The following is a 54,091-nucleotide window of genomic DNA, read 5'->3' as shown; positions in this document are numbered from 1 at the left end:
GTCGTGCGGCCACTAGCGACAAAGCGTAAGTCGCAACTGAACACCGTCGCACGGTGTTTACAGCCGTCATTTCGATGGCAATCGCTTTATGGTGACGAGCAGGTTCGTCCTGCTGAGGTCAGCGCTTACACGAAGGTGCTGCATCGGTTCGGAGCTCGTGATTTGGGTGATGCTACATCCGTGGCTTAGCTCGAGTTTCTGTTTTGAACGTTACGTAGCATGCTTCGAGTGGGAGGCAAGGAGGCCTCCTTTCAAATCTCATAAATCAAACGATGAACACGCATCCCAACATTCAACGCCGCGATCTTGAGATCCTCCGACGCTTAGCTCGCTGTTATCGCATTACAACGGCCGAGATTGAGGCGGAGCACTATGGCATTTCGCAGTCCACGATGCGAAAGCGACTCAATGTCTTAACCGCAGCGAAGCTCGTTTGCCGGCTCACCGCTTGGTGTGCCATGGGCATGGAGGTTTCCGACCCGCTGTTCAGCTGGCGTCCTGGCGAGCCGGAACCGGACTATGAAGTCATCTCACATCAAGCTCGCACTCGTTGGAGGTCGATCCCTGTTCGCGAGAAGAGCGTGTTTTGTATTAGCAATCGGGCGCTCAACTATTTCGGTCTACCGCCGCGCAAACACTTAAAACTCACTCAGGCGACGCACGATCTGGGGGTCAACCTGTGTTACTGGTACGCAAGAGTTCGCTGGCCAGATCTCGAGTTTATCGGTGAAGACCTTTTCTCTCCGCTCAGGGGGCATGGAGAAGGTGTTGAGGATGCTCAGTTGGTTGACAGCAAGCAGAGAATCGTTTGCTGCATTGAACATGTCGGGGCATATCGTGCTGACCGAGTTGCACACTTTCATCAGCACGTCGGTGCTGAGCGAAACCTTCCCTACTTTTTGTTTTGATCATGAACCACGTCACCATTCAAACTGCGACATTGGCATCACCGCGCAGCAATCGCCTGATCATGCACGTCTGCCGCAACTCGATTAGCCTGCTGGATGTGATGCATCGGCTGTTCTTTGACGGCCTGAGCCACGATGCCTGTCGCAAAGCGGTCAATGAACTGATCGAGCAGCGCTTCATCAACAAATACGACTTGTGGGGAAACAGGAAGCTTTACCGGATCGGCCCAAGGGCAGTCTCAGCATTCGGCTGGCCTAGAAAGCGTGCAGACCGTCCCGGACCGCAGCGGCTCCCCTACCTGCTTGGTGCTCTGAACTACACGTGCATGCGGGAGACGGTTCAGAAACAGCTGCTTGCGTCCGAACTCAAGCGGAAGTGCCCATGGTTTCCCGATGAGTTGATACACCCCTGGGCGTACACTTGGCGGGATGAAGTCTTGAGGACGATTCGCGTTGAACCGCGCTGTGGGCGTCCATTGCGAGTCGTTCGCAAGCTGACAAGTCAGCTTTATCAGTACTGCGGGTGCCCCGAAGTACAGCGACTACAGGATGAGGGAAGACTGATTTTTGCCGTTGTCGTCGCAAGCGATGAGCAGGCACGGGTGCTAAGGCAAGCCAATGACGATGAAGGTAGTCCCCTTCATCTAGAAACCTCCGTCTACTCCGACCTTATTCGTTTTATTTAGGAGACCGGCGATGAAACTCGTTGATACGCACGTCCCGTCGGCGACGGACAACCCACTTGATCCCAGGCAACTTCCTCTCTGTCGCGAGCCGTTGGAATTAATCATGCCGGTGCGTACAAGGGCAAAGGATGATGACCAAATCCATGCCCGCAAAATCCTAATTGGAATCCTTGTCAGCACGGCAGTGGCGGTCGTTGAACTAAGTGTCGTTCTAATTTGGGAAGCCTTCACACTGGTACATGCGGTCGTCTTTTGGGTGGTTAGCAGCGCATTGCTGCAAAATGCGATCACGCAGCGGACGGCTCCCTTCCGCCCTGCGGTTAATTTCACGCGGTTCACATTGCTGGTAAGCCTTGCCAACGTGGCCTTGGTGACATCCATTCATCTAATGGATGGGTATCGATACCTCTTGCCCGTCTCGCTGATCGGGCTGGTCCATCAGATGATTTCGTTTCGTCGACACACGATCGCCGAAGCCGTCGCCGGCATGCATGACCGGGAGACCGTCCGTCGATTTCGTTGGTGGAAACAGATACCCGCGACCCTGCATCCATGCTCGCGATGGCAAGGCTTTGTGGCCGCGGTTCAAAGCTACCTGAGCTATGGCCGTGATCAAATCAAGTCGCCTGCTTCACTTCGCAGTCCCGCTGGAGCATATGTCTGGCGATTGGCCTCAAGCATCTTCAGCGTGACGCTGATCACGATGTCGATCTACATCGGCTTTTCGTCGAGGGTAATCGCTTGGATCAATGACTTGCTCGAGCCCTTGTTGTTTGAACCGGGCAAGATTGCCGCAATCTCGTGGGTGCTAATTTGCCCGATCGCCGGGATGCTCGGCTGGCTTGTCGCGTTGGCGCTGAGCATTTGGCGATTCTCAGGCCGGGCGTTGGCACTCAAAGAGGCACAGATTTCGACTCCAAAGTGGCGTCCCATGCTGGACCGACTGGAAGGCTCAGCCAATGAGATTGAGCGTGAAAGTTTGTGGCTGGGCTGGGTGAGCTATGACTACTCGCCAATTCTATGGCCGATCTCAAAGCTCTTTCAGCATTCTTGGATCTGTGGTTCAACGGGTAGTGGCAAAACATCCTGGCTTCTTGCGGTGATCCTCGATCAGTTGATCTACCGTAAACCTGACGTGCAAGTCATTGTCATCGACCTAAAGAGCCATACCTACGAAATGCTGTCAGCCATGCAGAGGGCTGCAGCAGATCAATCGGTGAAGTGTGGCCGGTCGATTCCGGTAAAGTACTTCACGCTTCGAGAAGGCGACGCGACTTATTTACTGGATGTGTTTTCCCAGGGGTGGTGGAAGCAACTGGCCACACCGCAGCGTACGGGAGTGATTCTTTCCGCCTTGTCGCTACAGTACAGCGCCGCCTACGGTGAATCGTATTACCGAGATTCTGCATACAAATTCTTGTCGCATGTCTTGGACCGTCACCCGATGGTTGGCAGTTGGGCTGAGTTGGTCCAGCGATTGCGGGATGCGCAGCGGGGAGCAAAACCACACGAGCTTTCCGAACGGGTTAAGCAAGACGGCGAGCATGTATTGCTGATAATCGAGCGTCTCGCCTCCCTTGCAGCTCTCAACTGTGACGCCGCCATGGACCAGCAAATACGGGATGAGGCGATCGATTTCTTAGCCGGCCATTGCTATTTCGCTCTCAATGCTTTGGAAAACGGGCTCATTGCTGGCGAAGTCGGCCGGCTGGTGACGGGTGCAATTCTCGGTGCGGCGCGTGCCATGCCCAATCGAGAGACGATTCTCGTGATCGACGAATGGCAGGAGATGGTATCTCGTGATCTGGAACGGCTTCTGAGTCAGGCGCGCAGCCTCGGTGTCGGCGTAGTGCTATCGAACCAATACACGGCCCAGCTGATTACCAAGGACATGGACATGCGTTCGACAATCGAAGCGAATACGAATCTCCAAGCGTGGATGAAAGTTACCGATGATATCGGTCGTGAGCAGCTGCGTAGGCTTGGCGGTCAAGAGATTATCCCGCTGTTCGGCTATCAAATACGACAAGGGCAAACGGCAAGCATCAGCGTGACAGAAACCGTTCAAGATCGCATTCCGGGAACACTGGCGTCTCGCGTGTCAAGCGACCCAATGCAGTTGTTCATGCGACTTACCGAAAACGCCGGATATGCCCAATTCCACGACCTGATTTTCGCGGCGCGTAGCATGTTTCACCAGGACAAGACGGATTACGAGGATGCCCAAGCGATGCCCTGGCCTGCCGGCGCTAGCGGCACACTCATCAATCGGCACCGGATACCCAAGCAACGGCGAACGACCTCCAGAAGCGTAACGATTGGACCATGAAATTGGCGCAGCATACTGCCGATAGAAGCGGATCGAGCAGCGCCACAATGGGAATACCCAATTACGAATCGAGACTTTTGATTGCAACTTCATACCTCAATCCCCAGGAGGCTTAGACGAACACGCCTTTCGTCCCCTTGGTATCGAGCAACGCGCTCGTTCACACGCATGTCACCAAGCATGCATCGAAAGGTTTGGTGATCCTAGCGACGAAGACCGCTGCAACGGGAACATCGTCGGCTGCCGACGGGCAGTGATCCAAGAACGTTTGCCTGCAAGCAACGTGCCTTTCGCTGAGTCACTGATGGTGGCTCAGCGAGAGGAGGAAGTGATTGTCCAGCCCGGTGATTTCCTCTCAGAGAAGTCCTCACCGAGCCAAACAACAGGAATGAATCGGATGAAAACACAAAGCAAGCAGGAAAGCAATGGGAATGTGGCTCCGCCATCGAGCCAGGTGTTTTATGCGTGGGACAAGTCGCGATTGCGGCGTACCGGTCGCTCGTGCAGGTTTCCTGACGAGTACATCCCGGTTGCCGCCGTCGCGTGCGACGATTTGGAGGAGGTTTTCTGGATGATGAACTATTCCAGCGACTTTTTCGATCCACTCATGAACGGCCCGATTGTTCTCAATACCCGTTGCCTCAGTGTGGGTGACGTGGTGATGCGACCGGACGGGAGCACCTGGATATGCGGCCCACGCGGTTGGGAACCGATATCGCATGGCGAAGAGTACCAGTTCGACGTGATTGTTGACCCGGACGAATCGGTGAATCGGTTCATGACCGATTTTAGCGACATCTAGCCGAACTGCATTCCAACATGCTCCTCGCTGTCGGGAGAAAAACAAGACAGCGCAGCCACGGCCCTCAGAATCGAGGGCCAGGCTGCTTTTCCTCAATCAACTAAACCCAAGGGAGAACAATCATGTCGACAAACAATTCACCGATCCATGACATTCGCGTAGGACATGGAATCAAGGCCACGATCTGGGCTAACGAAGGTGACCGCGGAACGTGGCACAACGTCACTATTAGCCGAACATTTCAAGACAGTGAAGGACGATTGCGAGACACCAACAGCTTCACCAAAGAACAGTTGCCCTTCGTCGAGAAGGCCGCAGATGCAGCGTTTCGCTATCTGCAGGAAAATATTGCAAGCAAGCAGAGTGACAATTAGAGCGCAGCGCAATTCTCGCAGCTACCAACCGCGTTACGAAAGCTGCGTTGCGCAACGGTAATCCAGGAATGTTTTATCGCTGGCAACGGCCGAGGTTGCCAGCGATTAGGGCAAGTATGTGATCCAGAAATTCAATTAAGGCAAGATTCCGTGAGCGCATCACGGGAGGAGGCGCCCACGGACATGAAAGAAGAAGAGCTATTTCAACGACTGGAGCGGATCGAGCTGTTGCTCGAGAACCTCACTGACAACATGTCCGCAAAGGAGTTCTACAGCACTTCCGAAGTCGCCGAGATGCTGGGACGAGCCGAATTCACTGTCAGGGAATGGTGCCGACACGGTCGGATTCTCGCAGAGAAGCGCCCCTGCGGAAGAGGTCGCAATAAGGAATGGATGATCTCGCACGATGAAGTGCAGCGAATCCGCAACGAAGGGTTGTTGCCGCTGTGAGTGGGCTGGAGAACACCGACCGATTCACGCCGGTGGACGAGCTGAAGCGGTGGTATTTCGTGTGCGAATGCTGCGATGCCAAGTTTTTTTCGATTCAGCAGGAGGCGAATTGCCCTCGCTGCCTTCAGGTATGCAGGTCCGCCGAGCGAGTCATCCCACCATGGCTGCGTGGACGCGATTCGGTCGGCGACCAGAGCGGTGTTTCAACTGGGAAACCGCCAGAATCCAACAACGGCCGATATGACAGTGGTAGTACTGGTACACTCGGCCGGGTCCAACCAGTTGAGGAAATATGATGTCGAAACGGGAAAAGAAATCGAACGCGGAGACCACCGATTACGAGGCGGCGTTCCACGAGTTGATGAAGCGAAAAATGCGCGACGGATTGTCGATTGAAGATCGCATCCGGCACCTCGTGTTCGCGATTGTCGATTCAAGCTGCCCTCTCCATGAATACGCCAGCCGGACGCCGAGCGTCCAGAAGGTTTCGTACCTGATTGGCGAAATCGAAGAAGGAGACCGTCAAAGTAGCCCTGTCCGAGACGCGATGTTCAAACTGAGTGGTCGGCTGGGAATCCTGAATCAGACTTCAGATCAGGTGAAGCTGCGAATCGCGATGCCGCAGCCGCATGAAGTTGCGGCCATCAATGAGCTGAGATTCGATATGGAGCGACTGGCATTGATTCGTCTTCACAGGATGGAAGACAAGGGAAGGAAAAACGCGATTATTGAAAGCCTGACATTGGCCAACTACGAAATGGACGCGGTCAGCAAGCTCAGCGAGTCATACCGGGCCAAGGGTGAGGAACTCTCGCAGAAGTTTACGAGCGACCCTGGAGTGGGGGACTGGGCGGATCGGTTTTGGAAACGCGACATTCGGTTTCATTGTTTTCCGTCCCTCGAGACTGCTTCGAGCGTCGGCGCCGATTTGCTTCAAATACTTCTGGAGCGAATGCGAATCAGCGCTTCGGATCGACAAAAGATCGTCGAGCGAATCCCGACGTCCGTAGCCGAGCACGCCAGGATCATCGAGACGGTCGCCAAGACACCGGCCGCCAACTCAGAGCAGGATATCGACTTGGCGCTACGTGACCATCTACGAAGTTCCAACGAATACTTCGGGCTGGACATCGGTGGCGGCGGGAAAGGTCCAGCTCCGTCGGTCCCTCGTTGACCGGCCAGATTTTCGAAGTTTCGAATCATGAATTTTCCGAGTCTTCGATTATGAGTTCGTTTTCGTACGGCGCATCTACACTCAGTCAAACCGAATCATTTCGTCGTGCTGAGCAAGTCCTAAAATGCTACCCAAAACCTCCAACGAACCAACCATCCGCTGCATAGTCGTGTGTGGTCCGGCGACCTGCGGCAAGACCACGCTCGCTAAAGCCGTCGAAAAGCAAACGGGCTGCAACAGGATCGAGGGCGATGACTATCATTCCGAAAAGTGGAAGCGCAAGCCCTACCCCTTGTCTGACGAAGAGCGAGATCGATGGATTGCAAAGCTGACTCGAGCGATTTGCCAGTCACTTGCCGAGCACCGAATGACTGTTGCGACGTGCTCTGCACTGACGCGTCGAGTTCAGAGCCAGTTGATGGCGATACGTGGCGTCGTACTGGTTTATCTCGACATCTCGCTAGCGACGGCATTGATGCGTGCTTCTGCACGGGCCGCCAACCAGGATCACTGGTTTCACGAGGAGTACTTGATTCGAGACCAATTCAAAAGGTTACAACTCCCAGTGGCAGGGCATCAGGTGGTGATTCATTCCGGCGACAAGGAACCGGAAAAGTTGGTCACCACCGTGCTGAGTTTTGCGAAATGGAAACTTCTCTGTCCGAAATGTGAATCGGCGCGTTGAGAGGACATGCCGAGTGATTGGATTCACACTCTTCACGAAATCCAAACGAGAATCGCCGATTCTTTCGGAGCCCTTATGGATCACTCGCTCCTACGAGTAAAGTAGCGGTCAAGCGTGCGACGCAACTGTGTGTCGGCTGCGGAGCATAGACGCCACGCGAGCAGGTAACCCTGCTTCTGACGATTGCTAAGTTTCCAGTTCAGTGGAATAACTTGGTTCGCATCAACAAAGGCGATCGTCTGAACGATCACTGGAGCCTCGCCTTCCTTGTCGCGCGTCTGGTTATCAAATGTCGCCTCAAAGCTCGGGGGAGCAAGCATTTGCTGACTACCCCTTGCCTCGAAATCGGTGAGCATCTTTTCCCAGTTCTTGCGAATCTCTATCGGCTGTTGTTTTCTTGGGTCAAACTCGGGAATGTATGGCATGCTGTCTGATTTGGTATCTGAGAGGCTATCGCCGAAACTTCTCTCTGGCGCGGCCATCGTCGCCGTCGAAGGTTCCGGCAAAGCTTCCGAAGCATCGAGATACAATGCTGCAAGGTCGGATTCCAAGTTGCCGCGTTCCAGTTGAGAGGCCGAACGCACTTTCGCCATCGCTTCAATCGGCCCAGTCAACCAGCGAAATCCACCGGCAATTCCTCCGGCGCCAGGAATTTGGTTTTGATCAACACTTGCCGACGGCTGTATTCGCAGTAGTAGAATTCGATCAAATGTCTTCGTCTCTTGCGCCTCAGCAACCCAGCGTTTCAGGAAAAACTCGATCCAGTTGACAGCCGTGACGATTCCCTCGTTGTCAACATAGCCGCCGTCGCAAATCGCTACACTCTTTCCGACAGAACTGGATTGCTCTGGTTTCGTGAATGGTGACACGTAGGGGAAGGTGGCTGAAGTCCTGGCTGCTGTGGCGGGCCGCACGTCAAACGGCTGCGTTTCGGTTGCCAACAATTCGCGATAGTTGAGCGGCCTTGCCGTGAGCCCAACGCTTGACGACCGTCGAGGAGTTGGGACTGTGTCGAACAGGATTCTGCGACCAGTCACAGCATCGGTTGAGTTGAAAACGACGATTGGAACGGTTCCAATTAGTGCGCGGTCTCCCCAGTCCCCCATAGTCAATTCCCGCTGCTCATCTGGAAGTCGCGAGGTGAAGCTGTCCTCTAAACGCTGCCCACGACCCGTTCCGGGAATCCCCACAAGGCCGTATAGGTCGTCGACGCTAATCCCAAAGGCGATCGCCTCGAGTGATGATCTGGCTGCCAACTCGAGGGCAGGACTCTTCTCTTTCAGATCACGATGAGTCTCGTCCGTGGTTGGTGGCGGTGCGCCCATCAATCGTTGGTCAAGCAATTCATTGTGATACCGATTGCTGACAAACATCAATGTTCCAACGCTTCCGCCGGATACGCCACTGATCACACAGACAGAGTCTTTGAACTCTTCGTACTCCTGAGAAAGCTGGTCCAAGACACATGCCGCCCAGGCCGCTGCGTGAATACCGCCACCCGGACAAGTAACCACCACCAACGTCTTGCCTTTGCCATTCTCGATGGTTTCGAGTCGTTCCATTCGACTGGCAACGGCCTGCCAAGCATCTTTTTCAAGTGAAGCGGTCTCCGCGGCAATGAGGTCAATGCGATCTTGCATCGATCCGCCTCGATCGAGCAACTCATTCTCCTGCTGCCGCACCTTAGCGATACGTGACACGAAATGATTCTCTGCACGATCCTCAAATGTTCGAAGCACGCGAGTGGACCCGTGGAACCAAAGCACCACCGCTAGAATCAAAAGAATCACGATTAGCGAGGGAATGCGCCACCGATCCAATACGTTGGCGATCCCGGCCAAAGCCATGAATGGCAACCAGATCAACATCACCAGCATTGAAGGAGCAGAAGTTAGCCAGTAGAAGTCGCTCTCAAGCCAACGAATGATTCCTCCGTGACCCACGCCCAATAGGATCAAGTAGATGAGGAATTGCAGGTCGATGGACTCAATGCCTAGAACTCGAAGAACGTCAAGCTTTGAAGAGAACTTGTCCCAAGGAATAATCCCAACGGATGTCCTTGCCTCGAAAGGAAAGTAGTTGGCGGTGTCTTTCTGACTGCCGACGAGTTTCGACTTTAGCCATCCAATCACGATTAACCCCGCGATGGCAGCCGCTGCGCCCAATGCAATCGCAACGATTGATCTCCACCAATGCCCGTCCGGTGGAAGCTCAGTTCCAAATTGAAACGCCAGAATTGCGGGAGCGACCAAAGCAAAAAGTAACACAGCCTGCATGCGTGAACGACTCCAGGGAGCATTTCCGTCGCCGGCAATCCATTGAAGCCATCGTCCTCCCACGATCCTTGAATTCAGCAATCGAAGGATGGAAAAAGAAAAGTAGAATGCGACGACGTTTGTAAGCGTCAGAAATGCTATCTGTGAGTAGCGATCCAGCAGAAGCCCATTTGCAACCAGCGATTCCAACGCAGGGACGAAACCCAGCAGCGGCCAGCAGACAAGTGCGAGCAGAAGAAGAATCCCAAAGCGTTTGCGAACTATGCGTTCGATCCAGAGGAACGCCTTCGCCTCGGAATCCTGGTTTCCGGAGTCGCTCTGATTTACCGCCGTTTCAGAAGCGTCATTGCCCATTTGGGTGCCCATTGAGGAGTTTCGCCCAAATAGTGCGTTGAGCGCCGGACGCCCTGGTCCGCATAGTGCTCAGTTTAGCGAATTGGAACCTCTACGGAGGAATTTGGCAGCTTGGACTCAATCAAACTCTGACTCGAAAGCTGGAGGCGTGACACCTTTCTCCTTGAGAGCCGCCAGGTACTTGTCAGGTTCTGCCGCGAGCTTCTTGGCACATCCGGCGCAACAGATGAAGACGGCTTTGCCCTTGACGTTCACCTTGCCGGGAACTCCCATTCCACCGAGCGGCTCATCCATCACCGGACACACTTTCTGCGCGGCGATTGCATCAGCATCTGCCAGCGTTGATTCGAAGACACCGGGACGTACCTCTTTTCCTTTCGCGGTGTAGTACTTGGTGAGGTACTCGTCCGACGACTTCTTCAGTTTGTCGACACATCCGGCACAGCAGACGAACAGTGCCTTGTCACCCAGTTGAACCTTGGGCGGCTTCCCCATCGATCCCAGTGACTGCCCGCTCACAGGACAAGTTCCCTGGAGACTGATCAGCAGTGCATCCGACAATCCGTCCTCGCCAACGCGCCCCATTGCGTGGAATTCGATTGCTGACGACGTAATTCCCTGGAGTTGGACGTTCAGATGCAAATCGTGCGAGACGACTTTGGATAGATTGACTCCCACTCCAATGGCGCCATTCTTGAGTGGCTTCAAATCATAGGCGTACTCCTTCGCGTTATCGCCGACTCGCAAAGATAGCTTGCCAGACGCCTTGGAAACATCGAGCTGTTTTGCATCCGTACTCAAGACGGTGAACATGATTCCTTTCTCGCGAATCACTGTTTCAACGTTGTAATCACCCACCTTATGAATCGTCCCACCATTCGGCCCAGCCGCTGCGGCATGTCCGTGCTCGTGATGATGACCTTCCGCGGAATGCGAATGGGTAGAACCGGATTGTTGTGAAAACGCAAAAGAGGTGAAGCCAAAAACAAAAATGGCGGACAGGAAACTTCGAAGAAAGCGCATGATGAATTGAATCCTCTGGTAGCGAGCTTAGAGATGGATTTATGATCGATTGAGTTTCGCGAGGTACTCGTCGGGATTGGCCAACAGCTTGTCTCGACAGCCGTCGCAGCAAATCCAGACACTCTTGCCGTCAACGTCAACCTTGATGGGGGCACCCATCGATCCGAGCATTTCTCCGCTGACGGGGCACATGTGCTGTTTCATCGCCGATTCGTAATCCTCCGGCGAAAGCTCTTTCAGGCCCTTCATCATTTCAGCCATGTTCGATTCACCCCCCTCGGTCATCGCGTGGTCGTGATCCGCGTGATCTCCATGGTCATGATCGTGGGCGGTTTCAGCAGGCGTGTCGGCTTGGTCTGATTCCGCCGGCGAGGGGCTCGAGGATTGTTCCGTCGTGGCGGAATTGCAGCCGAGTGTGACTGCGAACAAAAGGAATGCGAGCCCAAACAGGGCGACGAACGTTCGTTGCATAATGTTCTCTTTCACGGAAAATCGTGTGTTGTGGGGCCAGCCTAGCGGGGCCGGACTCGCATTTTGGATGCCCGAGAATCCAGATTCTTCACTCTGGACGCCCAAAAAAGTGGAATTTGGGCATTCGCATGAAGAAATGGCTGATTCGTGCATCCAAAGGCATGCACTGAGATCCCCTAGGGAACGGCATTATGAGTGATTCCTGCGACTCCATTCGACCACTGCTTTCAGCCTATTTTGACGGCGAACTACCCGTAGAGGCCGCCAATCGGGTGTCCAGCCATGTTGCGTCATGTGCCGAGTGCCAGGCCGAAGTGCAGTCGTTCGGGCAAATTTCCGATTGGATGCGGGCAACCGCCGACACCGAGCCGCCTCCGGTGATTTGGGACCGAATTGAGCGGGAGATGATCCCGTCGGAGCCAAAGGTAGTTCCGTCAGAAGCAGCCAAGTCATGGATGAACGATTCTCGATTTGCCGTCGGCACGATCGCTTTGGCCGCATCGGTGCTGCTGATGGTGGGTGCCGGTATCTGGTTCGCTGGAGGCAAGCATGTTGGTGGCAACCAGATTGCGATGGAACATCACGACGACATTTCAGCCGAGCACATGGCTGAGTTCGTTCGTGTCATGGACGAGTATCTTCAAAAGTTGCCTGAGAATCCAACCGAGGCCGAGCAACTGTTATTTAGCAAGTACAAAGGCGAGCGAGTAGACGAGCGGCGGGCAGTTGAGCTGGTTGGTTATCGTCCGATTGTTTCGCAAGGAGTTCCGGAGGGATACTCGCTGGCCTCGACAAGTGTGCTTCGAATGCCTTGTTGCACTTGCGTAAAAGCGGTTTGCAGGCGAGCCGATGGATCGACCCTGGTACTTTTCGAACATGATGACGAGGAGGTCACTTGGTTTGGTGATCGTCCTTCGAAATTCGCTACATGTGGTGACAAAGAATGCTGCCTGGTCGAGCTGGACGAGAGCATTGCTGCCACATGGAAGCAGGGAACTCGAAGCATCACAGCCGTCGGTGTTCGCGACGAAGACGAGATTGCGAAGTTTGTTTCCTGGATGGAAGACACAAAAACAAATGGGTGAGAAGATGGGCAAAGCTCGGATCCTCCAGTTCTTGCAAACGCACGCACTAAAACTATTCGCGATTCAAGCGATTTGCTTCCTACTGCTCGGGGTAGCGGTTGCCTCGTGGTGGCATCGTGGCGACGCAAGCCAGAGTGCTGGACAACCAGCAGCAAATGAAGCGGGCGCGGCAAATGCCAAAGCGGAGATTTGGACGTGCAGCATGCATCCCCAAATACGCCGTGATGGCCCAGGGAAATGCCCGATATGTGGAATGGACCTCGTGCCGGTTAAGAAATCTGTTGGCGGCGTACGGACCATTTCGATTAGCAGTGACGTCAAGGATCTGATGAAAGTTGAAACAGTCCCGGTCGCGCGTCGATACGTAACGGCGAACGTGCGAATGGTCGGAAAAATTGAGTACGACCAGACTCGGTTGGCGCACATCACGGCCTGGGTCTCCGGACGACTGGACCGACTCTTTGTTGACTTTGAGGGTGTCGAAGTCAAAAAGGGCGACCACATGGCCTACATCTACAGCGAGGAACTCTACACGGCGCAGGAAGAACTGATTTCTGCAATCGAGTCGAAGGCCGAGCGACCGACGAGCCGCTTTGTCGAGCCCATCGATCTTGCCGAATCGGCGCGTGAGAAACTGCGTTTACTGGGGATCACCGAAGATCAGATCAAAGAGATTGAGCAGCGGGGAACACCGAGCACCCACCTAACGATCTATTCTCCGGCCGGTGGTATCGTTGTCAAAAAACTGAAGCAGGAAGGAGATCGAGTGGCCACCGGTGACCGCATCTATACGGTCGCCGACTTAAGCCACTTGTGGGTCCAGCTGGACGCGTATGAATCAGATCTTCAGTGGCTTCGTTATGGCCAGGATGTTGAATTCACGACGGAAGCCTATCCCGGTGAGGTTTTTCACGGCCGTATTGCTTTTATCGATCCCGTGCTGAACGAAGCGACTCGAACCGTCAAAGTTCGAGTCAATGTTTCCAATGAAGATGGACGACTGAAACCCGAAATGTTCGTTCGGGCGGTCGTGCGTTCACAAATTGCTTCGGGCGGGCGAGTTCTCGATGCATCGCTGGCTGGGAAATGGATCAGTCCGATGCACCCGGAGATTGTGAAGGACGAACCAGGAACTTGTGACATTTGCGGGATGCCGTTGGTTCGAGCCGAATCGCTGGGCTTCGTCACGGCTGAGCCAACAGACGTAGCCAAACCGCTCGTCATTCCGGTGTCCGCTGCTTTGCTAACGGGAACGCGGGCCATTGTCTATGTACAGATTCCCGACGCACCGGAGCCGACCTACGAAGGTCGTGAAGTGGTGCTCGGGCCGCGGGCCGGAGACTATTACCTGGTCAGGTCGGGCGTCAAAGAAGGTGAACTCGTCGTGGTCAACGGGAACTTCAAACTGGATAGCGCACTGCAGATCGCAGCGAAGCCGTCCATGATGACTCCTGAAGGTGGAGGAGGCGGTGGAGGGCATCATCATGGTGGAGAGTCAACGCCAAAGGCCGACGGCCAGCCGATGCCTAGTTCCCAGCATGCCGGCATGTCGATTCCAGAGCCACTGCAATCCCAGCTTCACGAGACCGCAAGAATCGTCGACGGGATTGGCGAGGCGATTCAGTCGGCGGAACTTGACGCAATCCGCAACGCTTTTGACGCTCTGGGCCAACAAGTCGCTTCGCTCGGCGCGAGCCAACTGACCGGCGACATGCGGTCTCAACTGGATGAACTGACGATGTTGCTCCGAAACGATGCCGTCGAGGGGCGCGACGTTAAATCGATGCAGGCTGCAGATCGAGTCTATCTGCTCACCAAACAGCACGTTGAGCGATTGCAGAAAACATTTGGTCTTACACACGGCGACCACAAGATGGCCCACGAGAGCCTGGAGGTGCCAGTCGCCTTCCGTGAACAACTCGGCCGGATCATCCCGTTCTACCTTGCGATTGGAAGCGGATTGGCGGCTGACAACCCCCAAGCCGTTGCCCAATCCATTGGCGGGTTGCAGCAGGCTGCGAGTTCGGTGGACGGGGGATTGCTTACAGATGCGGCAGCGAACCGATGGGGAATGGAAATCGACAGTTTGGCAAAGATCATCACGCAACTTGCTGCCGCGAAGGATCTGGCAGAGCAGCGATCAGCGTTCGCGTTGTTGTCCGATGAAATCCTCTCGCTCCATCACACCTTCGGTTTCACCAGCAGCGAACCGTTGTATCAGCTGCATTGCCCAATGGCCTTTGAAGGAAGAGGAGCCACGTGGCTGCAAGCAGACAAACAAGTGAGAAATCCATACTACGGCGCGACGATGCTGAAATGTGCCGATCAGGTGCAGCCGTTGAGTGATGCTCAGGCCGCGGCCGCTCCCCAACATGCCGGCCACAACCATTGATTGTTCGCTGCAAGCTCGAGTTGCAACACCGCTAGACTTTCGAAACAACACGATTTAGCAAGCATTGATGACTGCCAACGCTTCCGACCCGCAATCCGAGGAATTTGAATCTGCTCGCCGGGGCATTCTGGGCGGGATCATTTGGTTCTGCATTTCCAACAAACTTGTCGTCTCGTTGTTGGTGCTCGCGATTGCAGGCTGGGGTGTGATGGTTGCACCGTTCGACTGGGAAATCGGCGCGCTGCCGCGGGACCCTGTACCAGTCGATGCGATTCCTGACATCGGTGAAAATCAGCAGATCGTTTTCACTGAATGGATGGGACGCAGCCCCCAAGACGTCGAAGACCAGATCGGGTATCCGATGACGGTCGCTCTACTTGGCATCCCAGAAGTCAAAACGATTCGAAGCTATTCGATGTTTGGCTTCTCGACCATCTACATCATCTTTAATGAGAAAGCCGAGTTCTATTGGTCTCGCTCGCGTGTGCTGGAGAAGCTGAACAGTCTCCCCGCCGGTACGCTACCTGAAGGTGTTCAACCAACACTTGGGCCTGACGCTACGGCGCTCGGGCAAATCCTCTGGTACACGCTCGAAGGCCAGGATCCCGAAGGCAATCCAACCGGGGGCTGGGACCTGAATGAATTGCGAACGATTCAGGACTGGTATGTTCGCTACGCACTTGCCTCTGCAGAAGGAGTGAGTGAAGTCGCCTCCATTGGCGGCTTTGTCCAGGAATACCAGATCGACGTTGATCCGGATGCCATGCGAGCGGCCAAAGTGTCGCTGGCCGACGTCTTCCAGGCGGTTCGAATGTCGAACGTTGACGTGGGCGCGCGAACGATCGAGTTAAACAAAGCCGAGTACGTGATTCGTGGACTGGGCTTCATCAAACAAATTGAAGACATCGAAAAAACCGTCGTTAAGGTCGCGGACAATGTTCCGATCACCATCAAAGACGTCGGGACGGTCAGGCTTGGGCCGGCGCTCCGTCGAGGCGCGCTTGACAATGCCGGTGCAGAGGCCGTGGGTGGAGTGACCGTGGTCCGGTACGGTTTTAATCCGCTCGAAGCGATCAAGAACGTCAAAGAAAAGATCGTCGAAGTTTCCCCCGGATTGCCGACGAAAGTCATCGTCGACTACACCAAGACGACGCCTGCACAGGTTGATTCATACGCCGACGCGAATGGTTTGCCGCACCTCACCGCCACTACAACCAACTATGACACGTGGGTTCAGCATCTTCGCGGAATTCCGCAAGAGAGCTGGCCACGCTGGGTCACGACGAGCCAGGTTCGCATCGTGCCGTTCTACGACCGAACCGGTGTGATCTACGAGACCCTCGGGACGCTAAATACGGCGTTATCGGAGGAAATCCTGGTCACGATCATCGTCATTCTGGTGATGGTGCTGCACCTTCGGAGTTCGATTCTCATCAGCGCTCTACTTCCGCTGGCCGTGTTGATGTGCTTCATCGCGATGAAGGTGTTCGGCGTGGATGCGAACATTGTCGCGCTGTCCGGGATCGCCATTGCGATTGGCACGATGGTCGATATGGGGATCATCCTTTGCGAAAACATCCTCAAGCACCTGGACGAGGCCAATCCGAGTGAAGATCGCGCCCACGTTATCTTCCGGGCCTCCAACGAGGTCGCAAGTGCGGTTTTGACAGCCGTTTCGACCACCGTGGTCAGCTTTTTGCCGGTGTTCACGATGATTGCGGCGGAAGGCAAGTTGTTCCGGCCGCTGGCGTTTACCAAAACATTCGCTTTGATGGCTTCGGTTATCGTCGCCCTGACAATCATTCCTCCTGCGGCACACGTCTTAATGGGAGGGCGAATCAGGTCGGATGCGATCCGCCGCTACGCACTGTTCGCATTGATCATCGCAGGCGTGTTGGCCATGTTTCTGGTTGCATGGTGGGTTGGCGTCATCGTCGTCGGTCTCGGACTCTACAAATTATTGGAATCGAAGATTCCACCTTCGTATCAAAAGTTCGGGCCGTACCTCGCCAGCGCGGTCGCGGTTCTCGTCGTTGGTGTTTTGTTGACGGAACACTGGCTGCCGCTTGGTCCGCAAAAAGGTCTTGTACGAAACCTGCTGTTTGTTGGATGCCTGATTGGTTGCCTTCTCGGCTTTTTCACGGTCTTTCAGCGTTATCTCTATGAACCGATTCTGCGCTGGTGCCTCAGGCACAAGCTGCTCTTCCTCTCCGTTCCCGCACTGATCGTGTTTACCGGGGGATGTGTATGGCTTGGCTTTGATAAGGTCTTTTCCTTTGTGCCCAAGGTTGCTTCATCGGTTGGCGTCGAGGAATCGACGATTCGAGAAGCCGGTCCTTGGAAGGCGGCAAGCAATACATTTCCCGGATTGGGGAAGGAGTTCATGCCGCCGCTCGACGAAGGCTCATTCTTGTACATGCCCACGACGATGCCACATGCATCGATTGGCGAAGCGATGGATGTGCTGCAGTTGCAAAACCGTCTGCTGATCTCGATTCCAGAGGTCGACTCGGTGGTGGGAAAGATCGGTCGAGCGGACAGCCCTCTCGACCCAGCTCCCATCTCGATGATCGAGACCTTTATCACTTACAAATCGGAGTATAAGACAGACAGAAACGGGAACCGGTTGAAGTTTCGCTACGACGACGCGGCGGGCGAATATGCCCGCGATGAAAACGGGGAATTGATTGAGGACCCGCATGGCCAACCCTTTCGTCAATGGAGAGATGAAATCCACTCGCCAGACGACATCTGGCAAGAAATCACAAAAGCAGCGGACATACCGGGAACCACTTCTGCTCCGAAGCTGCAGCCGATTGCGGCGCGGATTGTGATGCTGCAAAGCGGCATGCGGGCCCCGATGGGAATGAAGATCAAGGGTCCCGATCTCGAAACCATCGAACGCGTCGCACTTCAAATCGAAGGCCTGTTGAAGGAAGTTCCCAGCGTTCAGGCGTCCGCTGTTATCGCCGATCGGATTGTCGGCAAACCCTATTTGGAAATCGACATCGATCGGGATGCGATCAAGCGTTACGGCTTGCACATCCGCAGCATCCAGGATGTGATTGAAGTCGCCATCGGAGGCAGGCGGATCACGACAACGGTGGAAGGTCGGGAACGGTATCCAGTCCGAGTTCGCTACGCCCGTGAGTTGCGAGACGACCCCGATTCGCTGCGGCGAATCTTGGTTCCAACTCCGGCTGGCCAGCAAATTCCACTCGAACAACTGGCGAGCATTGAATATGTACGTGGTCCTCAGGTCATCAAGAGCGAGGACACGTTCTTGTTGGGCTACGTGCTGTTTGACATGAAGCCTGGAAACGCGGAAGTCGACGTCGTCGAGGACGCTCAGGCGTACCTGCAAGAAAAGATTGCCAGCGGTGAATTAGTTTTGCCAGCCGGCGTGAGCTATTCCTTCGCGGGCAACTACGAGAATCAGCTGCGATCGCAAAAAACGTTGATGGTCGTGCTTCCGCTGGCGCTGGGGATCATTTTCCTGATCTTGTATTTCCAATTCAAATCGGTTTTCACGACTTCGCTGGTCTTCAGCGGAATCATCATCGCGTGGTCGGGTGGCTTCATCATGTTGTGGCTCTACGGAACCGATTGGTTCCTGGACTTCAGTGTCTTTGGCACCAACATGCGAGATCTTTTCCAAGTGCATACGATCAACTTGAGTGTGGCCGTATGGGTGGGATTCCTAGCGCTGTTTGGAATTGCAAGCGACGATGGCGTTGTGATCGCGTCTTACCTGGAGCAGAGTTTTCGCAAGGAACGCATCACGAATGTCCAGCACGCACGTGAAGCAACCGTGGCCGCGGGCCTGCGGCGAGTGCGTCCCTGTTTGATGACGACGGCAACGACGCTCCTGGCATTGATCCCAGTGCTCACCTCCACGGGTCGGGGCAGCGACATTATGGTGCCCATGGCGATCCCGAGCTTCGGTGGAATGACGATCGAGATCATTACGATGCTGGTCGTCCCCGTTCTCTACTGCATGTTTATGGAAGCAAAGATCAAGCTCGGCATCGAAGACGAACGGTTCCAAGAGAATGCTTGATGATCTGCGGCGCCGATCATTTGGGTCAAGAGAGTATTAGAGCACGCAGCGTCATTCATCCGCCGATTGGTTGAGCGAAAACATCTGCGGGTTGGCATCGAACTTTTCCGCGCACGCAAGCGAACAGAATACGAGTCGCTGACCAGATCGAGTGCGTCTCGCTGCGGCCATTCCCGGCTTCACCCACATCCCACAGACGATATCGCGATGGCTTCCATCAGCTTGCTCGTTCTCGGTCGGATCCGGGCCCCGGCAAAAAACGGATGGATGACGGAAATGTTCTGTCCGATAGATCTTCAGCAGCTGCTCTACCAAAACTTCCGGGTCTGACTCATAAACGACGTGTGCTCCCGTGTCCTTGTTGCAGACGGAAAGAATCTCGTGGACCAAATCACTGATTCCACCGGTTTGTGTGAGAACGCCTATCAGCTTGCCTTCGTCGTAGGCGATCGCCAATTCACCGAGCGTTCCACTGCTCCCGCCGACAATGACCACAATGTCGCTACTGCGGATGTTGACGACCTCCCGCCCCATTAAACCACTGCCTGTAAAGATCAGGACATCGTGCGCCAGTGTTGGCGATTGATATTTGTAGGCATGTTCGTCAAGGCTCAGGGCAGGCGAAATCCCGATCACTGTCCCACCAGCCTGCTTGGCACCACGTGCGGCTGCTAGCGGCAGCCCGGGACAGGCACCAGTGATGGTGATACATCCCGCATTCGCAATCGATGTTCCTAATCGCACCGCCTTGCTCAGGTGTTCGTCATGGATGCTGCTTCCGGCACCGCCCATCACTCCGAATTTCAGCGGAAGGTTGGGATGAAATGCGGCAAGAGTGGAATCTATGGGCGAATTCTCTCGTTGTTGATCAAGATTGGACATCGGCGACTCTATTCATCAACTGCGGACTCGGCTTGAGCGAATTCGGACGGCCTCTGGGAGAAAGACTGCCGGCAATCGCTCGAGCAGAAGAAGTAGGAATGACCTCGATACACTTCGGTTGCGACTGCCGAGCTTCGATTGATCCTCATGCCGCATACTGGATCGGTGACTACCTCGTCCTCAAAATCCTCCAGCCCGCGATCGATCCGCAAATAGCTATTGAGAAACCCGAGCAATCGCTGCTGAACCCAATCAGTCGCGGTATCTTCAAATGCTTCGTTCGGTGGAATCGAAAAGACGTCCTGTTCGTCCACTTTGACGATCGGAGGCGCGACCGATACCTCAAAACGAATCGACAGATCTGTGAACGCAACATCGTGTTCAACTGTGAATGCGACGCGGGCATTTACAGGAAACCTTTCGCAATAGCCAAATCGACAGGCAGAATGGCCGATCAATGCGTCACGAACGAGATTGGCGTTTGAGAAGTGATCTGCAAGGATCTCTAGCGACGGCCGGATGACGTTGTCGTTTAGGCTGGCCGCGATTTCAAGAAAGCGCTGGCGGCGTGCCTCAACTTCCGCCATCACTTGACGCGATTCTTCTTCGCTCCAGTACGGTTGCCTACTCGCGTTGTGGAGCTTCTCTTCAATCGACTTGGCGAAATCAGTAAGGCTGGCCATTGGTTCACCCATCCGTATAGACCACCAATATAGCCGGGAGGAGGCTTTTTCTCTGGCGTACAATCGAGCATTTAGATGCCGTCCGATCCGCAATCCTTCACGAAAAAGTTTTGATAATTCAGTTTTTCCTCGCGGCGTCGAGGTGGGAACACTGAGCGGTTGCGGCAAAAACTTGCAGCGTTCTGGTTTCAGACAAGAGGCTCATTTTTCGTACAGAAAACCCAAACAGCTCGTTTTCGCGAACGCTCAGAAGCAATGGTGATGCCGCCCGCTGTCCCCAGATCTCTTCGGATTCGCGAGCCTGTCACCGAAGCATACGGCAAATACTATGCCGAGACGTTCTGCCCCTCTTGTATCGCAGCCTTGGTACATCGAGAGCGACTACATCAATCGCCAATTCTGCTGTGAAGAAATCGCTGAGCGGGGCATCAAAACAGCGAACGGAGCGCTTTCATGACCTCTTCGATTTGAAGGGCCCTGCGATTAGGGGCGGTGTTTCATCGCAATACCGAGCGGAGTTGATTCGGTGAGTTCTAACATCAACGTGCAGCCGCCGGATGGGAAAGATTCGCATGGCCTTGGAATGCCCTCGAGGTCAATCGACAAGAATGGCCGTACGCCCGAAGAGCCTCAGAGTCGAATGGAAGAAGTTGAAGTTATTGAACAGGAATTGTCGGGGGGTGCGGCACCGAAGCAATGCGAATGTTCCTGCAAGATTCGGAATATCGCGATCCAATGCTGGGAATCGAGCGGATACACGGAGCTAAAAAAACTTGATTGTGACTTTGAGAGCGGAGTCGTGTATCTGCGCGGGATTGTTTCAAGCTTCTACTACAAGCAACTTGCTCAGGAAACGATTCGCCACATCGAGGGTATAAATCGGATCATAAACGAGATCGTAGTCAGGAAACCAAAGTAGTCTGGTGACTAGGTGGCGTACTCGAGACGAGCACGCACCGATTGCGGAGAGCTAGATGAGGCCTTCGGTACTTTCAGTAGATTTTCGTAGGCGCACGATCTCGACGAAACGAATCGGGTTGTGGTTAAGAAAACGCGGCGACGAGTCTGGCTAGCTCGTCCGTGTCTCTTATCCCAATCACAGTGACCACTCGGGAGCCAACTCGCCAAGAGGCCGCCAGTTGGCCGTCAAGTTGGGTGACGCGGCAGACCGTTCCTGCACACTCGATGCGAATGCTCGGCTCGTCGGCAAACCAATCATCCATTCTTGATTCATGCTCGAAGACAGCGAGATGCGATCGGTCGTCGCGCTGCCAAATGGCTTGGACGCATTTGCAGCAAGGCATATTTAGGACCACCAATTTCTTGCAGATGTAATCGCCCGGTGGGGCGTCGACGTTGCGAGGACGATAGCCGACTAGCTGAGCAACCTCATTCGGCGAAACGGTGCGTCCGGAATACGCGTCGGACAACTGCTGCTGAGCGGCTTGAGGATTCGCGTCAAGCAGATATGCATACGCCCGGAGTGGTTCTTGATGCCGATGGTTGGTGAGTGCTGCCCAGGACAACCCAAGAGCGATTACCGCAATGGCTGCAGTGGATAGGATGGCCCACCGCCATGGAGGCTCCTTTCGCGGCTTGATAACCTGCAATGTGCCCGGTTCGGTGGGGTGACGGGTCTCGTCCAAGGCCGCAGTGATACGCCTCCAAAGCATCTCGCGGGGAATATCGGGCAGAGTCAGCTTTCGCATTGCCATAGAAAGGGCAGAAAAAAACTCCAGTTGCTGCGAGCATTTCTCGCAATCTCTCACATGACTCTCGACGTCGACTCGCTGTGCGCCCGACAGCTCTCCGTCATAAAAGTCCGACAAGAGTTCTCTTGCATGCTGGCAATCCATGTGATGGCTCCCGAGACGCGCAGTCGAAGGCCAATTTGCTTGGCTTTCTATTGGATGGCAGCCGCTACGGAAAACTTCAATTCAACGGTGGTCTTTTCGAGCGAATTTTTCGGCAAGAGATTTCTGTGGAAATTCGTGAAGAAGTTGAGGCGTGGAGGCATCCAACTCTGGGATTCACAGGCGTTGTGATTACTGCGCAGGGATGCCTCGAGCCCCTTGCGGTGCATCGGAGAACCGCGCTGCAGCGGGGCCCTTCATGCTGCCTGCCAATTCTGTCTGTCCCCACAAACATTCTTCTCAAGAATGGAGCGATGACATGAGTCGAGAACTCTTATTAGATGCGAAGTTTCGTGCTTGGGTGAAAATCCGGATGATGTCAACGGTTCTCGCAGTTCTTGCTTCCGTCGTTGCTGCTCCGGCAGTGATGGGCCAAGAGCCGGTTCAGGGGCACCAGGCCGCGTCGGATATCGACGTCCGGTATTTTCACAAGAAACTGGAGCTTGCCCAACATGATCTGCAGACCGCACTCGATGCGAATCGTCGAATCCCGAACTTGAACTCGAAGTTGTCGCTGCTGCGACTGGAGAATCAAGTCACGTACGCTAAGAAACTGGTCGAGCAGGCTGGAAAACACGATGATATCGACCTGCACGAGAGCCATTTAGAATCACTTAAGAACGATCTCTCCCTCGCCGAGAAACAACTCGCGTGGGCAAAGAAGGCAAGTGAGTATGTTCGCGACGACGAGGTGAAGCGACAGGAACTCGTGGCTCAGTTGGCGCGTTTGGCGCTTGAGCGAGCAGAACAGCCTGAGGTCACGGCCGACCCAACACAGCATCTGCAGTGGCAGATCGACCGGTTGCGGTCAGAGCTGTTAGCTTTGCGGGTGGAATTCGAGCGTACACGATCGGCCCGTTAAGAACCGAGTGATTCAATGGTTCAGAAGTCGATTCAGTCGCACTGTCGGCACTGTGGTACCGACGTGGCATCGGTGGTGGGGCAACATCCCACGTTGGGTCCAGCCTGGGAAAGGACCAACGGATCGCCGCGACCACTCGGCGTCACCTGGCTGGAACACGAGCAAGCCTACAATTTCGCATTTCACGCCGGCAATGCTCGAAGCGTTTCATTGCTGATGTACCTCCAAGACGAATTGCGAGTTCCATGGCACTCGGTGACGCTTGATCCGCTCAAAAATAAGTCGGGGCCAATCTGGCATTGTCGTGTCCTTATTTCCGACGCGGGCGACGCCGAGTACTACGCCTATCAGGTTGATGGACCGATCGATGGCGCAGCTTCGCCGTGGCATTCATTCGATCCAGAAAAAGTGCTGCTCGACCCATACTCGCGAAGCATCTTCTTCCCAGCATGCTTCGATCGCGAAGCGGCCCGCTCGCCCGGATCGAATGCAGGTCGAGCGCCTCTGGGGCGGTTGGATGTGTGCCGATGTCCATTCAACTGGGGTGACGAGCAGCGCATCCGACACGGATCGGATTTAGTTATTTATGAGATGCACGTCCGTGGATTCACACAGCATCCGTCATCCAATGTTGACGCCGACAAACGTGGGACTTTTGCTGGCGTCGTCGAAAAGATTCCCTACTTGCAGGAACTGGGTGTAACGGCTGTTGAATTGATGCCAGTCTTTCAGTTCGACCCGGACGACAAAAACTATTGGGGCTACATGCCGCTCAATTTTTTCTCTCCACATCACGCCTACTCGTCTCACCAATCGTCGTGCGAGCAACACAGCCAGTTTCGCGAGATGGTACGTGAATTCCATGCGGCTGGCATCGAAGTCATCTTGGACGTCGTCTACAACCACACTTGCGAAGGGGATCACCGCGGGCCGACCTACTGTTACCGTGGTATTGACAACGATGTTTATTACGTCGCGTCAGGCGATCCCGGCTCGCCTTACGCCAACTACAGCGGAACTGGAAACACGCTCGACACTTCCCATCCGACGGTTCGTTCGCTGATCGTCGATAGTCTGCGTTACTGGGCGAAGGAAATGCACGTCGATGGATTCCGCTTCGACTTGGCTTCGGTCTTCTCAAGAGACTCTGCAGGAAACGTGAACCTGCAACAGCCACCGTTGTTTGACCAGATCGCAAGCGATCCCGACCTCGCCGACGTCCGCATGATCGCCGAACCGTGGGATGCTGCTGGTTTATATCAATTGGGCACTGCGTTTCCCGGCCAGACTTGGATGCAATGGAATGGTCGCTATCGCGATACATTGCAACGCTTCGTCCGGGGTGACTCTGGTATGGTGCCAGACCTGATGACTCGGTTGTACGGCAGTAGCGATGTGTTTCCAGACCATCCTTCGAAGTCATTCCATCCATTCCAAAGCGTCAATTACATCACGTCGCATGACGGCTCGACGCTGTACGATCTTTTGTCGTACAGCAATAGGCACAACCAAGCCAACGGCCACGACAATCAGGATGGGTCCACGGAGTATACCAACAATTGTGGCTGGGAGGGTGACACAAACGCCCCTCAGTCCGTCCTCGATTTTCGCAAACGCCAAGTCAAGAACTTCTGTTGCCTGCTCATGCTTTCGGCTGGAACGCCCATGTTTCGCATGGGTGATGAGTTCATGCACACGCAGGGCGGCAACAACAATCCCTACAACCAAGACAACGAAACAAGCTGGCTTGATTGGCGGCGGCTGGACGCAAATCAGGAAGTATTTCGCTTCTTCAAACGAATGATCGACTTTCGTAAGGCACATCCAACGCTCGGCGGCCCAATGTTCTGGCGAGAGGACATTCGTTGGCTTGGCGCCGAAAAGCCCGACGTTGACATGTCGAATGATTCCCGAGTCTTAGCTTTTCAACTGCGCTCTACACAAAATGTAGACGGGAGCGATCTTTACGTGCTGATCAACGGTTCCGCGGATTCACGTCGCTTCGCAATTCATTCGCGCGACGTTACATGGCAGAGAGTCATCGACACTTCACTGCCCAGCCCGCTGGATATTCAGTGTGACGATTCTGCGCTGAAAGTTGAGCAACACGCCTACCGGGTCAATCCAAATAGCGTCGTCGTCTTGCAGCAAATCACCCCGTCCATGGGAGGTAATCAAAAATGAAGACATATGCTTATTGGCTATTCTTGGTCGTCATGATCTCCAACGTCGCCACTGCGAGGGAATGGAATGACGCGTCAGGGAATTACAGCATATCCGCAGACATGATAGCGTTCAGCGAATCGACCGTCGTGCTCGAAAAGGCTAACCGCGACTTGGTTGCGGTACCGTTGGATCAGCTCTCGAAGTCCGACCGGGAATTCGTTGAAAGGGAAGCACAAAAAACTGAAAACGCGTCGGGAACCACTCAGATTTGGGAACTTAAGTCCGGCGTGAAGCTTCCGGGGCGACTCGTTGGATTTGACAAGCATCCTGTCGTCATCCAGCGTCGGCTGGGGAAGATTTACGTCAACGATCGTCGCTTCGAGAAAATTCCGGGCGTGTACCGTGCGATTATCCCCAAGATCGTGGAACACTTCACGGGAGAACAGTTCACCGGCAACCATGATTTTGAGGCATGGGCCAAAAAGCAAAAAGGTGAACCACGGACGTTCGAATGCGCCGGAATCATGCTTGAGCTCGAAGACGGCGACTTGTATTGCGCACCATTCTTCTTGTTTACCGACGAGGTTGTGGAAATGCTGAAGCCGGGTTGGGAACGTTGGCTGGCGGCCAAAGAGGACTACGAGGCAAAAGAAAAGGAATCATTCTTGGCGCATGCCCAGGCTGAGGCCTACCGGCAACAACAAATGCGAGTGCGGCAAATTCAGCAGTTACAACTCAATCTGCAAGCCTATGACGCTGGCGTGTTTGACCTCTGGGAAGTCACCATGGAACCGCCTCCCGGCGTCTACGGGATGCCGCTCAGTGTCGTCGTTCCTGCACGCAACAACGTCCAAGCCGCCCAGCTTGCCAAGCATCAAAACCCGAATTACGTCGTCGGCCCGATGCGAGTTGTGCCGCGCCGAAACTGAATCGGTACAGGCGTCTGGCCAGCTTTCGTTACGACGACTCCGATCTCCCACAGCAGTTGTAGCAGCCAGCGATGATTGCTCCGAACAGCCAGCCGAGGACGAAAATCTCGATGACACCGAGAATCGTTTCCCACCATGGCATGTCCCATCGCATGATCGTCGTTACATCGACACCATGCATCAGGCTGTTGAAAAAGCGAATCGCTACATTCTGCGGGACGGTCATCATCACGAAGACGCACCCCAGGTAAGAAAGGGCACTTGCGACGGCGATTGCAAAACCGAAGCGAGGAATGCTGAGTTTATTCATGACAGTTCTCTTTGCTGTTGGTCGGGTGATTCGGATGGCCGGGCATGTGCCGCATCATCAGTAAGTGGCAGCCGAGCATCAGCACCATGAACACGGTGAGTGTCACTCCCCCGCTTACGCCAAAGTAGGGAAGTACGAATACCAAAAGCATTGGCAAACCGCACCCGATCAACATGTGAAGGAAGTGTTTCATCGGTCTGGGACCCTATCTTTGAGGTGGAGGCGCTTGTTCTTTAGATGCGTGACTTCGATCGTTCTTCACCACCAATCGAAAGAATTTAACACTCTGACTGCCAAGTCGAGAAACAAGAATGCCGCAACGCTTCGTCGCCTTTCGTGACGGAAGCATTGCGGCGTTGACTGGCAGCCGGCCCGATGAAATGGCCTACTGATCTGAATGCTGGTGACCCGCATGCTCGTGATCGTGGCCCTGATGCGTTCCGGCCTTAATCAGCTTTTGGGCATTGGCAAGTGTTCCCGCCGGATCGGATTGGGCTTTCTTCGTACAGCCGTTACAGCAAAGATAGACGGGCTTTCCGTCGATCTCCAGCTTGATTGGATTTCCCATCGAACCGAGAAAGCTAGTGTTTGCAATGGCACAGTATTTTTGAGCTTCGATAGCCATTCGCTCGTCCATGGGGAGTTTGGCCAACGTTTCCGTGGAATCGCGGAGCTTCATCACCGCTTTTGCGGTCTTCTCACCATTTTTGACCGCGTCTTCCTTGCATGCTTTGCAGCACAAGAAGATCGGTTTACCTTCGATCATCACTTTCAAAGGTGTACCCATGGCTCCGAGACGGTCATAGGTCATGATGGGGCAGAAACGTTGGGCTTTGGCCAGTTTTTGGTCTTCGGCGGATAAGGCCGAAAGTGCCTCAGAGATCTTTTTCTCGTTCTTCATCATCGTTTCATGGTCGTGATTGGCCTCTCCGTGTTCATGTCCTTCATGTGCGAGACTAACGCCTGCCATCATCGCGACCATTAGCGTTGCCGTTAACTGCCGTGCAATCTTCATTCTTTTCTTCCGTTCATTTCGAGCAAGAGCGATCTATGTACCAGCAAGCTGCAACGGCCACTCACCGTCGCTGGGACTGAAGTTGGCATCGCTGGAAAATCGGTCGACGGTTTAGATGCATCTGCCGCCCGATCCTTCACGAAAATCGAGCATTTTTTTGTCGACGCTGGAACCGAAAATTCACGTTGAAAGCATGGCTGCTATCAAAACAGTAGATGCCGTTCGGACGGGTGCCGACATCGTTTTACCATCCCGAAATTGCCCGCATACCCGCTGCAGTCGCTGACGCCCAGTAACGCTGAACGCCAAGGTCAACCAGCACAATTGGAGCTTTGGGGGCAGGGACCTTCGCTGGCCGAGTCTTCGTAATTGCCACTCTGGGGTTGTCTCTGTACGCGACAACTTCAACCCCTTTTCTGAAACTTCGTAGATACCTTTATCGCCACGAAAACAGTTTATACCGCGAAGAATTCGAATCGCCTCTGCATCAAATAGCCATCGCGGTGTCACGAAAACCGATTTGTGATCGAAGCGGCGCGTTGCCGACGCGGTGCGTGACCTGCAAAGTAAATGCCAGAAGCGGGAGAGAAAAATGTCGCGTAGAAAATTGAATCAGTGTGTTCTTTGTATTGCCGTTGCGATGATCGCCGGTTTGACGATGGTGCAGAGTGCGGACGCACAACAGCGACCTCGCAGCATCGTTGAACGAAAGCAGCATCCCGGAAAGGGTTTTTGGGAAAATCAGCGCGCGTCGCGGAGTATCCAGCACGCGCGTGACTACTCTCGCGACCTGTATCGCTATTCTCGCGATGCTCAAGTCGTCAGCCCGGAGGTCGCGAAGGCTGAGTCTGTGGAGTTGGGTCGTAACATCGAAATGGCTCAAAAGGAATTGGCCGCGGTCGGCAAGCAGCATGAGGGTGACAAGCAGGTGCTAGCTTCGCTCGATTCGATCAATCAGCACATAGCCAAGGCGGCTGCGGTGCACAAAACACTGCACGAGGAGTGCTGCAAAGACTCACCCGACGGTGGCATCACGATGCACTGCTGCAGCGAGATTACCAAGGAGCTTGAAAAGGCTGCCGCGGAACACGCGGCCTTACTGCGAACGCTCGATCAGCGATCGAAAGCTGCGCCGGCTGAGAATAAGTAGCATGACGCCCTCAAGTCGCGATGCGCGGTTGGCACAGCCAATCCGCGCATCCGTCATCTGGCCTGAGCATCATCAATCTGATGCTATTGACCAAACTCAAACCATTTCCGACCGCAAAAGCGAATCAACGCGACGGCTCGTAAACGCTTTTCACCGGCGGCGATCATATTCATCATGTGATTGCAGCCCGGTTTTCGCGAATTCGCGAAGAAACGGATGTCCAAATGCATCCAATTGATCAACCGTCGGCAGAAACACTTATAGAGGATATTTCCATGCGAACCATAGATTTCTCGAAGCCTTCGTTGGCGTTAGCGCTCGCCGCGATACTTTTTCTCAGCGGTGGGGCGCATGCGACGGGACAAAACGTTCCAAACCAGAGTGATCCGGATGCCTCCAAGAGTCATGCCGGGCACAACACGCCGGCTGAGATCTCGCTAGCGGATCAACTTAGCGCGCTGCAAACCAAAGTTGCCGCGTTGGAAGCAGCGCTAAAGCAGAACCATCAGGCAACTGCTTCACCATCGGACGCCGGTGGGACAGGCATGCAGATGGGGTCGATGAGCAACAAGCCGATGGGCATGGGAATGATGTCTGGGAAGGGCGGCCAAAGCATGGCGGGAATGAATTCCGGTGGCCAAGGCATGGGTGGAATGAATTCCGGCGGACAGGGCATGCGTGGAATGGGCATGGGAATGATGTCTGGCATGGGCGACATGAATATGGGCGGCGCGTCGGGGCAAGGCATGGGCGGCATGGGTATGGATGGCATGAAAATGATGGGCGGTGGCATGGAAATGATGGGCCGGATGCAGGGCATGTCTTCCATGCAAATGACGACGACGCTGCCTGGCTTCCCCGGCGCCTCACATATCTACCACGTAGGTTCGACGAACTTTTTTCTCGACCACCCGCAGCACATCTCGCTCTCGCAGGAGCAACAGACCAAACTGAATCAGATCAAGAAGCAATCCTTATTGGACCAGGCCACTATCGACCGCTGGATCGACGCTGGCGAACAGGAATTGTGGGTACTCACCAGTGCCGATGCTCCTAACGCGACGGAGATCAAAGCCAAAGTGCGCGAAATCGAGAAGTTGCGCGGCGACAAACGAATCTCCTTCATTCAGGCGGTCGGAGAGGCCGCTCGAGTGTTAACAGACGAGCAACGTCAGGTTTTGGTAGGGCAACTTCCTGTGCAACATACGGTCGACCAACCTTAATCATCAAAACTCGAGTTGAGATGGCAATGGAGTGGCGAAGGACTGCGTCACTCAGCGAGCCACTAACTTCGCCAAACGACGATGATGCCCTTGTGTTGATTTGAAGCGGTGACGCACTGTGTATGTTGCCTACCGTGACTTAATGGTGGTCCATTCAGTACGGGGGATGGACGCCCGATGGAATAACTCCCATGGACACCGTGTCGGTCACCATCGTCGCATTCGGGATCATGCTTTTCAGTCTTGTGTCGGCACGACTTCGAGATAGTATCTTTACGCCGCCGATGGTGTTCGTTCTGTTTGGCTTGATGGTTGGCGATGTCGGCCTGCGACTCTTCTCGTTTCACTTCGAGAATGAGGCGATTCACTTGCTTGCTGAATTGACTTTGATCCTCGTGCTGTTTACCGATGCATCGCGGATTGACCTGCGGTTGTTGTGTCGGGAACACGATCTTCCCATACGGTTATTAACGATTGGACTACCGATTTCAATTGCGGTGGGAACTGTGTTTGCGTGGTGGTTGTTCGAGGATTTTGGGATTTGGCAGGCCGCAGTCTTGGCAACCATCGTAGCGCCAACGGATGCTGCGCTGGCCCACGCCTTTGTTGCCAACAAACTTGTTCCGGCTCGGATACGCCAATCAATCAGTGTGGAGAGTGGCCTGAATGACGGCCTCTGCTTACCTCTCTTTCTCGTGTTCATTTGCGGCGCGCGGTTGGCGGAGCATCCTGAAACGACGGGGTACTGGGCTCGCTTTGCAGCATTGCAGATCAGCCTGGGTCCGCTGGTGGGAATTGGGGTCGGCTATCTGGGTGGCAACCTGATCGAGCGTGCGGCGCAGCGTCATTGGATTAGCCATTCATTCCTGGAGCTCACCACGCTTGCCTTGGCGCTGGTTGCCTATGGTGCGGCGGAACTAGTCGGAGGCAACGGGTTTATCGCAGCCTTCTGCGCTGGACTGACCGTCGGAACGGTCTCGAAAGCAATTTGTAGAGCCATTCACGAGTTTGCCGAGGCGGAGGGGCAGTTGCTAACGCTGCTTATCTTCTTTGTACTCGGCGCAGTACTCGTACCAGGAGCGATCCACGACGTTTCGCTGATGAGTGTTATTTATGCGATCTTCGCGTTGTCGGTCATGCGTATTTTGCCAGTGGCGATCGCGCTGGCTGGCACGCGACTGCGTCATAACACGCGTTGGCTGATCGGTTGGTTTGGACCACGTGGGGTGGCATCCATTGTGTTTGCGATGATCTTGCTGGAAGAATATGCCGTGCCAGCACAACAGGAGATCTTTGCCGTGGCTCTGCTCACGGTCATGCTCAGTGTCTTTTGTCATGGGCTTACATCCAATCCTTTGGCGAAGCTGTATGCTCGTCGGATGGAGTCTTCCCGGCATGCGGCTGACGCTGCGGAACATAGGCCGGTCACTGAGATGCCGTTTCGTGGCCTGTGACTCATGTTCGCGTACGAGCGAGTCGTCGATGAACAAGCCATATCAGCGCAGGTGGAATTACCAGCCATTGCAGAATGGGTGAGAGCCCGATGCCAAAGACTATCGGCATCAGCGGCCCATACTCCCACGTCTTGGCGACTGCCGTATTATGCCACTCGCTGTAGATGGTGTAACTCAGTCCGATCAATGTAAACACCGTAGCAGCGAGTAAACGAGGTTCGCGAAGCCAGTGACGCGTCCGGAAAGCCAGGCAAGTTAGCCAAAACGCAGCCAGCAGGATCATCATGTCTCCCACCGTGCAGTGCAGACGAGTCCAAATAACGTACCACGCTCCTTGAGAGTGGTCCGCATAAAGCGGCGAGTGCAGAAACTCCCAAGTGCCGTTCAACAGACCACCCCAACACACCAGCGTCACCTCTGGCGCTCTCGCCCATTTCAAGATATTGCTCCTCGCTTGCTTGCTGTTCCTGCACCTGATGGTCAGCTGACCTTCAGTATAGAACTCAAAATGCGAGAAAAATCACATGTGTACGCGAAGAATCGCTGCTGAACCTGCATCCAACACGGCAACGGGAGTCTTTTTGATTGGATGGCCCGGTCCGCAACTGAGACCGTTTCGCTACAGGAGTCATCAAAATGGAAAGCCGAACTGTCGATGACATTTTTCAAGATGCAATCGGTCGTCTCGATCGAGCGGCCGAATATGCTGACCTGGATGGCGAAGCACTGGAGCGACTACGGTATCCCAAAGCCATGCTACAGGTTTCGATCCCCGTTCGCATGGACGATGGCTCGCTAAAAATCTTCCAGGGCTATCGAGTTCGTCACGACGATACACGCGGGCCCACCAAAGGCGGGATTCGCTTCCACCCCAATGTACATCCAGGCGAAGTGAAGGCCCTTGCCTTCTGGATGACTTGTAAGTGCGCGGTTGCCGGCATTCCATTCGGGGGCGGAAAAGGTGGCGTGATCGTTGATCCTAAGCAACTCTCGCGAATGGAGTTGGAACGACTCAGTCGTGGATTCATCGAACAAGTCGCCGACTTCATCGGGCCCGAAACGGATGTTCCCGCCCCGGACGTCTACACCAACCCGATGATCATGGGCTGGATGATGGACGAGTATTCCAAGATTCGTCGGCGACGGACACCTGACGTCATTACGGGTAAGCCCATTCCACTGGGCGGAAGCCTCGGACGCGACGATGCGACTGGGCGCGGCGCTTATTACTGCATCAAAGAACTTGAACGGCGTAGGGCTTGGAAGCCGGCGGATATTCGTGTGGCTATCCAGGGATTTGGCAATGCGGGCCAACATGTGGCCCGTCTCTTGCATAACGACGCCTACCGAATCGTGGCGATCAGTGATTCACGAGGTGGCATTTTCCGGGAACAAGGTCTTGATATTCCCCGTGCGATTGAACTTAAGAACCAGCGAGCTTCCGTTTCAGACGTGTATCCCGCTCGCAGTGTTTGCGATTGTCCTATCTGCGGTTGCACTGAATGTCATTGCAATCCACAGGATTCCGCCATCGGCGATGTGATCAGCAACGCAGAGCTGCTGGAGCTCGATGTCGACGTACTGATTCCCGCCGCATTGGAGAACCAGATAACGACCGACAATGTGGAGCGTATCCCAGCGTCCATTGTGGTCGAGGTCGCCAACGGTCCGACCTCCAGTGACGCCGACGAATCGTTCGCCAGGAAGGGGACGCTTGTCGTGCCAGACATTCTTGCCAACTCAGGCGGAGTCACGGTCAGTTACTTTGAATGGACCCAGAATCGAAGTGGCTACTATTGGACAGAAAACGAAGTGCACGAGAGACTGCGGACCATCATGGTGCGCGAGTTCAATACGATTTACGACCTGATGACGGAAAAGCAGATCGACATGCGGACGGCCGCTTACACGCACGCCCTGAATCGATTGAGCGACGCGATTGAGGCTCAAGGGACGAGCCGGTTCTTTTCCAACCACATCGCGCATACCCCCAAGGAAACGCCAACAACATGACTTATGTTTCCAAAGCACTTGTTGTTTCGCTCGCGGCTGCTGTCATCGCCATCTTAGCGCCAGCCACCTTGCCTGCGCACGCTCAGGTGTCACCCGAAGAGCACGCTAAGCATCATCCTGAGCAGGCGCGGGGAGGGGGCCCTCAGGGCGCCGGCGAACAAGGTGGCGGCATGATGGGCGGAGGCATGGGAGGCATGATGGGTGGAGAAAGGGGCGGGATGATGGGGGGCGGCATGGGCGGCATGGGAGGCATGATGGAAAAGATGGGCGCGCCCAAGCCCAAGGAGTTGTATCCCAAGCTGATGGACCTTCCCGACCTGCCGATGGAAGAGCGAACGAAAATCCAACAGGAAGCTCATCAGCGGATGATGGATGGAACGACGCTCCTGTCCAGCGGACTCGATGAATTGGCGCTCGCTGCCAGTACCGATGACTTTCAAACGATGCAGAACGCGACAGCCAAAATGCGCGAAGGGCTGGCTCAATTCGAGAGCGGTCTTGCCGCGCATCGGGCGATTGCTGAGGGCAAAGAGCCGCGCAATGTAGCGATCCAGTGGTTTCGACGGGAGATGAATCTGCTGCCAGTGGCGCGAGCCGAACCCGATTTTCGGTTGCTGGGAATGTCGGCGTTCCACACTGCGATCATGGTCGTGTTGGTTGCTTTTGCAGCTGCAATGATCTGGATGTACTTCTTCAAGATGAAGCGGGCTACCGAGCTGATGAAGCAATTGGCGGCCGCAAGTCCGTCCGGTGATACGCCCATCGTTGCTCCGGCCGGACAACCTGCTTCACCATCGCCAGCGGCAGTCGCCACGCCGCGAACATCCGCAGCAGTTGCAGCCGCGCCAGGAACCAGTCAAAGTGCTGCCGCCGAGCACGACTGTTGCAGCGATTCCGATGTCTCTTGTGATGACGAATCGGTCGTCGAAGGGACTGGTATTTCCACGGGCCTTTTACGAGTCGCCAAGCGGAAGTTGTGTCGTTTAAGAGTAGCAAGGATCTTTCAGGAAACAGATGACGTCAAAACGTTTCGGTTGGTCGCCTGCCACGGGGGCGCACTTCCCTTTAGTTATCTGCCGGGACAATTCCTGACGCTCACGCTGCCGGCAGGTGAGAAGCCGATTCGCCGCAGCTACACGATTTCTTCCTCGCCAACGCAAGGTTTCTACTGTGAGATCTCGGTTAAGCGCGAAGATCAAGGCGCGGGATCGCGTTACTTGCATGACCACGTCAAAGAAGGCGACACCCTAGAAGCGCAGGCGCCCAGCGGAAAGTTCATCTTTACCGGAAGCGAAGCCAACAGCATTGTGCTGATCGCCGGAGGCGTGGGAATCACACCGATGATGAGTATCACGCGCGCCCTGACCGACATGGGATGGCAGGGTGACATCTATTTTATCGCCGCTTGCCGTGACACCAAGCATTTTATTTTTCAAGAAGAACTAAGGCGACTCCAGGAGCGAAACGCCAACTTGCACGTGTTTGTTGCGATGAGTCGAATGAAGGATTCGGTCGACGGATACTTTGCTGGTCGTCTGACCAAGGAGCGACTGGCCGAGTGGGTGCCGGACATTGCGTCGAAATGGGTCCATTTGTGCGGCGCTCCCCCGATGATGGATGCGATCAAGCAAATGCTTGTCGATCTTGATGTCCCGACAGACAGAATCCACACCGAGAACTTCGGCTCTCAACAGAAGCCGCATGTCAAAGCCGCCCAACGAGAACAGGCAGCCGAGACAGCGGATGCGACACGAGCTGCGTCTCCAGTTGCCGCCGCCGTTACGTTCGCAGCGTCAGGCAAATCGACGCCGCTGCAGCCGGACGAAACAGTTCTGGAAGCGGCGGAGCGTGAGGGTGTCGACATTGACTATTCCTGTCGCGTTGGAATGTGCGGAGTTTGCCGAGTCAAATTGTTAGCGGGAAACGTCTCGATGGAAGTCGACTACGGTCTGGAACCCGAAGACAAAGCGGCCGGAATGATTCTGGCCTGCCAGGCAAAATCGACGGAAGACGTTACCGTGGAGGCGTGACATGAAAGAAAAGGAACGCCTCATTGTTGCCGGCCTGGTGATATTGATGCTCGTGCTCTGGCTCGGGTTTCCGTTTCACCAGTCGCCACGGTTTGCCGGCAGCTTGTGGGGCGGTATTCTCGGCATCACCGGCGCGGTTCTGATGCTTTTCCCACTGTTCTATGTCTTCATCAAACGCATCAAGCCGCTGAAAAAGAAGATCACCCAGTATGTTTCGATGCGAACGCTATTGGCCTGGCATATCTATGCCGGCGTGCTCGGCCCGATCTTGGTGGTGATCCACAGCGGGCACAAATACGAAAGTCCGCTAGGCATCGCATTGACCGCCATGACGCTGCTGGTTGTGGTCAGCGGGTTCGTGGGCCGCTACCTGATGAACCAGTTTTCGCAGGAGATTCGAGAGAAAAAAGCGTTGCTTGAGTTGCTACAAACGGCTTACCGCCAGGCAACCAATGATCTCGCCGCCGCGCCCGAACACGCCGAAGCAATCAGAACCATTTCGGGCTTTTTTAGTCGACTGCTGGCTAGCTTGTTTCTCCGTGACACAGTCACGGAATCCGCCATAACAACGACGGTGCCTTCGCCACCGGGGGTCTTGTTGCGGCTTTCGGAGTCTATCGCCGATGTGGAGTACTCGATCAAGACGCACGAAAACTTCAAAATCTGGTTCGGCAAGTGGCTCAAGTTTCACATCGTGATCTCGATCATTCTCTACGTGCTGATGGCGCTGCACATCTGGGCAGCGATTCACTTTGGGTTGAGGTGGATATGAGCCGCAGTCAACGGCCGCAAAGGCATTGGGGGATTCACCACGGACGTTGGGCAGCGATCCCGTTGGGATTCGTTCTGGTATGGCTGATCACCCCTGCCGAATCCTCATGGAAACAGGCGGCAACCTGGCAGCGACTGGCGGAACCAGGCTCTCTTTCGGCTTCCCACGCGCACCTGGAAAATAATTGCGCGGCCTGCCACACATCGGTCACCGGTGTCGAGACGTCCAAGTGCATCGCCTGCCACGCAAATAACGAATCCTTATTGCAGCGACAGCCGACGTCATTCCATGCCAGTATCAGCAGTTGTACCGAGTGCCATTTGGAGCACCGGGGATGGGGCGAGCGGCCGACAAACATGGATCACGAGGCGTTAGCAGACATCGGTATGCGACAACTCATGCAAGGTGCTGGCGACACGGAGAACCATGGTCTGGGTGCTCAATTAGATTCTTGGAGCGATCGCGGCGCTGCGCCGCACATGCATATCAGCCTCAAAGAGGCAACTCTGAACTGTGCGACGTGCCACGCAAACGACGATCGCCATTTCCAGTTATTCGGTCACGATTGTGCTCAATGCCATGCAACGGACCGCTGGACGATTCCCGAGTTCCAACATCCCTCTGCAACCTCCAAAGATTGTGCCCAGTGTCACCAAGCGCCGCCGAGTCACTACATGATGCATTTCAAGATGATTTCGGCGCGTGTTGCCGGCAAGCCGCACGCCCGTGTCGACCAATGCTTCCAGTGTCACCAAACCACCTCGTGGAACGACATTCTGGGCGCCGGCTTGTACAAGCACCACTAGCGAAATGAAGCTTCAAGTGTTGGAATCTGCTGACTGCCATTCGCGCTCTGTACCACGAATCCTGGACATTGGCGGGGAGGGTCGATATGCGCATGCGTGGAACCTCAATCCCAGTTCAGTTCGCACCCTTGGAAGTCAACGGGGATCGGCGATTCCGCGGCACATCCTGGGCCGCGCGGATCAAATCCCTCTGCCCGACAATTGCGTCCAGCTGGTTATCTGCGAACGGACTCCGTTGCGAAACGACGCTTACCTTGAAATCAAACGCGTGGTTGCGCCCGACGGGTTCGTTTTACTTCGTCACGCCCTGCCGCCGTGTGATGATCCGCATCGGTTAGCGTACGGATTTTTCCCGCATCAAATACACCAGCATACTTTCATGCTCGTAAACGTTTGTCTTCAGGAAACGCTGTTCTACAACGGCTGCCGCGAGGGAGTGATCCAGTACGGTGGGAGCCGGTGTTATGGTGGCTGAAGTATGCGGCTGCTGCGGTAAGCCGCCGGGCGAATGCACGTGTTGGGAGTTCCCTGGCTGGGGAACGGTTGAGAACATCGTCGATATCTCGATTGACGCAGTAGAGTCCAGTCAGGAAAAAACGGCTCGGCTGGGGACCTGGCGGGCAACGGCGATTTGTGGCAACGACATCACGTCCAGTTGCTTGTACGTCTCCGCACTGGCAGCGCTCTACGCGGGACCTCTGGCCCCGCTGGCGTTGTTGCTCGTTGCCGGCGTACTTTACCTGTTCCGAGGAATCTACGCGGAAGTCGGAAGCGCGTTGCCGCTCAACGGAGGAGCCTACAACGTTTTACTCAACACCACAACGAAGGGCCGAGCCGCCTTAGCAGCCTGTTTGACGTTACTCTCGTATATCGCGACAGCAGTGATCAGCGGCACCGAGGCGATGAGTTATGCGGCTGAACTGTTCACAGGGCTAAATGTTATCTGGGCGACGGTCGTGCTGCTTGGCGCGTTCGCGCTGCTGAATATCCTGGGCATCTCCGATTCAGCCACCGTCGCGCTGGCGATTTTCATTTTCCACCTCTTCACGTTAACGGTCCTGATGCTGATCGGAGTTGCCGCGCTGGTTTCGGATTCGACCGTTTTTGTAGACAACCTGACGACACCGATCCACCAATGGCCGACGCCACGATTCGGGTCGTTTGCCGTGCCCGTCGCCCTGTTCTTCGGGTTCTCAGCGGCCATGCTCGGCATCAGTGGCTTCGAGAGTTCGGCAAACTACATCGAGGAGCAGCAACCAGGTGTGTTTCCCAAGACTCTTCGCAACATGTGGATTGCGGTGGCAATTTTCAATCCGGCCATCAGCTTCCTGTCGTTCGCGCTGCTGCCGATGGGCGACATTGCTACACATAAAGAAGCCCTGTTATCGGAAATGGGCAGCCGGGGCGTGATCAGCGTTGGGGGCCTAGCATCGGACGCATTACTGCCGTGGTTCGTCGCGGGCTGGATCAGCGTCGATGCCGTCGTCGTGCTTTCAGGAGCAGTGCTGACCAGCTACGTCGGCGTCACGGGCCTTGTGCGACGAATGAGTATGGATTTGTGCCTGCCGCAATTCTTGTTGCAAACCAATCAATGGCGCGGCACAAATCATTGGATCGTCGTGTCATTTTTCCTGCTGTGTTGCTCCATCCTGCTGATCACGTCAGGCAGAATCGAAATGCTGGCAGGCGTCTACACACTGTCTTTTCTGGCGGTGATGGCCTTGTTCGCGGTCGGGAACCTCTTGTTGAAACGGAAGCATCCGGAGCTGAGTCGCTCTTCCCGTGCAAGTACAACGGCAATTGTTGTCGCGTTGGTCGGTGTGTCGGCCGCTCTGGTCGGCAATGTGTTTCTGGATCCGGAATACGTCCGTGTATTCGCAGTTTACTTCTTTGCCACAGTTGCTTTGGTGGCGGTCGCATTCTTCCGCAGTAAGTTGCTGACCTGGGGCCTCAGGACTTCAGCGGCGCTGTGCCGGCTTCCCGTTCTGCGTCAGTCCAAGGTCCAAACTTTGATCGCATCCCTTCTCCAGGAAGTCCAATGCCGATCCATTATTTTTGTTGCCTCGGAAGGCACGGTGGACGATTTGGCGAGCTGGGGTGGTGTGCGGATCGTGGCATGATCATCCTCGCTTGCTGATGACCACTACGAGATTGGATTTGTCCGAGCCAGAATGCCAAAACGCTCTCACTAACTGGACAGGATAGGAATAGAGAAACGGTTGGCGGCATTTGCCGTCTACCGTTTCTCCTAATTACCAAGCTTACAGCTCTTCGCGTTACCGCATTGCTTCGATATCGAACTCTTTTCCGCAGCACGGCGACTTGATCTTGCAGCAGTATGCCTTTTTGGCACAGCACGTAGGTTTTGACTCATATCGATCGGCTGCGAACGATACGAGTTCCACTTCTGTAAGGTCCCGCTCCTCCAAGTCCGCCGTTGCCTCTTTACCACAACAGGTCGACCTGATCTTGCAACAATAGGCCCGCTTGGCACAGCATGTGTTGCTGGCCACATCCTCCGCGTCCGCGACGCTTCCATCGGAGCCGGTGTAGGCAATTTCCATCAGCATCGTCTTTCCGCAGCACGGCATCTTCACGGTGCAGCAGTAGGCCCGCTTGTCGCAGCAGGTTGGCTGGGCAGCCTCATCGCTGACAAACGAAAGCGGGATAATCTCTGTCTCCACAGTCTTGTCGTTGTCGCAGCATCGTGCCTTGACGGTGCAACAGTATGCCTTCTTGGCACAGCAGGTCGGCCCGGCCGAAGCTTCATCATCGGCAAAGGCACGGATCGACAGCACGGCTCCGGCCGGCACAAGGAGAAGGCTGGCCAACGCCAATACGCTTCGCCTTGCTAGAAAACGCTTTGCAAACATTTCTGAGACTCCCGAGGGGAAAGGGGGGACTGCCTAAAAGCTGGCAGTTCTGGGGATTTAGATGCGTCACCCCGCAGGCCCCTTCGGAGAATATTGACAGAAATAGGCAAAATTCGGACGCGCGGTCTTGATGCGTCGGGCGGCTTCGGCACGTACGGGAATCAGAACACTGCTTGATACCCCAAGGGGGTATCGATTATCCTATTAGTTGACGGCGTCACCGACTAGACGTGCGTATTTGGACCATTGAGGGCCAGACGCAGGTTTACCCAAGTCGCAGCAGGGACGATTCCCTGACCTAGCCTGGAGACCGCGATCCAGGTGATGCGTTATCATCCTCCGGACCAGCGAACTGATGCCGAATTACCGTGTTGTAGATCCATTTGTCCCTTCGGCGTAATGTTCGGGGGGATACCGTGTCGAGTTCACAAGGCCAAACCACCGAGGATCAGACGACCGAGAACTCCTCGATCCACGTCGAAGATTGTGTACGACGCGCGATCAAGGGGGACGGTCCAGCCTTTCAGGAGATTTACAAGCTTTGCAGCCCGCGAGTGTACGGGCTCATGACTCGGATGGTCGGTCGCCAGAATGCCGACGATCTTACGCAGCAAGTTTTCATGCAGGTGTTCCGTAAACTGGAGCAGTTCTCGGGCGACTCAAAGTTGGAGACGTGGATCTATCGGCTTGCCGTAAATGAAGCGCTTCAGTATTTGCGGCGTGAGAAGCGTCGCAAGGCTCACCCACTCGATTTTGAACCGGAGGACGGCTCGACCAGTCGGGTGGAGACTAGCGAACTCGTTGAACGATTGCGAAAAGCGATCAAGCAACTTGACCCAGAACTGTGCGCGGTCATCACGTTGAAAGAAGACGCAGGCTTGTCTTACCGGGAGATCGCGGAGGCGGTCGGCATTCCAGAAGGAACGGTTGGCTCGAGGCTGAATCGGGCACGAGCTGAGCTGAGGAAGTTACTAGAATAGGCAAGTTCGAATAGACATCACTGACATTTGGCGAACCTGAAATGAAATACTCTTGCCTCCTCGCGTTTGCGATCATTCTTTCGACTGCACAGCCAGGTAACTGTTTGGCAGAGGACGACTCATCGGACGTTTATTCGCGACGGGTCATTCCGTTGTTGCGAGCACCGGGCGGATCGAGTTGCCAGGAGTGTCACTTTTCGGGAATCGAACTGAGCGACTTTTTAACCGGCGATGAATCGAAGACCTTTGCGCGACTTCGAGATTCGGGATGGATCGATCTTCGTCAGCCGCAGCAGTCCAAATTGCTTACCTTTATCAATCGCCATAGCAAGGGCACGTCACCCGCGATCAAGAAACTGCGTCAACAAGAGCGAGAAGCACTCGCCAGTTGGATTGCGGCCGCTGCAAAGAACTCGAAGTTGGCATCGGCGAAATCCGCAGGTGATATTGGGATCGAATTGGACGCTGAATTGGTTCGGCATTTGCGAAGCGATCGGATCCTTGAACGATTTACCGAGAACATCTGGTCGGAGATGGGAAGGTGTATCAACTGTCACTCGCCCGAGCGCAACGAGAAACAGGTGAAGGAACATGGTGAGCAGATGTCGTGGATCGTGCCTCACGATCCGGAGGCCACCCTCAACTATTTGCGTGAGAGCGGGTTAATTGATCTTAGTGAACCCGATCAGAGCGAAATCCGGACGAAGCCAACCGGTTTGGTTGATCACGGTGGAGGCCCAAAATTCCCGATCGGAAGTCTTTCCGACAAACGGTTTGTAGAATTCCTGCGTGATTACGCCAAGATCGTCAACGACGAGTATTCATCCAGCGAGCAACTTCCCAAGCCGAGTTCCATCAGACTTCACGCAACCGAGAACTTTCTGCGGCTGACGGATCTTCCGACCAAGTGGGCAGACAAGCTGATGCGGGTCGATCTCTATGGTCTCACTGATGCGGGATGGAGCGATCATCGCATCGCAACGGCGGAGAGCTGGGTCAATGGGAAGCAGAGTGTTTGGCAAGGAATCATGAGTACCGTCTCGAGTCGAGACCAGCATCCGCTCCAAGAGCTGCCTGCGGGGTCCTATCTGGCGAAGGTATACGTCGATCAAGCAGAGCGAATGCGAGCGGATCCGGATGCGACGTTTGCAGAAAGCGACTTCGTTGGATCCATGGAATTCGACGGCGACTGGAAACTGGGATGGCGCGAACCGAAGATCGTTGATTCCAGGCAGATGAAGGATAAGTAAATTCCGCGGAATCGGCAGCACGTTAGTTGGTCGGACAACCAACTGTTCGGTCAATTTGAGCGATCGTGCCGGCAAGGGTCGCTTGGATTCGGGCAAGCTGCGTTTCAAACATCAGCAGCTCGCGATAGGTTTCAATCAAAGAGAAAAAGTCGGCCCGTTTGCCTCGATAGTCTGAGATCGCGAGCTTAAGGGTGTCTTCCGTGCGAGGAATAATACGACTCTCGTAAATGGACCGCTGCTCAATGAGGGCGTCGGCCTGGGCGACAAGACGGCGAACTTTTCCATAGAGTGAATCACGTTCCGCTTCCAGACGCTGCGCCGTGCTTGACCTGCGATTGGCGGCTTCTCGAATTCCCGCCGAAATCTTGTCTCGCCAGATAGGCAAGGTCGTACCGAATGTAAAGCTGATGTTGTCGTGACCGTTGGCGACTGGACTGATGACATCATGGTCATCACTGACCAACCCCCAGTGCATGCCGACCGTAAAGTCTGGATATTGCTGCAAGCAGGCAAGTCTCTCTTTGCTACGATCTCTGGCGATTTCTGCGGCAAGCCCTTGAAGTGATGGGTTGCACTGCTCGAGGAGTGCAATGAGAGCTTCGAGCTCCTCCGTAGAATTTGCAATCTCCAATGTATCGCTCGTTTCGGGCCTCATATTGACCGGCTGCTGCAGTAAAGCAGCCAGGTCGGCTTGGGCAACCTGTTTTTGTTTGCGCAAGGTGACGAGCTGATCATCAATGCGATCCGCTTCTAGTTGAGCCCGCAAAACGTCTTGCTGGGTGCCACCGCTCCGGTAGCGAGCTTCCGCTACCTCCGTCAGGTCATCGACCAGTTCACGTGTCTCTTCGATGATTTCAATCGCTCGTCCGGCAAACCAGATCTCGTAGTACGCCAATCTCACCGACTCGGTGATCTCCCGCTCAATCGAATCGACCTCGGCCTGGGCCATTCGCACTTCCTGGCTAGCAATGGTCGCTTTCGTTTGAAGCTTTTGGGGAAACGGGATCTGCTGGCTCAGATTCATTTGGTTTCCGATACGGCCGGCGGCCGTCTGCAGGGCTTGGTCATGGATCGGCCAGAACGTATTGCTGAACATGGGATCCGGTAACGCACGAGCCTGAGGAATCACGTTCACGGCGGCCGAGACGCGCTGACGAGCGGCGAGAATCTTGGGGTGTCTCGACAACGCGATTCCCACGAAGTAGTCGACCGGCTGCCCGGCTGTATCGTTTATGGAAGGTGTGGGAAGCGATTGGGCGCCCTCAACAACCTGAACGGTCGCTACAGGCGTCGTTTGCGCTGCATCTTCAATGTCAAGCATTAGGCTGCCATCCAGATGGCTTGCCTGGTTCGCATGTGTGGCCCGTTCAGTTTCCTTGGGTCCGGGCGGATCGAGACGCAGCAGATCGCCGAGCATCTGACCGTCGGTCGGGTCATCGGGTCCACCAACGCCCGAAGCCAGCTTGACCCGGGGATTCTCTATCGCTTTACCCATCACTTGACTGGGGAGTTCGGATTGTGAGTCCGCTGAAGGTAGGGTCACTATTCCGGCTTCAGATGCCCCCAAAGCGGATTGAGCCGCCCCATGGTGCTGCACTCTGGACGCATTGATAGCAGAATTAGTAGCACAGCCAGAAACCGCGACCATGGCGGTCACGACCAATAGAATCTGCGTGTAATCCTTTCCTGCTGTGACTGATGGGCGCCATTCCATGGCGAAATTCCTCGGGCAAACTAAAATTTTGTGGGTTGGACTAGGAGCAAGAGATTTCCACTTGAACTTTCCGGCTCGATTTCCGATATAGATTGCATACCGTACCTGGGTATTCATTCGGACGATTTCCTTGCACAACTCCCCTTTAACTCGCACCGTCCTCAATCTTTGCCTGGTCGCCGTGATGGCGATTCAGCCGGTGGCGTTTGCGACCGCACAGGGAACTTGCCGCAAAGCACGACCAAACAGTGCAGCGCTGAAGTGTTCATCCTGCCACTGCTGTGACGTCAGCGGTGAGCACGAACTATGCGGTTGTTGTGGGGGATTAGATGGCGAAGCATGCTGCGGTGATTCCGGGAATCAGGCGAAAGTTCAAGCCGATGAACCGTTAGTGGATCCAACGTTTGGCGAGATTTCGCCTGTCGTGCCGGTTGCCAATGATGAGTGTCCGCCGCCGACCGAGATGTCAGACCAGGGGCAGTTCACGGGCTGTCTTTGCGGTCTACGTTCGGAGCCGGCCGTTCCTTCCCCGGTTCGTGTCCCAGCCGAGGAATTGCGAGAAACCCTACTGATCGCATTCCTGAGCGACAGCGATTTGGCGGGCCACGTTTCCGTTCAGTCACCGCGATCTTTCTTTGGTTTCGGCACTGGCTCGCTCACGCCGCATTTCTCTCAACGCAATCTGTGCGTTTGGCGGTTGTAGCGATAACACATGGGAATGCTGCGCTTATCGCGGCACCCCTTCTTTGACCAACGTTGATGGTTGGTGCTCCCGCGGCAGACTGCTTTTTCAGGCTGCTGTACGTTCCATCCGTTACACGTTTCCACCATTGCCTTGAGCCATGGCTTTGACGTGATGATACGGCGCATGCCGGTCATTGCACGTTGCCACGCGCGACACGATGACGAATCCGTCTGCGTAGCGACAACCTGCCTTTGGACTTCCCCTCAGAATCGGGAACGGAATGATGAAAAAGGATGAAGAATCAAAACCGCAAGTCGCGCCTGCTGATGAGGCAGTAACTCCATCGGCGACAGACAGCTCCAAAGAAGACAACGTCACCGTCAACGAGGAGGTAACCGTTGATGAATCGAGCAATGCTTCGGTCGGAAAACCAAGCGAGCCACCGGTATCAACTTCGACTGAAGTCGCATTGAGCGAGCGGCGCGACGAGCGTACCTTTGCGTGGTTGATTCGCACAGGAGTTCAAGCTGCTACCGTGCTGATCGTTGTCGGACTCAGCTTTTTCATGCTCGGTGTGGCCCAGCGGACGCAGTGGTTGACCGCTGATGGATTTTCTAGCGGTGATGGAGCCAATTCGGAGGGTACAGGCAGTGCCGGACCAACTCGCTACATCTGCCCCATGATGTGTACGCCGCCGTCGACCGAACCTGGGCGGTGCCCGGTTTGCGCAATGGAACTGGTGCCGGCAACCGGCGGCGGAGGAGGTGACGGGATTTCGATAACAATCGAATCAGCCGCCAGAAGGCTGGTAGGAATCCAAACCGCCATGAGCAAGACAGAAAATGTAAATCGAACGATTCGCACCATCGGCTCCATCGACTTTGATGAAAGCCGCCTGTCAACCATTTCTGCCTACATCGATGGCCGGCTTGAAAAGATGTTTGCCAACTACGCGGGAGTCACGGTCAATCAAGGTAACGATCTGGCGTTGATCTACAGCCCCGATCTTTATTCAGCTCAAACGGAATATATCGCGAGTCTGGAGAGCAAAGCCGCGAGCAGATTCAGCATCAGCGACAACGGAATGCAGGAAATGGCTCAGGAGAAGCTGTCTGAGCTTGGCATGACGAACGAACAGATTGCGACGCTGCGTGAATCGGGAAAGCCGATGTCGCGGATTCGAATAAAATCGCCGCTGAGTGGAACCGTCATCGAGAAATCTGCCGTCGAGGGCGACTATGTAAAGACAGGGCAGAAACTCTATCGGATTGCTGACCTCAGCAGCGTCTGGTTGATGCTGGACCTTTTTCCGGATGACGCATCGCTGGTTCGCTTTGGGCAACAAGTGGAGGCTGAGATCCAGTCGCTTCCAGGCGAAGTGTTCACAGGACGTGTCGCCTTCATCGATCCCGTTGTCAGCCAACAAACGCGAACGGTTCGCGTTCGTGTCGAAATCATGAATTTCGATGGCAAGCTACGGCCCGGCGATTATGCCACCGCTCGACTGACGGTGCCAGCAATTCCCACCGACTACACCTACGATCCGGCGCTGGCAAACAAGTTCATCAGTCCGATGCACCCGCAGGTGATTCGAGACGAGCCGGGTGATTGTCCTTTGTGTGGGATGCCTCTCGTCGCGACTTCCCAGTACGGATACTCGACGGATCCGCTTGAAGAGCAACGAGTCGTTACTGTACCCCGTGACGCCGTTTTGCTCGCGGGCGACCAGGGCGTGCTCTACGTGGAAACGGAGCCGGGGCGATTCGAAATTCGACGAGTCACGGTGGGGCCTATGAATGACACCGATGCGGTGATCGCTGAAGGGTTAGCTGCGGGAGAAGTGGTTGCGACCGGTGGCAATTTCTTGATTGATTCACAAATGCAGCTTGCGGGCAACCCTTCGTTGATGGACCCGAGCAAGGCTCCGACCTACGCGCCGGGCCCTCTGCCGTTGCCGGAATCACAACCGGTCTTGCTGGCCGGTGATTCTGCAGCACAGTTTGACCGGGCATACGACGCCTACTTCGAGCTCCAGTGTGCGATGGCGGCCGACATGGCGCCGCCACCCGTCGCCTTGAATTCGTTGGTCGATGCACTGGCCCGCTTGGAGATGATGTCCGATGTCCCAGATCAGGCTCAGAGTCGATTCGCCCGAGCACGCCGTGCTGCGATCCGAATGGATGGACCGTTGGAAACAGCACGCGAGGCTTTCCGCACGGTTAGTCACTCCATGCTGCACGCGGCAACGGTTGCTCGCGGGCCGAAATCCGCTCAGCAGCTGACGCACTACTACTGCCCGATGGTTCCCGGAGGAGGAGGCGATTGGATGCAGCCCGGTGGTGAACTTGCCAATCCCTATTGGGGTGAGGAGATGCTTCGCTGCGGTGAAGTCGTCCGTGACTTGTCAATCGCCGCGGTGCCATCTGTCTCCCCGGACGTGAAATAGGAGGTCAGTAAGATGCTTCGACTAATAATCAAGTTTTGCGTCAAAGAGCCATGGCTCGTCATTCTGTTGACCATCGGACTCAGTATCGCTGGCTGGTTCAGCTACAAGGCCGTTCCGATCGATGCGATTCCGAACGTCGGTGAAAACCAGGTCATTGTGCTGACGCCCTGGCCCGGGCGTTCGCCAAAGGACATCGAAGATCAGGTCACGTATCCACTGAGTGTGTCTTTGCTTGCAGTGCCCGGCGCGGAGTCCGTGCGTGGCAAAAGCATGTTCGGCTACAGCTTTGTCCAAGTCACGTTCAAGGACTCAATCGATTTTTACTGGGCCCGAAGTCGCGTCTCGGAGCAGCTTGGCACGGCCGCTTCACAATTACCCGACGGCGTTGTTCCCCAACTCGGTCCCGATGCCACGGGGCTTGGCCAGATCTACTACTACGTTTTGCAGCCACCCGATGAGGGCATGACGCTCGCGGAACTGCGAAGCCTGCAAGACTTTGTCGTTAAGTACGAACTGCAAGCTGTGGAAGGCGTCAGCGAAGTGGCTTCAGTCGGTGGCTACGTGCGACAATACCAGATCGAAGTCGATCCCGACAAACTGCGATTTCACAACGTGTCGCTCGACCAATTGGCGATGGCAATCAAAGGTTCGAATTTGGATGTCGGTGCCAAAACAGTTGAAACGACCGGTATGGAATACATCGTCCGAGGCAAGGGATTCCTTGGTACGGATGGTGATCAATCAAAAGCGATAGCCGACATCGAAGACACGGTTGTTCTGCAGCGCAAGGGTGTGCCGGTGCGGGTCCGTGATGTTGCGAAAGTCCAACTGGGGCCTGACTTCCGTCGTGGGGCGCTCGACTACAACGGCGCCGAGGCAGTCGGCGGTGTTGTCGTGATGCGTTACGGCGAGAATCCCCGGACGGTCATCGAGCGTGTCAAAGCGAAGATCGCCCAGATCGAGCCTGCCCTGAACGGCGTCACGATTCACGGTGTTTACGACCGCACAGGACTGATCGATGAAACGATGGCGACCCTGACGCACGCGCTACGTGACGAGATACTCATCACCGCGGTCATCATCCTGCTATTCCTGATGCATATTCGCAGCAGTTTCGTCGTCGCGATCTGCCTGCCCGCCGCCGTGCTCATGTCGTTCATTGCGATGCACGTCGTCGGTGTCGAAGCCAACATCATGTCGCTGGCTGGCATCGCCATCGCAATCGGCACGATGGTGGACATGGGCATCATCATCAGCGAGAACATCTATCAGCATCTGTCCGATTGGGAGTCCGAGCAAGGAGAGCACGCGAAACAAGATCCCCAATCGTTAAAGAGACGCAGCGAGGTTGTGTACGAAGCTGCCGTTGAGGTCGCGCCGGCAGTGGTCACCGCCGTGGCGACAACGATTGTCAGTTTCTTGCCGGTCTTTTTTCTTACCGGTCGCGACTACAAGCTCTTTTCTCCATTGGCTTTTACCAAAACGTTCGCGATCGCAGCAGCCATGGTAACGGCGGTGACAATTGTTCCCGCGCTCTGCCGCCTCATCCTCAGAAGCGCGACATACAAAAGGGTCACGGCTGCAACGTCCGGAATTGCATTAGCGGCGTTGCTGGCGGCCGCGTCCCACTTTCTATGGGGTGAACGCATCGCCGAGCGATTCGATCTGCCTGGGTGGACGATCACAGCTATTGCCGCTTGCATGGGGTTCGTGTTGGGGGGGCTCTTGATGAGGGAACGGATCCGCCCCATCGAAGAGATTCCATCAAGCCGGTTCGTCCGGTGGATCTATGCGGCGCGCCTACGTCATGCGCTGAATCACAAGGTATTCGCACTTTCGTTCCCAGCCATGCTGCTGGTCATTGGTCTTGGAGCATGGATCGGATTGCCCACTGTCTTGCGACCGGTAGAACGGTTCGCGAATCTCTTCGGCGCTGAGCTAAACGACTTTCCCGGCTACGTCGATGCCAAGCACACGTTTACCGGTTTGCAAAGTGATGACTGGATCGCACTGGACGAAGGCAGCTGGTTTTATATGCCGACTCTCTATCCTGCGGCAAGTTTTTCCCAGGCCATGCAGGTCTTGCAAACGCAGGACGTGCTCATCGGCCAAATTCCAGAAGTGAAGGACGTTCTCGGCAAGATCGGTCGCGTTGAATCGGCACTCGACCCGGCCCCAGCGGCGATGGTGGAAACCTACGTCATGCTCAAACCCGAAAGCGAGTGGCGACCAGGGGTGACGGCGCGCGACGTCTGGGACGAAATCAACCGCGTCGCAACATTGCCCGGTGTGACACCAGCATCGGCGCTGCAGCCCATCGAGGGACGCGTCGTGATGTTGCAATCCGGGATCAAAGCCCCGATGGCGATTCGCGTCTACGGCGATGAACTTGATTCGTTGGCCGACGCCGCAATGAGTGTTGCCGCCGAACTTAAGAAGTCGCCGCTTATCAATGCCGGTACGGTGAATCCGGATATTGTCCTGGGTAAACCCTACGTTGAATTTACTGTCAATCGTGAGGCGGCTTCACGATACGGCATGAACTCGGCGATGGTAAACCAGGTGATTGAAACAGCACTTGGCGGAATGAATCTCATCAAGACCGTCGAAGGCCGCGAGCGATACCCGGTTCGTCTCCGCTATAACCGCGAGCTTCGTGAGCGAATCGATCAACTCAGCCGACTTCCCGTTGTGACCCACAGTGGGGCCGTTGTCGCGTTGCAAGAACTTGCAACCTTGGAGACGACCTGGGGACCGGGAGCGATCAACAGTGAGAACGGAAGGCTTGTCGCACATGTCTCCTTCATGACCAACGGTGCCAAGGGAGACTTAGAATCGGTGGCAGCGATCGAGGAACAGCTAAGAACGGCACAGACGCTTCCAGATTCAGATCCAAATCACCTATCGTTGCCGCCTGGCTACTCGCTGGAAGCGGTTGGCAGCTTTCGCAACCAGATCGAAGCGAATCGAAGGTTGATGTGGATCATCCCCTTGGTGATCTGTATCAACCTGCTGCTCATCTATTTTGAGTTTCGCAATCTACCGATCTCGCTCGCGGTCTTCACCGGCATTCCCGTTGCTTTCGCCGGCGGGATGGTGCTGGTGGCTTGGATGGAAGTCGAGTTGAACACTGCCGTCTGGGTTGGCTTCATCGCCCTGTTCGGTCTGGCAGTCGATGACGGCGTTGTAATGGCAACGTACATCCATCAGTTGATGAAGAAACGGAAGATCGAGACGATCCAAGAAATACGAGACACGGTCTACGAAGCAGGACTGAAACGAATTCGACCCTGCATGATGACCACCGTGACCACGCTTGCTGCTCTCATCCCTGTGCTGTTGGCAACGGGACGCGGAGCCGATGTGGCTCGCGCAATGGCCTTGCCTGTGTTTGGAGGCATGTTGGCCGAGCCCTTTACATCCTTCATCGTCCCCACACTCTATTCTGCGTACTTGGAGACCAAAATGCGATTTGGCCTGAAAGACGAGTTGTGGGAAGGCGAGGAAGAAACATCTCACACGGAGACTCGCATCGCAGCGTAGAAATATTTTTCACGATTCGATGAAGAACTGCGTTTGAAAAGCATCCAACTGTTTGACCTTAATTTTGACCTTGATCGCGAGTTGGAAACTCGTGGTGCACTATCAATGGAGCTGATGAAATGAAACGTCACGTATTTCTATCCGTTTTGCTAAGCGGCTTGTTCGCCTCAGTGGCGTCCGCGCAGCAATTCAACACACATCAACATGCTGGACACCAGCATGCAATGCCGGGACAGGTGCCTTCATCTGCCGTCGGACAAGTAGCTACCGGTCCGCACGGCGGTTCACTCAAGCAAGCCGGCACGCTGCAGCTGGAAACTGTTGTTTCACAAGCAGGCATTCAAATGTTTGTCTACGATTCGAGCGGCCAGCCCGTGTCGGTCCAGTCTGGCCGCGGTGCCGCTTCTCTTCGGGTCGACGGCTACGCAAAACGATATCGCTACGACTTATTGCCCGATGGAAAGGGCGGTCTTACGGTACCAGTCAATCTTTCCAAGATCGCAGGACGCCAAGTTGAAGTCGACATTCAACTGGTTGGTCTCGCCGGTTTGGGACGCAGTGGTGTGCAACTCAAAGAGGTCGCAACGGTTCCCGCCAGTGAAACGCAACTGGCCGCCGCGGCGATTGCGCGCCAGAAGATCTGTCCTGTCAGCGGCAAGCTCCTCGGCAGCATGGGCGATCCGGTTGCCGTGGACGTTGACGGCGATCGAGTGTTCGTCTGCTGCGCTGGTTGCGTGAATGCAGTCAAGGCAAACCCCGAGAAGTATTTGACGGGGAAGCCTGAAATCGTTGTGACTTCGGCGACGAAGGAAGATGCGGCACTGATCGCCGCTCAGAAAAAATGCCCGGTGATGGATGAGTCACTGGGAAGCATGGGGAATCCGATCAAGGTCATGGTCGGCGACAAACCGATCTTCCTCTGCTGCAAGGGATGCGTGAAGAAGATCCAAGCGGAACCGGCGAAGTATCTGGCAATGGTCTACGGCGGCAATCAAGCGACGTCTGAGGCGAATGCGTCATCATCGAACTCGATGCCGATCTCCGTCACGTCAGCGACTCAAGCCGATGCAGCGCTGATCGCGAAGCAGAAAGATTGCCCGGTGATGGATGAACCGCTGGGAAGTATGGGCAATCCAATCAAGGTCATGGTTGGTGACAAACCGATCTTCCTGTGTTGCAGAGGCTGCATCAAGAAGATCGAAGCGGAGCCGGCGAAGTATCTGGCGATGGTCTATGGAGGCGGAAGTACGGCGTCCGTACCTGCCGGAAGGGATGCAGTCCGAGACGGCGTCTTCAAAGTGACTGCTGAGGACCAGCCATTCATCGCAGCCCAAAAGAAGTGCCCGGTCATGGACGAGCCTCTTAACGCGATGGGCGGGCCCTTTAAAGTCCACGCCAACGGAAAGGCGATCTACATCTGCTGCCCGGGATGTGCGAAGCGAATCGCGGCCGAACCGGACAAGTACTTGGCGATCCTCGCCTCCCAAGGCGTCAATGCGCCGGTCCTACGGTAGCCACAAAAGCAACCGCTACCGGTTTTCAATCACGCGGGGGTGGTGTCCCTGAAGCCGTTGACTTCGTTCTCGGTAGATGACACGCCGCCCCCGCCCTTTTTTCTTCCGACAACTTCGTCATTCCGCACCGACAGCTCAGGAAGCAGTTGTCGCGTCAGGCAAGGAGGTTCCTATGAAGACTCGATTCGCGTTTGTGACCGTCATTGCTCTTCTGTTTTCAGTTGCTGGGTGTAGCCATTTGCCCTGGCGCAGTTCCCAACAGGCAGAAAATGAAGCCGCTGAGAAGTGGATAGAGCAAGCTGCTTCGGAGATCAAATATCGAGATCCTGATCCTGAGACACTGCGTTCTCAACCCATGAATGTGGCTGCCGTCCCGAGCTACGACGTCTCAAGCAGTCGCCAAGCATCATCAAGTGGCAGTTGTTGTCACTGATGTCGAGCATCTTGGCTTGACTGGGGTTCGAGAACTCCAACTACGAGCGTCGTGTCATCGAATGCGCGCCGGCCATTTCGATGACCGTTGATTGCTTGCTCGAATTCGATAACAGTGTTTTTGGAGTTCTCGTGCTGCGACTTCTGAAGTGTTCGGATTACTCCTGACGAACCGAATTGATTCTCGTCCGGATCAAACGCTTCTGTCACTCCGTCGGAGACCAGAATCAGTTTTTCTCCAGTCGTGAAATCCGCGCTGCCCTGCTCGTAGATAACGTCTCGGTCGATCCCAAGCATGAAATCACCGACATCAAGTCGCTCAACCGATCCGTCGGTCTGCTGCAAATACGGCCATTCGTGGCCAGCATTCGCATAACTGAGTCGCTGCGCCTTGGTGTCAACATGAACAACCGCCATGGTTGCGCAATAGCCATCGATGACGAAATCGCAGTAACGCTGATTCACTTCGCGAAGAATGTGTGCCGGCTCGGTAGAGTGCTTTACCGCGTCAGTCAGAAAGGCCTTGCACAATGTCGCCGCCATCGCAGCGGGAACGCCATGCCCTGTAACATCGGCGACACACAGCAGCACCGAATGATCAGACAATTCAATGACATCGAAATAATCTCCGCCAACGTCGTCGGCTGGTTCAAAAAGGGACGCGATCGAAAGCCCTCCGGCACGACTTCTTTTTGGACACAAATTCAACTGAATTGCGCGTGCTTTCTCCATGTGATGCCTTCGGTCTCTCTCAACCGCGGCAAGCTTCGACGTCATAGCATCAATCTGCTGCCCCAAGAAACTCAGTTCACTGCAACTTTGCACATCGTTATGCGTCTCCAAGTTCCCTTCTCCTACACTTTGCAATGAATCAACCAACCGCCTCATGGGTTTCGTCACGATCTTGCGAAGCAGGTAATTCACTAGCAAGCCAGCACATGCTGCGGCTATCAGAACGGCAACGATCTGGCGAAGCAGTGATTCGCGAGCGACGGCGAGAACATTCGATCGGTTTTCCGAAACAAGAATTTCGCCCTGCGGGCCAGTGAATTCGCCAACGAGTAACGAACTCGAAAGTGGCTGTGGTCCGTTCTTGCCGGTGGCTGCAGCAACCATCGCAGAAAACATATCAGGTGATGCGCGTCCGTGAGATTTGGCCTGCATTTGCATTCCTTCCCACACGAGCGCAATGTGATGTCCGGGAGACTCACTCGAATTCATCCGAGCGCAAACGTCGTCGATAAGTCGTTGGATGGCATCCGGACCGTCTTCCTGGAGAGCAGCCACAGATTCGTAAATCGTCTTTGCCTCCTCTGTAAGCGCAACGTTTGTCTGCTGGGACAGTCGTTGAAGGCGAAGACGGTGATCGACAACAAT

The 54,091-nt window shown here is 55.0% G+C and carries 40 protein-coding genes; 28 read left to right on the top strand and 12 right to left on the bottom strand.

What is annotated here, in order from left to right:
- The first annotated feature begins 272 nt into the window (after positions 1-272).
- The 8 genes from H1B37_RS28520 (at position 273) to H1B37_RS28485 (ending at position 7,408) form a co-directional block, all read left to right on the top strand.
- Positions 273-908 (top strand): winged helix-turn-helix domain-containing protein, encoded by a 636-nt coding sequence (locus H1B37_RS28520; RefSeq protein ID WP_182870684.1) that lies wholly within the window; start codon positions 273-275, stop codon positions 906-908.
- Positions 909-910: 2 nt separating this feature from the next.
- Positions 911-1,594 carry a hypothetical protein gene (locus H1B37_RS28515; RefSeq protein ID WP_182870683.1) on the top strand — a complete coding sequence of 228 codons (684 nt, stop codon included), beginning with the start codon at positions 911-913 and terminating at the stop codon, positions 1,592-1,594.
- 10 nt (positions 1,595-1,604) lie between these two features.
- Positions 1,605-3,923 (top strand): helicase HerA domain-containing protein, encoded by a 2,319-nt coding sequence (locus tag H1B37_RS28510; RefSeq protein WP_182870682.1) that lies wholly within the window; start codon positions 1,605-1,607, stop codon positions 3,921-3,923.
- Between the two features lie 253 nt (positions 3,924-4,176).
- On the top strand, positions 4,177-4,725 hold the full coding sequence (locus tag H1B37_RS28505; RefSeq protein WP_182870681.1) for a hypothetical protein: 549 nt from the start codon (positions 4,177-4,179) through the stop codon (positions 4,723-4,725).
- Positions 4,726-4,847: 122 nt separating this feature from the next.
- Positions 4,848-5,099, top strand: coding sequence for a hypothetical protein (locus H1B37_RS28500; RefSeq protein ID WP_182870680.1), 252 nt, complete (start codon positions 4,848-4,850; stop codon positions 5,097-5,099).
- A gap of 183 nt (positions 5,100-5,282) precedes the next feature.
- Complete coding sequence (locus tag H1B37_RS28495; RefSeq protein ID WP_182870679.1) at positions 5,283-5,549, top strand: helix-turn-helix domain-containing protein; 267 nt, start codon at positions 5,283-5,285, stop codon at positions 5,547-5,549.
- Between the two features lie 292 nt (positions 5,550-5,841).
- The gene (locus H1B37_RS28490; RefSeq protein WP_182870678.1) at positions 5,842-6,723 is read left to right on the top strand and encodes a hypothetical protein; all 882 of its coding nucleotides are present in this window, start codon (positions 5,842-5,844) and stop codon (positions 6,721-6,723) included.
- Between the two features lie 124 nt (positions 6,724-6,847).
- Positions 6,848-7,408 carry an AAA family ATPase gene (locus tag H1B37_RS28485; protein WP_182870677.1) on the top strand — a complete coding sequence of 187 codons (561 nt, stop codon included), beginning with the start codon at positions 6,848-6,850 and terminating at the stop codon, positions 7,406-7,408.
- An 80-nt stretch (positions 7,409-7,488) separates the two neighbouring features.
- Here H1B37_RS28485 and H1B37_RS28480 read toward each other — a convergent pair whose 3' ends face one another.
- From H1B37_RS28480 to H1B37_RS28470, 3 genes are all read right to left on the bottom strand, one after another.
- On the bottom strand, positions 7,489-10,038 hold the full coding sequence (locus H1B37_RS28480; RefSeq protein WP_182870676.1) for a patatin-like phospholipase family protein: 2,550 nt from the start codon (positions 10,036-10,038) through the stop codon (positions 7,489-7,491).
- 117 nt (positions 10,039-10,155) lie between these two features.
- Positions 10,156-11,061: a hypothetical protein gene (locus tag H1B37_RS28475; RefSeq protein ID WP_182870675.1), complete on the bottom strand. Its 906-nt coding sequence runs from the start codon at positions 11,059-11,061 to the stop codon at positions 10,156-10,158.
- Between the two features lie 39 nt (positions 11,062-11,100).
- Entirely contained in the window at positions 11,101-11,532 is a 432-nt protein-coding gene (locus H1B37_RS28470) for a hypothetical protein (protein WP_182870691.1), read from the bottom strand.
- Between the two features lie 191 nt (positions 11,533-11,723).
- On the opposite strand from H1B37_RS28470, the gene H1B37_RS28465 reads away from it, so the two are divergent.
- From H1B37_RS28465 to H1B37_RS28455, 3 genes are all read left to right on the top strand, one after another.
- A complete protein-coding gene (locus H1B37_RS28465; RefSeq protein WP_182870674.1) occupies positions 11,724-12,617 on the top strand; it encodes a zf-HC2 domain-containing protein in 894 nt (297 codons plus the stop codon).
- Between the two features lie 4 nt (positions 12,618-12,621).
- Positions 12,622-15,009: a heavy metal-binding domain-containing protein gene (locus H1B37_RS28460; RefSeq protein ID WP_182870690.1), complete on the top strand. Its 2,388-nt coding sequence runs from the start codon at positions 12,622-12,624 to the stop codon at positions 15,007-15,009.
- Between the two features lie 67 nt (positions 15,010-15,076).
- Positions 15,077-19,069, top strand: coding sequence for an efflux RND transporter permease subunit (locus H1B37_RS28455; protein ID WP_182870673.1), 3,993 nt, complete (start codon positions 15,077-15,079; stop codon positions 19,067-19,069).
- A gap of 51 nt (positions 19,070-19,120) precedes the next feature.
- On the opposite strand, the gene H1B37_RS28450 is transcribed toward H1B37_RS28455, so the two are convergent.
- Both H1B37_RS28450 and H1B37_RS28445 read right to left on the bottom strand, forming a co-directional pair.
- Positions 19,121-19,951 carry an SLOG cluster 4 domain-containing protein gene (locus H1B37_RS28450; protein WP_182870672.1) on the bottom strand — a complete coding sequence of 277 codons (831 nt, stop codon included), beginning with the start codon at positions 19,949-19,951 and terminating at the stop codon, positions 19,121-19,123.
- Positions 19,952-19,959: 8 nt separating this feature from the next.
- Positions 19,960-20,634 carry a YHS domain-containing protein gene (locus H1B37_RS28445; RefSeq protein ID WP_182870671.1) on the bottom strand — a complete coding sequence of 225 codons (675 nt, stop codon included), beginning with the start codon at positions 20,632-20,634 and terminating at the stop codon, positions 19,960-19,962.
- A 526-nt stretch (positions 20,635-21,160) separates the two neighbouring features.
- Here H1B37_RS28445 and H1B37_RS28440 point away from each other — a divergent pair.
- Positions 21,161-21,553, top strand: coding sequence for a BON domain-containing protein (locus H1B37_RS28440; protein WP_182870670.1), 393 nt, complete (start codon positions 21,161-21,163; stop codon positions 21,551-21,553).
- Positions 21,554-21,677: 124 nt separating this feature from the next.
- On the opposite strand, the gene H1B37_RS28435 is transcribed toward H1B37_RS28440, so the two are convergent.
- A complete protein-coding gene (locus H1B37_RS28435; protein WP_182870669.1) occupies positions 21,678-22,490 on the bottom strand; it encodes an anti-sigma factor in 813 nt (270 codons plus the stop codon).
- 316 nt (positions 22,491-22,806) lie between these two features.
- Between H1B37_RS28435 and H1B37_RS28430 the strand changes: the two genes are divergently transcribed.
- The 3 genes from H1B37_RS28430 to H1B37_RS28420 are packed head-to-tail and all read left to right on the top strand — an operon-like array spanning position 22,807 to position 26,504.
- Positions 22,807-23,409 (top strand): hypothetical protein, encoded by a 603-nt coding sequence (locus tag H1B37_RS28430; protein WP_182870668.1) that lies wholly within the window; start codon positions 22,807-22,809, stop codon positions 23,407-23,409.
- 15 nt (positions 23,410-23,424) lie between these two features.
- Positions 23,425-25,593, top strand: coding sequence for a glycogen debranching protein (locus H1B37_RS28425; protein WP_182870667.1), 2,169 nt, complete (start codon positions 23,425-23,427; stop codon positions 25,591-25,593).
- Positions 25,594-25,625: 32 nt separating this feature from the next.
- Positions 25,626-26,504: an SHD1 domain-containing protein gene (locus tag H1B37_RS28420; protein WP_286178301.1), complete on the top strand. Its 879-nt coding sequence runs from the start codon at positions 25,626-25,628 to the stop codon at positions 26,502-26,504.
- Between the two features lie 28 nt (positions 26,505-26,532).
- Here H1B37_RS28420 and H1B37_RS28415 read toward each other — a convergent pair whose 3' ends face one another.
- Both H1B37_RS28415 and H1B37_RS28410 read right to left on the bottom strand, forming a co-directional pair.
- Positions 26,533-26,814, bottom strand: coding sequence for a DUF5676 family membrane protein (locus H1B37_RS28415; protein WP_182870665.1), 282 nt, complete (start codon positions 26,812-26,814; stop codon positions 26,533-26,535).
- Positions 26,815-27,199: 385 nt separating this feature from the next.
- The gene (locus tag H1B37_RS28410; RefSeq protein WP_182870664.1) at positions 27,200-27,829 is read right to left on the bottom strand and encodes a hypothetical protein; all 630 of its coding nucleotides are present in this window, start codon (positions 27,827-27,829) and stop codon (positions 27,200-27,202) included.
- Between the two features lie 550 nt (positions 27,830-28,379).
- Here H1B37_RS28410 and H1B37_RS28405 point away from each other — a divergent pair.
- From H1B37_RS28405 to H1B37_RS28370, 8 genes are all read left to right on the top strand, one after another.
- Positions 28,380-28,979: a hypothetical protein gene (locus tag H1B37_RS28405; RefSeq protein ID WP_182870663.1), complete on the top strand. Its 600-nt coding sequence runs from the start codon at positions 28,380-28,382 to the stop codon at positions 28,977-28,979.
- Between the two features lie 224 nt (positions 28,980-29,203).
- Positions 29,204-30,202 (top strand): Spy/CpxP family protein refolding chaperone, encoded by a 999-nt coding sequence (locus H1B37_RS28400; RefSeq protein ID WP_182870662.1) that lies wholly within the window; start codon positions 29,204-29,206, stop codon positions 30,200-30,202.
- A 191-nt stretch (positions 30,203-30,393) separates the two neighbouring features.
- Entirely contained in the window at positions 30,394-31,656 is a 1,263-nt protein-coding gene (locus tag H1B37_RS28395; protein ID WP_182870661.1) for a cation:proton antiporter, read from the top strand.
- Positions 31,657-32,292: 636 nt separating this feature from the next.
- Entirely contained in the window at positions 32,293-33,669 is a 1,377-nt protein-coding gene (locus H1B37_RS28390; RefSeq protein WP_182870660.1) for a Glu/Leu/Phe/Val family dehydrogenase, read from the top strand.
- Positions 33,666-35,699, top strand: coding sequence for a 2Fe-2S iron-sulfur cluster-binding protein (locus H1B37_RS28385; RefSeq protein ID WP_182870659.1), 2,034 nt, complete (start codon positions 33,666-33,668; stop codon positions 35,697-35,699). Before H1B37_RS28390 ends, H1B37_RS28385 begins: the two co-directional genes overlap by 4 nt.
- 1 nt (position 35,700) lies before the next feature.
- The gene (locus tag H1B37_RS28380) at positions 35,701-36,471 is read left to right on the top strand and encodes a hypothetical protein (protein ID WP_182870658.1); all 771 of its coding nucleotides are present in this window, start codon (positions 35,701-35,703) and stop codon (positions 36,469-36,471) included.
- A 62-nt stretch (positions 36,472-36,533) separates the two neighbouring features.
- Complete coding sequence (locus H1B37_RS28375; RefSeq protein ID WP_286178300.1) at positions 36,534-37,277, top strand: cytochrome c3 family protein; 744 nt, start codon at positions 36,534-36,536, stop codon at positions 37,275-37,277.
- 464 nt (positions 37,278-37,741) lie between these two features.
- The gene (locus H1B37_RS28370) at positions 37,742-39,397 is read left to right on the top strand and encodes an APC family permease (protein WP_182870657.1); all 1,656 of its coding nucleotides are present in this window, start codon (positions 37,742-37,744) and stop codon (positions 39,395-39,397) included.
- A 156-nt stretch (positions 39,398-39,553) separates the two neighbouring features.
- Here the strand turns inward: H1B37_RS28370 and H1B37_RS28365 are convergent, their stop codons facing one another.
- Positions 39,554-40,150 (bottom strand): hypothetical protein, encoded by a 597-nt coding sequence (locus H1B37_RS28365; RefSeq protein ID WP_182870656.1) that lies wholly within the window; start codon positions 40,148-40,150, stop codon positions 39,554-39,556.
- Positions 40,151-40,566: 416 nt separating this feature from the next.
- Between H1B37_RS28365 and H1B37_RS28360 the strand changes: the two genes are divergently transcribed.
- Both H1B37_RS28360 and H1B37_RS28355 read left to right on the top strand, forming a co-directional pair.
- Positions 40,567-41,130 carry an RNA polymerase sigma factor gene (locus H1B37_RS28360; protein ID WP_353620945.1) on the top strand — a complete coding sequence of 188 codons (564 nt, stop codon included), beginning with the start codon at positions 40,567-40,569 and terminating at the stop codon, positions 41,128-41,130.
- A 419-nt stretch (positions 41,131-41,549) separates the two neighbouring features.
- Complete coding sequence (locus H1B37_RS28355) at positions 41,550-42,380, top strand: hypothetical protein (RefSeq protein WP_182870655.1); 831 nt, start codon at positions 41,550-41,552, stop codon at positions 42,378-42,380.
- Between the two features lie 22 nt (positions 42,381-42,402).
- Here the strand turns inward: H1B37_RS28355 and H1B37_RS28350 are convergent, their stop codons facing one another.
- Both H1B37_RS28350 and H1B37_RS34605 read right to left on the bottom strand, forming a co-directional pair.
- Positions 42,403-44,211 carry a TolC family protein gene (locus tag H1B37_RS28350; protein ID WP_286178299.1) on the bottom strand — a complete coding sequence of 603 codons (1,809 nt, stop codon included), beginning with the start codon at positions 44,209-44,211 and terminating at the stop codon, positions 42,403-42,405.
- Between the two features lie 697 nt (positions 44,212-44,908).
- Positions 44,909-45,295: a hypothetical protein gene (locus tag H1B37_RS34605; RefSeq protein ID WP_353620944.1), complete on the bottom strand. Its 387-nt coding sequence runs from the start codon at positions 45,293-45,295 to the stop codon at positions 44,909-44,911.
- Positions 45,296-45,344: 49 nt separating this feature from the next.
- Between H1B37_RS34605 and H1B37_RS28345 the strand changes: the two genes are divergently transcribed.
- From H1B37_RS28345 to H1B37_RS34125, 3 genes are all read left to right on the top strand, one after another.
- A complete protein-coding gene (locus H1B37_RS28345; RefSeq protein ID WP_353620947.1) occupies positions 45,345-47,225 on the top strand; it encodes a heavy metal-binding domain-containing protein in 1,881 nt (626 codons plus the stop codon).
- Between the two features lie 12 nt (positions 47,226-47,237).
- On the top strand, positions 47,238-50,768 hold the full coding sequence (locus H1B37_RS28340; RefSeq protein WP_182870654.1) for an efflux RND transporter permease subunit: 3,531 nt from the start codon (positions 47,238-47,240) through the stop codon (positions 50,766-50,768).
- A gap of 119 nt (positions 50,769-50,887) precedes the next feature.
- Positions 50,888-52,282 carry a hypothetical protein gene (locus tag H1B37_RS34125; RefSeq protein WP_286178298.1) on the top strand — a complete coding sequence of 465 codons (1,395 nt, stop codon included), beginning with the start codon at positions 50,888-50,890 and terminating at the stop codon, positions 52,280-52,282.
- 426 nt (positions 52,283-52,708) lie between these two features.
- On the opposite strand, the gene H1B37_RS28330 is transcribed toward H1B37_RS34125, so the two are convergent.
- On the bottom strand, positions 52,709-54,091 hold a 1,383-nt coding region (locus tag H1B37_RS28330; RefSeq protein ID WP_182870653.1), incomplete at its 5' end, for a PP2C family protein-serine/threonine phosphatase.

The organism is Stieleria mannarensis, assembly GCF_014154935.1.
Lineage (GTDB): Bacteria > Planctomycetota > Planctomycetia > Pirellulales > Pirellulaceae > Stieleria > Stieleria mannarensis.
This window is presented reverse-complemented; position numbering and strand designations above follow the sequence as displayed.

Bases quoted from the DNA above. Each gene is read 5' to 3' on its own strand.
- H1B37_RS28520 (WP_182870684.1), top strand. From the start codon at position 273: ATGAACACGCATCCCAACATTCAACGCCGCGATCTTGAGATCCTCCGA.
- H1B37_RS28515 (WP_182870683.1), top strand. From the start codon at position 911: ATGAACCACGTCACCATTCAAACTGCGACATTGGCATCACCGCGCAGC.
- H1B37_RS28510 (WP_182870682.1), top strand. From the start codon at position 1,605: ATGAAACTCGTTGATACGCACGTCCCGTCGGCGACGGACAACCCACTT.
- H1B37_RS28500 (WP_182870680.1), top strand. From the start codon at position 4,848: ATGTCGACAAACAATTCACCGATCCATGACATTCGCGTAGGACATGGA.
- H1B37_RS28495 (WP_182870679.1), top strand. From the start codon at position 5,283: ATGAAAGAAGAAGAGCTATTTCAACGACTGGAGCGGATCGAGCTGTTG.
- H1B37_RS28490 (WP_182870678.1), top strand. From the start codon at position 5,842: ATGATGTCGAAACGGGAAAAGAAATCGAACGCGGAGACCACCGATTAC.
- H1B37_RS28485 (WP_182870677.1), top strand. From the start codon at position 6,848: ATGCTACCCAAAACCTCCAACGAACCAACCATCCGCTGCATAGTCGTG.
- H1B37_RS28480 (WP_182870676.1), bottom strand. From the start codon at position 10,038: ATGGGCAATGACGCTTCTGAAACGGCGGTAAATCAGAGCGACTCCGGA.
- H1B37_RS28475 (WP_182870675.1), bottom strand. From the start codon at position 11,061: ATGCGCTTTCTTCGAAGTTTCCTGTCCGCCATTTTTGTTTTTGGCTTC.
- H1B37_RS28470 (WP_182870691.1), bottom strand. From the start codon at position 11,532: ATGCAACGAACGTTCGTCGCCCTGTTTGGGCTCGCATTCCTTTTGTTC.
- H1B37_RS28465 (WP_182870674.1), top strand. From the start codon at position 11,724: ATGAGTGATTCCTGCGACTCCATTCGACCACTGCTTTCAGCCTATTTT.
- H1B37_RS28460 (WP_182870690.1), top strand. From the start codon at position 12,622: ATGGGCAAAGCTCGGATCCTCCAGTTCTTGCAAACGCACGCACTAAAA.
- H1B37_RS28455 (WP_182870673.1), top strand. From the start codon at position 15,077: ATGACTGCCAACGCTTCCGACCCGCAATCCGAGGAATTTGAATCTGCT.
- H1B37_RS28450 (WP_182870672.1), bottom strand. From the start codon at position 19,951: ATGTCCAATCTTGATCAACAACGAGAGAATTCGCCCATAGATTCCACT.
- H1B37_RS28445 (WP_182870671.1), bottom strand. From the start codon at position 20,634: ATGGCCAGCCTTACTGATTTCGCCAAGTCGATTGAAGAGAAGCTCCAC.
- H1B37_RS28435 (WP_182870669.1), bottom strand. From the start codon at position 22,490: ATGGATTGCCAGCATGCAAGAGAACTCTTGTCGGACTTTTATGACGGA.
- H1B37_RS28430 (WP_182870668.1), top strand. From the start codon at position 22,807: ATGAGTCGAGAACTCTTATTAGATGCGAAGTTTCGTGCTTGGGTGAAA.
- H1B37_RS28425 (WP_182870667.1), top strand. From the start codon at position 23,425: ATGGTTCAGAAGTCGATTCAGTCGCACTGTCGGCACTGTGGTACCGAC.
- H1B37_RS28420 (WP_286178301.1), top strand. From the start codon at position 25,626: ATGATCTCCAACGTCGCCACTGCGAGGGAATGGAATGACGCGTCAGGG.
- H1B37_RS28415 (WP_182870665.1), bottom strand. From the start codon at position 26,814: ATGAATAAACTCAGCATTCCTCGCTTCGGTTTTGCAATCGCCGTCGCA.
- H1B37_RS28410 (WP_182870664.1), bottom strand. From the start codon at position 27,829: ATGAAGATTGCACGGCAGTTAACGGCAACGCTAATGGTCGCGATGATG.
- H1B37_RS28400 (WP_182870662.1), top strand. From the start codon at position 29,204: ATGCATCCAATTGATCAACCGTCGGCAGAAACACTTATAGAGGATATT.
- H1B37_RS28395 (WP_182870661.1), top strand. From the start codon at position 30,394: ATGGACACCGTGTCGGTCACCATCGTCGCATTCGGGATCATGCTTTTC.
- H1B37_RS28390 (WP_182870660.1), top strand. From the start codon at position 32,293: ATGGAAAGCCGAACTGTCGATGACATTTTTCAAGATGCAATCGGTCGT.
- H1B37_RS28385 (WP_182870659.1), top strand. From the start codon at position 33,666: ATGACTTATGTTTCCAAAGCACTTGTTGTTTCGCTCGCGGCTGCTGTC.
- H1B37_RS28380 (WP_182870658.1), top strand. From the start codon at position 35,701: ATGAAAGAAAAGGAACGCCTCATTGTTGCCGGCCTGGTGATATTGATG.
- H1B37_RS28370 (WP_182870657.1), top strand. From the start codon at position 37,742: ATGGTGGCTGAAGTATGCGGCTGCTGCGGTAAGCCGCCGGGCGAATGC.
- H1B37_RS28365 (WP_182870656.1), bottom strand. From the start codon at position 40,150: ATGTTTGCAAAGCGTTTTCTAGCAAGGCGAAGCGTATTGGCGTTGGCC.
- H1B37_RS28350 (WP_286178299.1), bottom strand. From the start codon at position 44,211: ATGAATACCCAGGTACGGTATGCAATCTATATCGGAAATCGAGCCGGA.
- H1B37_RS28345 (WP_353620947.1), top strand. From the start codon at position 45,345: ATGCTCGGTGTGGCCCAGCGGACGCAGTGGTTGACCGCTGATGGATTT.
- H1B37_RS28340 (WP_182870654.1), top strand. From the start codon at position 47,238: ATGCTTCGACTAATAATCAAGTTTTGCGTCAAAGAGCCATGGCTCGTC.
- H1B37_RS34125 (WP_286178298.1), top strand. From the start codon at position 50,888: ATGAAACGTCACGTATTTCTATCCGTTTTGCTAAGCGGCTTGTTCGCC.